45 protein-coding genes and 1 pseudogene are annotated in these 49,381 nt (G+C 72.8%); 33 read left to right on the top strand and 13 right to left on the bottom strand.

What is annotated here, in order from left to right; genetic code table 11:
* Window positions 1-383: 383 nt before the first annotated feature.
* Window positions 384-1,613 (bottom strand): DUF349 domain-containing protein, encoded by a 1,230-nt coding sequence (locus tag TR49_RS17020; RefSeq protein WP_042382568.1) that lies wholly within the window; start codon window positions 1,611-1,613, stop codon window positions 384-386.
* Window positions 1,614-1,821: 208 nt separating this feature from the next.
* Window positions 1,822-2,685: a peptidylprolyl isomerase gene (locus TR49_RS17015; protein WP_042382567.1), complete on the bottom strand. Its 864-nt coding sequence runs from the start codon at window positions 2,683-2,685 to the stop codon at window positions 1,822-1,824.
* Window positions 2,686-2,934: 249 nt separating this feature from the next.
* Here TR49_RS17015 and TR49_RS17010 point away from each other — a divergent pair, with 249 nt between their 5' ends.
* From TR49_RS17010 to aspS, 3 genes are read left to right on the top strand one after another with little or no spacing between them, the layout of a single operon-like run.
* Window positions 2,935-3,642 (top strand): MBL fold metallo-hydrolase, encoded by a 708-nt coding sequence (locus tag TR49_RS17010; protein ID WP_042382566.1) that lies wholly within the window; start codon window positions 2,935-2,937, stop codon window positions 3,640-3,642.
* A gap of 22 nt (window positions 3,643-3,664) precedes the next feature.
* Window positions 3,665-4,945, top strand: coding sequence for a histidine--tRNA ligase (gene hisS / locus TR49_RS17005; protein ID WP_042382564.1), 1,281 nt, complete (start codon window positions 3,665-3,667; stop codon window positions 4,943-4,945).
* Complete coding sequence (gene aspS / locus TR49_RS17000; RefSeq protein WP_042382563.1) at window positions 4,942-6,726, top strand: aspartate--tRNA ligase; 1,785 nt, start codon at window positions 4,942-4,944, stop codon at window positions 6,724-6,726. The genes hisS and aspS overlap by 4 nt, the downstream gene beginning before the upstream one ends.
* Window positions 6,727-6,909: 183 nt before the next feature.
* Here aspS and TR49_RS16995 read toward each other — a convergent pair whose 3' ends face one another.
* Window positions 6,910-7,557 carry a TetR/AcrR family transcriptional regulator gene (locus TR49_RS16995; RefSeq protein WP_042382562.1) on the bottom strand — a complete coding sequence of 216 codons (648 nt, stop codon included), beginning with the start codon at window positions 7,555-7,557 and terminating at the stop codon, window positions 6,910-6,912.
* Window positions 7,558-7,711: 154 nt separating this feature from the next.
* Here TR49_RS16995 and TR49_RS16990 point away from each other — a divergent pair, with 154 nt between their 5' ends.
* Window positions 7,712-9,196: an MFS transporter gene (locus TR49_RS16990; RefSeq protein ID WP_042382560.1), complete on the top strand. Its 1,485-nt coding sequence runs from the start codon at window positions 7,712-7,714 to the stop codon at window positions 9,194-9,196.
* Between the two features lie 4 nt (window positions 9,197-9,200).
* On the opposite strand, the gene TR49_RS16985 is transcribed toward TR49_RS16990, so the two are convergent.
* Entirely contained in the window at window positions 9,201-10,538 is a 1,338-nt protein-coding gene (locus TR49_RS16985; protein WP_042382558.1) for a cation:dicarboxylate symporter family transporter, read from the bottom strand.
* Window positions 10,539-10,694: 156 nt separating this feature from the next.
* Between TR49_RS16985 and TR49_RS16980 the strand changes: the two genes are divergently transcribed.
* The 3 genes from TR49_RS16980 (at window position 10,695) to TR49_RS16970 (ending at window position 14,532) form a co-directional block, all read left to right on the top strand.
* Window positions 10,695-12,359: an ATP-binding protein gene (locus TR49_RS16980; RefSeq protein ID WP_042382556.1), complete on the top strand. Its 1,665-nt coding sequence runs from the start codon at window positions 10,695-10,697 to the stop codon at window positions 12,357-12,359.
* A complete protein-coding gene (locus TR49_RS16975) occupies window positions 12,356-13,042 on the top strand; it encodes a response regulator (protein ID WP_042382555.1) in 687 nt (228 codons plus the stop codon). Before TR49_RS16980 ends, TR49_RS16975 begins: the two co-directional genes overlap by 4 nt.
* 116 nt (window positions 13,043-13,158) lie before the next feature.
* The gene (locus TR49_RS16970; RefSeq protein WP_042382553.1) at window positions 13,159-14,532 is read left to right on the top strand and encodes a replication-associated recombination protein A; all 1,374 of its coding nucleotides are present in this window, start codon (window positions 13,159-13,161) and stop codon (window positions 14,530-14,532) included.
* Here TR49_RS16970 and TR49_RS16965 read toward each other — a convergent pair.
* A complete protein-coding gene (locus tag TR49_RS16965; RefSeq protein WP_042382551.1) occupies window positions 14,509-15,951 on the bottom strand; it encodes an amidase in 1,443 nt (480 codons plus the stop codon). The two genes, TR49_RS16970 and TR49_RS16965, sit on opposite strands and share 24 nt — an antisense overlap.
* Before the next feature lie 400 nt (window positions 15,952-16,351).
* Here TR49_RS16965 and rpsD point away from each other — a divergent pair, with 400 nt between their 5' ends.
* Window positions 16,352-16,966, top strand: coding sequence for a 30S ribosomal protein S4 (rpsD, locus tag TR49_RS16960; protein WP_042382550.1), 615 nt, complete (start codon window positions 16,352-16,354; stop codon window positions 16,964-16,966).
* Here the strand turns inward: rpsD and TR49_RS42870 are convergent.
* The gene (locus TR49_RS42870) at window positions 16,954-17,925 is read right to left on the bottom strand and encodes a hypothetical protein (RefSeq protein WP_152627310.1); all 972 of its coding nucleotides are present in this window, start codon (window positions 17,923-17,925) and stop codon (window positions 16,954-16,956) included. The two genes, rpsD and TR49_RS42870, sit on opposite strands and share 13 nt — an antisense overlap.
* A gap of 259 nt (window positions 17,926-18,184) precedes the next feature.
* A pseudogene (locus tag TR49_RS47135) lies at window positions 18,185-18,298 on the bottom strand (hypothetical protein); the annotation flags it as partial.
* Between the two features lie 84 nt (window positions 18,299-18,382).
* Between TR49_RS47135 and TR49_RS42865 the strand changes: the two are divergent.
* The 22 genes from TR49_RS42865 (at window position 18,383) to TR49_RS16850 (ending at window position 39,937) form a co-directional block, all read left to right on the top strand.
* A complete protein-coding gene (locus TR49_RS42865; protein ID WP_160311612.1) occupies window positions 18,383-19,246 on the top strand; it encodes a hypothetical protein in 864 nt (287 codons plus the stop codon).
* 115 nt (window positions 19,247-19,361) lie between these two features.
* Window positions 19,362-19,847: a DUF948 domain-containing protein gene (locus TR49_RS16950; RefSeq protein WP_042382549.1), complete on the top strand. Its 486-nt coding sequence runs from the start codon at window positions 19,362-19,364 to the stop codon at window positions 19,845-19,847.
* A 4-nt stretch (window positions 19,848-19,851) separates the two neighbouring features.
* Window positions 19,852-20,262 carry a DUF6167 family protein gene (locus TR49_RS40055; protein WP_052434369.1) on the top strand — a complete coding sequence of 137 codons (411 nt, stop codon included), beginning with the start codon at window positions 19,852-19,854 and terminating at the stop codon, window positions 20,260-20,262.
* Window positions 20,262-22,934, top strand: a complete 2,673-nt coding sequence (gene alaS, locus TR49_RS16940; protein ID WP_042382545.1) for an alanine--tRNA ligase — start codon at window positions 20,262-20,264, stop codon at window positions 22,932-22,934. The genes TR49_RS40055 and alaS overlap by 1 nt, the downstream gene beginning before the upstream one ends.
* 20 nt (window positions 22,935-22,954) lie before the next feature.
* A complete protein-coding gene (gene ruvX / locus TR49_RS16935) occupies window positions 22,955-23,422 on the top strand; it encodes a Holliday junction resolvase RuvX (protein WP_042382544.1) in 468 nt (155 codons plus the stop codon).
* 211 nt (window positions 23,423-23,633) lie between these two features.
* Window positions 23,634-25,358: an endolytic transglycosylase MltG gene (gene mltG, locus TR49_RS16930; RefSeq protein ID WP_052434368.1), complete on the top strand. Its 1,725-nt coding sequence runs from the start codon at window positions 23,634-23,636 to the stop codon at window positions 25,356-25,358.
* Window positions 25,355-26,179 carry a shikimate dehydrogenase gene (locus tag TR49_RS16925; protein WP_236653404.1) on the top strand — a complete coding sequence of 275 codons (825 nt, stop codon included), beginning with the start codon at window positions 25,355-25,357 and terminating at the stop codon, window positions 26,177-26,179. Before mltG ends, TR49_RS16925 begins: the two co-directional genes overlap by 4 nt.
* Before the next feature lie 305 nt (window positions 26,180-26,484).
* The gene (gene aroC, locus TR49_RS16920; RefSeq protein WP_152627308.1) at window positions 26,485-27,669 is read left to right on the top strand and encodes a chorismate synthase; all 1,185 of its coding nucleotides are present in this window, start codon (window positions 26,485-26,487) and stop codon (window positions 27,667-27,669) included.
* Window positions 27,669-28,184: a shikimate kinase gene (locus TR49_RS16915; protein WP_042382541.1), complete on the top strand. Its 516-nt coding sequence runs from the start codon at window positions 27,669-27,671 to the stop codon at window positions 28,182-28,184. Before aroC ends, TR49_RS16915 begins: the two co-directional genes overlap by 1 nt.
* Window positions 28,181-29,272, top strand: coding sequence for a 3-dehydroquinate synthase (aroB, locus tag TR49_RS16910; protein ID WP_042382539.1), 1,092 nt, complete (start codon window positions 28,181-28,183; stop codon window positions 29,270-29,272). Before TR49_RS16915 ends, aroB begins: the two co-directional genes overlap by 4 nt.
* Window positions 29,272-29,703, top strand: coding sequence for a type II 3-dehydroquinate dehydratase (gene aroQ, locus TR49_RS16905; RefSeq protein WP_042382538.1), 432 nt, complete (start codon window positions 29,272-29,274; stop codon window positions 29,701-29,703). The genes aroB and aroQ overlap by 1 nt, the downstream gene beginning before the upstream one ends.
* Before the next feature lie 47 nt (window positions 29,704-29,750).
* Complete coding sequence (locus TR49_RS16900; protein WP_042382537.1) at window positions 29,751-30,446, top strand: AAA family ATPase; 696 nt, start codon at window positions 29,751-29,753, stop codon at window positions 30,444-30,446.
* Between the two features lie 108 nt (window positions 30,447-30,554).
* Window positions 30,555-31,640: a M24 family metallopeptidase gene (locus TR49_RS16895; RefSeq protein ID WP_042382536.1), complete on the top strand. Its 1,086-nt coding sequence runs from the start codon at window positions 30,555-30,557 to the stop codon at window positions 31,638-31,640.
* Between the two features lie 84 nt (window positions 31,641-31,724).
* Window positions 31,725-32,291 carry an elongation factor P gene (gene efp / locus TR49_RS16890; RefSeq protein WP_042364421.1) on the top strand — a complete coding sequence of 189 codons (567 nt, stop codon included), beginning with the start codon at window positions 31,725-31,727 and terminating at the stop codon, window positions 32,289-32,291.
* Between the two features lie 2 nt (window positions 32,292-32,293).
* Window positions 32,294-32,734, top strand: coding sequence for a transcription antitermination factor NusB (gene nusB, locus TR49_RS16885; protein WP_042382535.1), 441 nt, complete (start codon window positions 32,294-32,296; stop codon window positions 32,732-32,734).
* Window positions 32,735-32,950: 216 nt separating this feature from the next.
* Entirely contained in the window at window positions 32,951-33,793 is an 843-nt protein-coding gene (locus TR49_RS16880; RefSeq protein WP_042382533.1) for a DUF8829 domain-containing protein, read from the top strand.
* A gap of 121 nt (window positions 33,794-33,914) precedes the next feature.
* Window positions 33,915-34,979 carry a glutathione S-transferase family protein gene (locus TR49_RS16875; RefSeq protein WP_063770107.1) on the top strand — a complete coding sequence of 355 codons (1,065 nt, stop codon included), beginning with the start codon at window positions 33,915-33,917 and terminating at the stop codon, window positions 34,977-34,979.
* 14 nt (window positions 34,980-34,993) lie between these two features.
* Complete coding sequence (locus TR49_RS16870; RefSeq protein WP_042382532.1) at window positions 34,994-36,145, top strand: NAD(P)/FAD-dependent oxidoreductase; 1,152 nt, start codon at window positions 34,994-34,996, stop codon at window positions 36,143-36,145.
* Window positions 36,142-36,453 (top strand): (2Fe-2S)-binding protein, encoded by a 312-nt coding sequence (locus TR49_RS16865; protein ID WP_042382531.1) that lies wholly within the window; start codon window positions 36,142-36,144, stop codon window positions 36,451-36,453. The genes TR49_RS16870 and TR49_RS16865 overlap by 4 nt, the downstream gene beginning before the upstream one ends.
* Complete coding sequence (locus TR49_RS16860; protein WP_042382529.1) at window positions 36,437-37,885, top strand: FAD/NAD(P)-dependent oxidoreductase; 1,449 nt, start codon at window positions 36,437-36,439, stop codon at window positions 37,883-37,885. The genes TR49_RS16865 and TR49_RS16860 overlap by 17 nt, the downstream gene beginning before the upstream one ends.
* On the top strand, window positions 37,882-38,784 hold the full coding sequence (locus TR49_RS16855; protein WP_042382525.1) for a dihydrodipicolinate synthase family protein: 903 nt from the start codon (window positions 37,882-37,884) through the stop codon (window positions 38,782-38,784). Before TR49_RS16860 ends, TR49_RS16855 begins: the two co-directional genes overlap by 4 nt.
* A gap of 145 nt (window positions 38,785-38,929) precedes the next feature.
* Entirely contained in the window at window positions 38,930-39,937 is a 1,008-nt protein-coding gene (locus tag TR49_RS16850) for a proline racemase family protein (RefSeq protein ID WP_042382523.1), read from the top strand.
* 21 nt (window positions 39,938-39,958) lie between these two features.
* Here TR49_RS16850 and TR49_RS16845 read toward each other — a convergent pair whose 3' ends face one another.
* Both TR49_RS16845 and TR49_RS16840 read right to left on the bottom strand, forming a co-directional pair.
* Window positions 39,959-41,062, bottom strand: a complete 1,104-nt coding sequence (locus TR49_RS16845) for a sugar ABC transporter substrate-binding protein (protein WP_042382651.1) — start codon at window positions 41,060-41,062, stop codon at window positions 39,959-39,961.
* Between the two features lie 161 nt (window positions 41,063-41,223).
* Window positions 41,224-42,531, bottom strand: coding sequence for an alpha/beta fold hydrolase (locus TR49_RS16840; protein ID WP_042382521.1), 1,308 nt, complete (start codon window positions 42,529-42,531; stop codon window positions 41,224-41,226).
* 136 nt (window positions 42,532-42,667) lie between these two features.
* Here TR49_RS16840 and TR49_RS16835 point away from each other — a divergent pair, with 136 nt between their 5' ends.
* Window positions 42,668-43,315 (top strand): GntR family transcriptional regulator, encoded by a 648-nt coding sequence (locus tag TR49_RS16835; RefSeq protein WP_042382649.1) that lies wholly within the window; start codon window positions 42,668-42,670, stop codon window positions 43,313-43,315.
* A gap of 1 nt (window position 43,316) precedes the next feature.
* Here the strand turns inward: TR49_RS16835 and TR49_RS16830 are convergent, their stop codons facing one another.
* Entirely contained in the window at window positions 43,317-43,709 is a 393-nt protein-coding gene (locus TR49_RS16830) for a hypothetical protein (RefSeq protein WP_084724956.1), read from the bottom strand.
* 122 nt (window positions 43,710-43,831) lie between these two features.
* Window positions 43,832-44,443 (bottom strand): LysE/ArgO family amino acid transporter, encoded by a 612-nt coding sequence (locus tag TR49_RS16825; protein ID WP_042382513.1) that lies wholly within the window; start codon window positions 44,441-44,443, stop codon window positions 43,832-43,834.
* Window positions 44,444-44,508: 65 nt separating this feature from the next.
* On the opposite strand from TR49_RS16825, the gene TR49_RS16820 reads away from it, so the two are divergent.
* On the top strand, window positions 44,509-45,435 hold the full coding sequence (locus tag TR49_RS16820; RefSeq protein ID WP_042382511.1) for a LysR family transcriptional regulator ArgP: 927 nt from the start codon (window positions 44,509-44,511) through the stop codon (window positions 45,433-45,435).
* Window positions 45,436-45,506: 71 nt separating this feature from the next.
* On the opposite strand, the gene TR49_RS16815 is transcribed toward TR49_RS16820, so the two are convergent.
* Window positions 45,507-46,955, bottom strand: coding sequence for an MFS transporter (locus tag TR49_RS16815; RefSeq protein ID WP_042382510.1), 1,449 nt, complete (start codon window positions 46,953-46,955; stop codon window positions 45,507-45,509).
* Between the two features lie 98 nt (window positions 46,956-47,053).
* On the bottom strand, window positions 47,054-47,431 hold the full coding sequence (locus tag TR49_RS16810) for a nuclear transport factor 2 family protein (protein WP_042382509.1): 378 nt from the start codon (window positions 47,429-47,431) through the stop codon (window positions 47,054-47,056).
* Between the two features lie 187 nt (window positions 47,432-47,618).
* Between TR49_RS16810 and TR49_RS43890 the strand changes: the two genes are divergently transcribed.
* The coding region (locus TR49_RS43890; protein WP_160311611.1) for an AAA family ATPase at window positions 47,619-49,381 on the top strand (1,763 nt) is incomplete at its 3' end.

Genomic DNA, 49,381 nt, shown 5'->3' with positions numbered 1-49,381 from the left:
AACTGCGCGAGCAACCACCCTGTGCGGATGGCCCTGCTCGCTGACCGACTCACCACACCGGGTGGCTTGTCGCGCAGTTCCCCGCGCCCCTGGGTAGTGCAACGCCTGCGGGAGCGTCAGCCTCAGGCTGGTCGCGCCCGCGCGGCGGCGCCGCATGGCGGCACAGCCCCGCGTCCCTGGGTAGTGCAACGCCTGCGGGAGCGTCAGCCTCAGGCTGGTCGCGCCCACGCGGCGGTGCCGCATGTCGGCACGCCCCGCGTCCCTGGGTAGTGCAACGCCTGCGGGGGCGTCAGCCTCAGGCTGGTCGCGCCCGCGCGGCGGTGCCGCATGGCGGCACAGCCTCGCGTCCCTGGCGAAGTGCAACGCCTGCGGGGGCGAAAGGCTCAGCCGCTGAACTCCTCGAGGCCCTTTTGGGCCTGGGCCAGGAGCTCCTTGCGGCCGACGAGCTCGGACTGGAGCTTGGCGACCTGGCGGGCGTCGCCCTTCGCCTCAGCCGCGGCGATCTGCTTCTCCAGCTTGTCCACCGCCGCCTGCAGCAGGCCCGTCATGCCCGCGGCACGCGCCCGCGCCTCGGGGTTGCTGCGCTGCCACTCGGCCTCCTCCGCCTCGCGGATGGCCTGCTCGACGTGGCGCAGGCGGGACTCCAGGCGGGGGCGGGCGTCGCGTGGGACGTGGCCGATGGCCTCCCAGCGCTCCGCGATGTCGCGGTAGTGGGACTTGGCGACCTTCAGGTCGCCGATCGGGAGCAGCGCCTCCGCCTCGACCAGGAGGGCCTCCTTGGCGTGCTGGTTCTCGCGCTCGTCCGCGTCGCGCTCGTCGAAGACGGCCGAGCGGGCCTGGAAGAAGACGTCCTGCGCGCCGCGGAAGCGGGTCCACAGCTCGTCCTCGGCCTCGCGCTGCGCGCGACCCGCGGCCTTCCACTCCGCCATCAGCTCGCGGTAGCGGGCCGCCGTGGCGCCCCAGTCGGTCGAGTCGGCCAGCGACTCGGCCTCGACGACCAGCTTCTCCTTCTTGAGGCGGGCCTCCTCGCGCTGCTGGTCCAGCTGCGCGAAGTGCGCCTTGCGGCGCTTGGAGAACGCGGAGCGGGCGTGCGAGAAGCGGTGCCACAGCTCGTCGTCGGACTTGCGGTCCAGCCGCGGCAGGCCCTTCCAGGTGTCGACCAGGGCGCGCAGGCGGTCGCCCGCCTCACGCCACTGGGTGGACTCCACGAGCTGCTCGGCCTCGGCGACCAGGGCCTCCTTGGAGGCGCGGGCCTCCTCCTGGGCCTTGGCGCGCGCCGCCTTCTTCTCCTCGCGGCGCGACTCGACCTCCTCGGACAGCGTCTTCAGACGCTTGGCGAGGGCGTCCAGATCGCCGACCGCATGGCCCTCCTCCACCTGCGCCTGCAGGTGTTCGATGGCCGTCTGGGCGTCCTTCGCGGCGAGGTCCGTGGTGCGCACGCGGCGCTCCAGCAGGCCGATCTCCACGGCGATGCCCTCGTACTTGCGGGTGAAGTAGGCAAGTGCCTCCTCGGGGGAGCCCGCCTGCCACGAACCGACGACGCGTTCGCCGTCGGCCGTCCGCACGTAGACGGTCCCCTCGTCGTCGACACGGCCCCACGGGTCGCTGGTCACAGCGCCTCCTCCATATGGCGGCCGCGGGTCCTGCACCTGGCGGGGCGGCCGCCGTCCACGTTCGATTGCCCGGCCGGTTTGGTCTCCGCGCCGCCGGGAAGCGCAGAAGCGCACCCTACAAGACGCCAACATAGGCGACGGGCAGGGGCGCTGTCCGTATCCCCGCGAGGTTGATTTGGCTGCGCCGCCCGCCCGTCACCTAAAGCGTTCAGTTCTTCGTCGCGGTGACCGTGTTCATGATGACCGGAGCGACCGGCTTTCCGTCGCCCGGGCCGTTGGCGCTGTCGCTGCCCTTGGCGGCGATCGCGTTCAGCACGTCCATGCCGCCGGTGATGGTGCCGAACGGCGTGTAGTTGGCCGGCAGCGGGCTGTCCTTGTAGACGAGGAAGAACTGCGAGCCGTTGGTGTTCGCGCCCGAGTTCGCCATCGCGACGGTGCCGGCCGGGTAGGTCCCGCCCTTGATCGACGCGGAGGTCAGGTTCTCGTCCTTGAAGGAGTAGCCGGGGCCGCCGGAGCCGGTGCCGGTCGGGTCGCCGCACTGCAGCACGTAGATGCCGGAGGTGGTGATCCGGTGGCAGTAGACCCCGTCGAAGAAGTGCTGGTTCGCGAGGAACACGAAGGAGTTCACCGTGTGCGGCGCGTCCTTGGCGTCCAGCTTGAGGGTGACGGCGCCCTGACCGAGGTTGATCTTCGCCGTGTAGTTCGCCGAGGTGTCGATCGTCATCGCCGGCTCGGTCTTCCAGCTGCCCTCGTTCTTCTTGGGCGTGATGGTGTAGTTCGCCTTCGCCGCAGACGGGGAGCTCGCGGCCGACGGCGAACTGCTCGCGGTGTCCGCGGAGGCCGTCGTCTTGTGCTTGGCGGACGGCCACAGGGCGACCGTCCCGACCGCGATCGCCGCGACGGCGACGACGCACGCGCCGATGATCGCCGTCCGCTTGCGCGCCTCGGCGACCCGCTGGGCCCGCAGCTTCGCCTGGCGCTCCAGCTTCCTGCGCTGCAGTTCGCGGCGGCGCTTCTCAGGGTCCTTGGGGAGAGGCCCAGCCTTCGGCGCCTGCGTGTCGTTGGGGGCCACCGCCCACACTCCTACCGTGAAGTCGTTCGTACGTCGTCCGTACGTCGTCGTTCGATCCTGTCGCGGAGGGATCTTCCCACCCGACGGCGGCCCAGTGTAGGGAGCAATTCTGTAAACGCGCGGTGAAAGCAGCCGATGAGGCGACAGGCGGACCCCGGATACGGTTCGCGATCCGTCCCCCGCCGCCGGTACCCTGCTGACAGCATTCACCGCATTCACCGCCATTTCTCGACGCGAGTAGGGACCCACGTGTTCATCGCCGGCTTTCCCGCTGGAGCCTGGGGCACCAACTGCTACCTCGTGGCCCCGGCCGCCGGAGAGGAGTGCGTCATCGTGGACCCGGGCCACGAGGCCGCCGCCGGTGTCGAGGAGGCGGTGCGCGAGCACGGGCTGAAGCCGGTCGCTGTGGTGCTCACCCACGGGCACATCGACCACGTGGCCTCGGTCGTCCCCGTCTGCGGCGCGCGCGGCATCCCGGCGTGGATCCACCCCGAGGACCGCTACATGCTCTCCGATCCGGAGAAGGCCCTCGGCCGTTCGTTCGGGGCCCAGCTGATGGGCGAGATCACCGTCGGCGAGCCCGACGACGTGCGGGTGCTCACCGACGGCAGCGTGCTGGAGCTCGCGGGGCTGAACATCACGGTCGACCACGCGCCCGGCCATACCGGGGGGTCGGTGACTTTTCGGACGCCCGCCGCGCCGGAGCTGCCTCCGGTGCTCTTCTCGGGCGACCTGCTCTTCGCCGGCTCCGTCGGACGCACCGATCTTCCCGGAGGCGACCACGACGCCCTCCTGCAGTCGCTGGCCCGTGTGTGCCTGCCGCTGCCGGACGAGACCGTGGTCCTCTCCGGACACGGCCCCCAGACCACCATCGGTCGCGAGCGCGCCGCCAATCCGTACCTGCTCCAGGTCGCCGGCAGCGCCGCGCCGACCGCAGCCCAGCGCCGCGGACTGTAGACAGAGACGAGAAGTACGAGACGTGAGCAGTTCTTCCCAGGCCTTCCAGGCCGCCAAGGGCACCTACGACATCCTTCCCGCCACCGCCGGCACCGTGCTGGCGGTGCGCGAGGCGCTGGCCGCGCCGCTGCGCCGGGCCGGCTACGGCTACGTCGAGACGCCGGTCTTCGAGGACGTCAACCTCTTCTCGCGCGGTGTCGGTGAGTCCACCGACATCGTGACCAAGGAGATGTTCACCCTCACCTCGCGCAAGGAGGAGGGCCAGGACCTCGCGCTGCGCCCCGAGGCGACGGCCTCCGTGCTGCGCGCGACGCTCCAGGCCAACCTGCACCGGATCGGCAACCTCCCGGTCAAGCTCTGGTACAGCGGCTCTCAGTACCGCTACGAGCAGCCGCAGAAGGGCCGCTACCGCCAGTTCTGGCAGGTCGGCGCCGAGGCGATCGGCGCCGAGGACCCGGCGCTGGACGCCGAGCTGATCATCCTGGCCGACGACGCCTACCGCTCGCTGGGCCTGCGCAACTTCCGCATTCTGCTGAACAGCCTGGGCGACAAGCAGTGCCGCCCGGTCTATCGCGAGGCCCTGCAGAACTACCTGCGCGGTCTCGACCTGGACGAGGAGACGATGCGCCGCGCGGAGATCAACCCGCTGCGCGTGCTCGACGACAAGCGCCAGTCGGTCCAGGACCAGCTGGGCGGCGCGCCGATGCTCGTCGACTACCTCTGCGAGGACTGCAAGGCCTACCACGAGCAGGTCCGCGAGCTGCTGCTGGCCGCCGGCGTCACCTTCGAGGACGACCCGAAGCTGGTCCGCGGCCTCGACTACTACACCCGCACCACCTTCGAGTTCGTCCACGACGGCCTCGGTTCGCAGTCCGCGGTGGGCGGCGGCGGTCGCTACGACGGCCTGTCCGAGATGATCGGCGGCCCGGAGCTGCCGTCCGTCGGCTGGGCGCTCGGCGTCGACCGCACCGTGCTCGCGCTGGAGGCCGAGGGCGTCGTCCTCGACGTCCCGGCCGCCACCGACGTCTTCGCCGTCCCGCTCGGCGAGCAGGCCAAGCGCGTCCTGTTCGGCCTGGTCACCCAGCTGCGCCGCGACGGCGTCTCCGCCGACCTGCTCTTCGGCGGCAAGAGCGTCAAGGCCGGCTTCAAGGCCGCCGACCGCTCCGGCGCCCGCTACGCGATCGTCGCCGGCGAGCGTGATCTCGCCGACGGCGTGGTTCAGTTGAAGGACCTCGGTTCCGGTGACCAGACCCCGGTCGCCCTCGACGCTCTCGTCACCACCCTGAAGGAGAAGCTCCAGTGATCCGCACCCACGAGGCCGGCACGCTCCGCCCGGAGCACGCCGGCACCACCGTCACCCTCGCCGGCTGGGTCGCCCGCCGCCGCGACCACGGCGGCGTGGCCTTCGTCGATGTGCGGGACGCCTCCGGCACCGTCCAGGTCGTCTTCCGCGACCTGGAGGAGGTCGGCGAGCTGCGCTCCGAGTGGTGCGTCAAGATCACCGGTGACGTCCGGGTCCGCCCCGAGGGCAACGAGAACCCCGACATCCCGACCGGCCAGGTCGAGGTCGTCGTCTCCGAGCTGACGGTGCTCTCCGAGGCTGCCGCGCTGCCGTTCCAGGTCGCCGAGTACGAGCCGGGTTCGGTCAACGAGGAGGTCCGCCTCAAGTACCGCTACCTGGACCTGCGTCGTGAGGGCCCGGCCCGCGCGCTGCGCCTTCGCTCGCGCGCGACCCACATCATCCGCACGGTGATGGAGGAGAACGGTTTCCTCGACATCGAGACGCCGTACCTCACCCGCTCCACCCCCGAGGGCGCCCGCGACTTCCTCGTCCCGGTCCGCCTGCAGCCGGGCCACTGGTACGCGCTGCCGCAGTCCCCGCAGCTGTTCAAGCAGCTGCTGATGGTCGCGGGCATGGAGCGCTACTACCAGATCGCGCGCTGCTTCCGTGACGAGGACTTCCGCGCCGACCGTCAGCCGGAGTTCACCCAGCTCGACGTCGAGGCCTCCTTCGTCGACCAGGAGGACATCCTCAAGCTGGGCGAGGAGGTCGTCTCCCGCGTGTGGGGCGAGGTCCTCGGCTACGAGGTGCCGCTGCCACTGCCGCGCATGTCCTACGCGGACGCCATGTCCCGTTACGGCTCGGACAAGCCCGACGTCCGCTTCGACAACGAGCTGACCGAGCTGACCGGGTACTTCACCGGCACCTCCTTCCGCGTCTTCCAGGCCCCGTACGTCGGCGCCGTGGTGATGCCGGGTGGCGCCTCGCAGCCGCGCAAGCAGCTGGACGCCTGGCAGGACTGGGCGAAGGCGCGCGGTGCGCGCGGCCTCGCCTACGTGCTGATCGACGAGGAGACGGGCGAGCTGCGCGGCCCGGTCGCGAAGAACCTGAGCGAGGAGCACCTCGCGGGCCTGGCCGACGCGGTCGGTGCCAAGCCGGGCGACTGCATCTTCTTCGCCGCGGGCAAGAAGACCGCCTCGCAGGAGCTGCTGGGCGCGGCGCGTCTGGAGATCGGCAAGCGCTGCGAGCTGATCGACGAGTCCAAGTGGGCCTTTCTCTGGGTCGTCGACTTCCCGATGTTCGAGCCCATCGAGGACGACAAGGGCGAGTTCCAGGGCTGGCACGCGGTGCACCACCCCTTCACCGCGCCGACGGCCGAGTCCATGGCCACCTTCGACACCGACCCGGGCAACGCGCTGTCCAACGCGTACGACCTGGTGCTCAACGGTTCGGAGATCGGCGGCGGCTCGATCCGTATCCACCAGAAGGACGTCCAGAAGCGGGCCTTCGACGCGATCGGCCTGTCCCAGGAGGAGGCGCAGTCGCAGTTCGGCTTCCTGCTGAACGCCTTCGACTTCGGCCCGCCGCCGCACGGCGGCATCGCGCTGGGCCTGGACCGTCTGGTCACCCTGCTGGGCGGCTACGACACGATCCGCGACGTCATCGCCTTCCCGAAGACGTCCACCGGCGGCGACCCGCTGACCGGCGCCCCGACGCCGATCACGGCTGCGCAGCGCAAGGAGGCCGGCGTCGACGCGAAGCCGAAGTCCGAGCAGCAGGCGGAGAAGGCCGAGCAGAAGTAAGCCACAGCACGTCGCGAAGAGCGGGGCCCTGCCGACGGCAGGGCCCCGCTCTTCGCGTGAACCGATGCCCGACGCCGGACACCACGGCCATGGCCACCGGGGCCTACCGACGGAGAGCGCGAAGCGCGCGGGAGTGGAGCGCGACGCCGGCGGTTCACGCAGGCGGGAGCAGGCGCGGGCCGCTCACGCACCGGCCTGGAGCCGCAGGCCCGCGAGGGTGAGTTCCAGTGCGGAGCGGAACTGGTCGGCGTCGTCGTGGCCGTCGAACTCGTCGACGATCTCGTGGACGAAGGGGAAGTCCTGCGGGTCGAGCTCGCGCCAGGCCTGGGCGGCGCGGCCGAGGAACTGGTCGCGGTCGACGTGGCCGTCGAGGACCTCCTGGGGTGGTTCCTGGCCCAGGTCGACGGCGGAGCCGACGACGACGCCGATGACGGCGGAGACGGCGTGGAACCGCTGCCGGGGTGTGAGGTTCAGCCGTAGGGTCTCCCGGCCGAGCTTCTCGTACAGGCGCAGGGAGTTGCTCTGGGCGTCGGTGTTGCGCATGAAGTAGGCGCCCAGCCAGGGCCGGTCCACGATCGCGTCGAACAGGGCCAGGGCCATCGCGCGCAGGTCGTCGATGGGGTCGTCGCTGCCCGGCAGCCTCTCGATGTCGGCCAGGATCGAGCCGATCACGTGGTCGGTGGCGAGGTCGAGCAGTTCGTCCTTGTTGGCGACGTACCAGTAGATGCTGGCGACGCCGCCGCCGAGGCGCTGGGCCAGGGCACGGAAGGTGAGCGCGGGCGCGCCGGCCTCGTCGAGCAGGGCCACCGTTTCGGTGAGCACGGACTCCATCGAGTGTGAGGCCCTTCGGCGCCCCTGACCCGGACGGTTCTTCGGGCTTGCCATGGCTCGCTTCCCCTCGACCTTGCACCGTATCGAACGTTGTTCTATCGTAGCTCATCGTACGGCGTTCGATAACCGAACGGGATTCGATTGGAGGACTGCCATGACCACCGCCACGCTTCAGCGCCCCACGTCACGCACCTATCCGTCCCTCCGCGCGGCCTGGATACCCCTGGCCGCCCTCTGTCTCGCCTTCTTCGTCGAGATGGTCGACAACACGCTGCTGTCGATCGCGCTCCCCACCATCGGCCGCGACCTCGGCAGCGGCACGACCGCCCTGCAGTGGGTCACCGGCGCGTACTCGCTCACCTTCGGCGGGCTGCTGCTGACGGCCGGTTCGACGGCCGACCGGTTCGGCCGCCGCCGCGTGCTGCTGATCGGCCTGGCCGTGTTCGGCTCGCTCAGCCTGTGCGTCGTGTTCGTCAGCACTGCGGGCGAGCTCATCGCACTTCGGGCCGCACTGGGCGTCGCCGCCGCGGCGATGGCGCCGATCACGAACTCGCTGGTCTTCCGGCTGTTCGACGACAAGGCCCTGCAGATGCGCGCCATGACGGTGATGATCGTCGTCGGCATGTCCGGCTTCGTCCTCGGCCCGCTGCTCGGCGGCACCGCGCTGGCCCACGTGAGCTGGCAGTGGCTGCTGGTCGTCAACGCCCCGATCGCGGTGCTCGCGTGCCTCGGCGTCCGCCTGGGCGTGCCCGCAGACCGGCCGGAGGACCTGACGAACGACGCGCTCGACCTGGCGGGCGCGGCCCTGAGCATCACCGCCATCGGACTCGCCTGCTACGCGCTGACCAGCGGCGTGGAGAACGGCTGGCTCTCCGCGCCCACCCTCGCCTCGATCGCGGGCGCGGTCGTGGCCGCGACCGCGTTCGTCCGGCACGAGCGCCGCAGCGCGGCGCCCATGCTGGACCTGCGGTTGTTCTCCGACGGCACCGTCCGCGGCGCCGCCATCGCGCAGATCGGCACCTCGATCGCCATGGCCAGTGTGATGTTCGGGCTGATCCTGCACTTCCAGTACGCCTACGGCTGGAGCCCGGTCCGGGCGGGCCTGGCCAACCTGCCCATCATCGTGACGATGCTCCTCGCGACCCCGTTGTCCGAGTGGCTCGCGCGCCGCTTCGGCCACCGCGTCGCCTGCCTGATCGGCGCGGCCTGCCTGGCGGGCGCGCTGGCCGTCCTGTCCTTCGGCGTCGAGCACGGCTACGCCTTCATCGCCGTGTGCATGGTGGTCATGACGATCGGTCTCCGCACGGTGATGACGATCTGCGCGGTCGCCCTCGTCGACGCGATGCCCGGCAACCGCACCTCCGTCGGCGCCGCCCTCAACGACACCGCCCAGGAGGTCGGCTCGAGCGTCGGCACCGCCGTGGTCGGCACCATGATCGCCGCGCTGGTCACCACCCGGCTCCCGAAGGGTGTCTGGAGCAGCGGCCTCGTCGAGTCGTTCTTCCGTGGCGAGCGGATCACCTACGCCCTGCTGGCCGTCGTCGTCGGCGTGATCGCGGCGGGTGGCGCGCTGAGCCTCACGGACTCCCACAGCGTCGAGGAGGGCCACGGCGTCGAGGACGACGAGGGCGACGTATGAGGGCCTACGCTGTCGCCGGCGCCTGAACCGGGACCTCGACGGGGGAGTCGGCGGCCGCCGCGGACTCGTCGAAGGGGAGGCGTCTGGCGAGGACGAGGCGCAGGCGGTCGTGGTCGAGTTCGCCGGTCCAGTGGCCGACGAGGACGGTGGCGACGGCGTTGCCCGCGAAGTTGGTCAGGGCGCGTGCCTCGCTCATGAAGCGGTCGATGCCGACGATGAGGCCGACGCCGTCGACCAGGGCCGGCTGGTGGGACTGGAGGCCACCCGCGAGGGTGGCAAGGCCCGCGCCGGTGACGCCGGCGGCGCCCTTGCTGGCGATCACCATGAAGAGCAGCAGCGAGATCTGCTGGCCGATCGCCATGGGCCGGTCCATCGCCTGGGCGATGAACAGCGAGGCCATGGTCAGGTAGATGGCCGTGCCGTCCAGGTTGAAGCTGTAGCCCGTCGGGACGGTGACGCCCGCGACCGGACGGCTGACGCCGAGGTGCTCCATCTTGGCGATCAGGCGCGGCAGCGCGCTCTCGCTGGAGGAGGTGGACAGGATCAGCAGGAACTCGCGGCCCAGGTAGCGCAGCAGCGCGAACACGTTGACGCCTGCGAACAGACGCAGCATCAGCCCGAGCACCAGCACCACGAAGATCACGCAGCTCGCGTAGAAGCCCAGCATGATCATCGCCAGCGACTTCAGCGCCGCCCAGCCCGACGCGCCGACCACGGCGGCGATCGCGCCGAACGCCCCCACCGGGGCCGCCCACATGATCATCGAAAGCACCCGGAAGACCAGCTTCTGCAGGTGCTCGACACCTCGGAGGACCGGTGCGCCCGCCGCGCCCAGCGACTGGAGCGCGAAGCCGACCAGCAGGGCGACCAGCAGCGTCTGCAGCACCTGGCCGCCGGTGAGGGCGGAGACCAGGGTGGTCGGGATCATGCCGAGCACGAAGTCCGAGGTGCCCTCCGCGCCGCCGGTCGCGGCCTGCGCGTGGCCCGCCTTGGCCAGCTCCGCGGTGAGGTGCAGGCCGTGGCCGGGGTTGACGAGATTGCCCACCACCAGGCCGACGGCCAGCGCCACCGTCGACATCACCAGGAAGTAGCCGAGCGCGAGGCCGCCGACCTTGCCGACCTTCGCGGCCTTGGACACCGAGCCGATGCCCAGCACGATCGTGGTGAAGATGACGGGGCTGATCATCATCTTGATCAGGTTCACGAAGCCCGTGCCGACGGGCTTCAGACTCACGGCGAAGTGCGGTGCCGCCAGGCCGACGACGATGCCGAGCAGGACGGCGGCGATCACGGCCAGGTACAGATAGTGCGTGCGTTCGCGTGCGGCTCTGACGGTGCTCATGCTGCGGCTCCCTTGCCGGTCGTTCCCACGGGCCCGGGGTGGCGGGCCGGTTCCGACGAATATCCGGGCGGGCGTGGCGGCCGTCACGTTTGCGTTCATATCGTTCACGGCCCGCGGTCTACTCATCGCGTCGGGCGGCTTGGCAGACTGGCCGACATGCCCGCCCGCACCACCACCCCCCGCCCGCGCCGGCGCCACCGCGTCGCGCGGAGCCTGGCCGGGCAGCTGTTCGCGGTGCAGGTGCTGATCGTGACGCTGGTGGTGGCCGGCTGCGCGGTGCTCGCTTACGTGCTGACCAGCGACCGCGCCCAGCAGGCGGCCGAGCGGCAGGTGGTCGCCACGGCCACCACCGTCGCCGACGCGCCGACCGTCGTGCAGGCCGCCCAGCGGCCGGACCCGACCGCGGTGCTGCAGCCGTACGCGCAACAGGTCACCCGGGACGCCGACGTCGACTTCGTCACGATCATGGACACCCACGGCGTGCGCTGGACCCACCCCGACCCGGCGGAGATCGGCAAGCACTTCCTCGGGCACATCGGCCCGGCCCTGGCCGGGCGCACCTTCACCGAGACCTACACCGGCACCCTCGGCCCGTCCGTGCGCGCGGTCACGCCGGTCCGCGACGCGCACGGCAGGGTCGTCGCGCTGGTCAGTGTCGGGATCACGGTGCAACAGCTCAGCGGGCAGCTGCGCGGGGCGATCACCGCGCTCGTGGCGGTCGCCGCGGCTGCCCTGGCGCTCGGCGGCCTCGGCACCTGGCTGGCCAACCGCCGCCTGCGACGGCACACCCACGGAATGGGCGCCGCTGAGCTCAGCCACCTGTACGAGTACCACCAGGCGACGCTCCACTCCGTGCGCGAGGGCCTGGTGCTGCTGGACCGCGACGGGACCGTCGTGCTGTGCAACGACGCGGCGCGCGACCTGCTGGCCCTCGAAGACCCGGCCGAGGGACGGCCGTTCGCGGACCTGGACCTGCCCGAACCGCTGCGCGCCGCCGTCGCCGGAGCCGAGCCCGTCCGCGACCAGCTGCACCTGACGGCCGACCGGGTCGTCGTGGTCAACACCTCGCCCATCGGCGACGGCCCCGACCTCGGCACCGTGGTCACCCTCCGTGACCACACCGAACTCCAGGCTCTGAGCGGCGAGTTGGACTCGGTCCGCGGCTTCGCCGAGGCGCTGAGCGCGCAGGCGCACGAGGCCGCGAACCGGCTGCACGCCGTCGTGTCGCTCATCGAGACCGGACGGCACCGGCAGGCGGTCGACTTCGCCACCGCAGAGCTGGAGCTGGCCCAGCAGCTCACCGACCGCGTCGTCGGCGCCGTCAACGAGCCGGTCCTGGCCGCGCTGCTGCTCGGCAAGGCCGCGCAGGCCGCCGAGCGGGGCGTCGACCTGGTGCTGACCGAGGAGAGCCGGATCGACGACGCGCTGCCGGAGCAGCTGAACGCACGGGATGTGGTGACGCTGCTCGGCAACCTGATCGACAACGCCATCGACGCGGCGATCGACGGCGCGGCCGAGCACGACGGCCCGCCCACCGTCACGGTGGCCGCGCGGACCGACGCGCGCGAACTGCTGCTCCGCGTCGCCGACACCGGGCGCGGGATCGAGCCGGACGCGGTCGAGCGGATCTTCGAGCGTGGCTGGTCCACGAAGCAGCCCGGACCGGCCGGTGCGCGCGGGATCGGTCTCGCGCTCGTCGCCCAGGCCGCGCGCCGCAACGGCGGCCGTGTGGAGGTCGGCCGCGGCCGGGGCGCGGTGCTCACCGTGCACATCCCCTTCCAGCGCAGCCCGGGGGCGCGCGACGCGGTGGACGTCCGGTGATCGACGTGCTGGTGGTCGAGGACGACCCCGTCGCGGCCGAGGCCCACGGCAGCTACGTCGACCGCGCCGTGGGCTTCCGCAGCGCGGGCGTCGCCCACAGCGCGGCCGAGGCCCTGCGCTTCCTCGACCGCGCGCGCCGCGAGGGCGCGCCCGTCGCGCTGCTCCTCCTCGACCTCTACCTCCCGGACGGTCACGGCCTGGACCTGCTGCGCGCGATCCGCGCGGCCGGGCACGGAGCGGACGTCATCGCCGTCACCTCGGCCCGGGACCTGGCGACGGTGCGCCGGGCGGTCTCCATCGGCGTGGTGCAGTACCTGCTCAAGCCCTTCGCCGCAGCCACCCTCCAGGACCGCCTGGCCCGCTATGCGCGCTACCGCGCCAGCCTGGACCGCGAGGGCGAGGCCCTCGGCCAGGACGAGGTCGACCAGGCCTTCGCCGAGCTGCGCTCCCCGCGCGGGACCACACTGCCCAAGGGCCTCACCACCCCCACCCTCGACGCGGTGGCCACCGTGCTCCGCGAGGCCGAGGTGGGCCTCTCGGCCGCGGCGGTGGGCACGGCAGCAGGCGTCTCCCGCATCACCGCCCGCCGCTACCTGGAACACCTGGTCGAAACCGGCCGCGCCCGCCGCGAACCCCAGTACGGCCAGGTGGGCCGCCCCGAACTCGCCTACCGCTGGCGCTAGCACCCCTGGGGCCCCGGCCTTCGGCCGTGTGCTGGCCCCGGCCTTCGCCCGTGCGCTTGGCCCGGGCCGCGGGCGACGAAGGCGGGGGTGTCGGTGGCCGGAGGTAGGGTCTAGCCGTGGAACCAGACCTGTTCACCGCCGCCGCCGAGGAGTTCCAGGCCAAGGAGCCGGGGCGGGCGCCGCTCGCGGTGCGGATGCGGCCGCGTTCGCTGGACGAGGTCGCGGGGCAGCAGCATCTGCTGAAGCCGGGCTCGCCGTTGCGGCGGCTCGTCGCCGCGACGAACGGGCCCGCCGCCACGTCCTCGGTGATCCTCTGGGGGCCGCCGGGGACGGGGAAGACGACCCTTGCGTACGTGATCAGCCAGGCGACCGACCGGCGCTTCGTCGAGCTCTCCGCGATCACCGCCGGGGTCAAGGAGGTCCGCGCGGTCATCGACGGCGCGCGCCGGGCCGTCGGGACGAGCGGCAAGGAGACGGTCCTCTTCCTCGACGAGATCCACCGCTTCTCCAAGGCGCAGCAGGACAGCCTGTTGCCCGCCGTCGAGAACCGCTGGGTGACGCTGATCGCCGCGACCACGGAGAACCCGTACTTCTCCGTCATCTCGCCGCTGCTCTCCCGCTCGCTGCTGCTGACACTGGAGTCGCTGACCGACGACGACATCCGCGTCCTGCTGCGCCGCGCGGTCGCGGACGAGCGGGGGCTGAACGGCGCCGTCGAGCTCGCCGAGGAGGCGCAGGAGCACCTCGTGCGGATCGCGGGCGGCGACGCCCGCAAGGCGTTGACCTCGCTGGAGGCCGCCGCCGGTGCGGCGATCGAGGAGCAGCGGGAGACGGTCACGCTCGAACTGACCGAGACCGCCGTCAACCGGGCCGCCGTCCGCTACGACAAGGACGGCGACCAGCACTACGACGTGGCCAGCGCGCTGATCAAGTCCATCCGGGGCAGCGACGTCGACGCCGCCCTGCACTACCTCGCCCGGATGATCGAGGCGGGCGAGGACCCGCGCTTCATCGCCCGACGGTTGATGATCTCCGCCAGCGAGGACATCGGCGTCGCCGACCCCACCGCGTTGCCGACGGCCGTCGCCGCCGCGCAGGCCGTGGCGATGATCGGCTTCCCCGAGGCGTCGCTGACGCTGTCGCACGCGGTGATCGCGCTCGCCCTCGCGCCGAAGTCGAACTCCGCCACGACCGCCATCGGCGAGGCGCTCGCCGACGTCCGTGCCGGGCTGGCCGGTGCGGTGCCGGCGCACCTGCGGGACGGGCACTACGCGGGCGCGAAGAAGCTCGGCCACGCGCAGGGCTACGTGTACCCGCACGACCTCCCGGAGGGCATCGCCGCCCAGCAGTACGCGCCGGACACGGTGCGCGACAAGCAGTACTACCGCCCGACCCGACACGGCGCGGAGGCCCGCTACGCCGACGCGGTCACCTGGACCCGCGCCCGCCTGCGCGGCGAGAGCGGCTCAGACGAGCGGTCGACGTCCTGAGACGTAGGCCCACGGCCGCGCCTCCTCGACCGCCGCGCCGACGCGGAACACCGTCGCGTCGTCGTAGGTGCGGCCGACGATCTGCACGCCCGTCGGGACGCCGTTCGCCGCGAAGCCGGAGGGGACGGAGAGAACCGGGCAGCGCGAGCAGATGTTGAACCCGATGGTCATCGCCATCGCCATGTAGTGGTCCTGCTCGACGCCGGCGATGGACAGCCGGGTCTCGGTGTACTCCTCGTCCGCGGCCAGCGCCGGGACCGCCGTGGTGGGGCAGAGCAGTGCGTCGTAGCGCTCGAGCACCGCACCCAGCTCGGCGTAGAGACGCCCCTCCAGCTCCAGTCCCTCCAGGAATCCGGTCTCCCGCGCGCCTCGCGCCGCCCGCTCCGCGAAGGCGCGGGTGTAGCCGTTGAGCCGGTCCGGCGCCTCGGCGGCGGCCTCGCCGATGGACGGACCGAAGATCGCGCCGAAGTGCGCCCACGCGGCACGGTCGAGCAGCTCGCGGGTCCAGCCGAAGGTGACCTCCTCGACCACCGCGCCCGCGCCGCGCAGCGCGTCCGCGACGGCGCGGGTGTTCGCCTCGACATCCGGGTCGAGCACGTAGTCGCCGAGGTTGAGGCAGAGCGCGATGCGCATCCCGGCGACCCCGGCCGCGCCCTCGTACTCCCACGGCACCTCGACCTTGGGCCGCAGCGAGACGACGTCGCCCGGCCAGGGCCCGGCGATGGTGTTCTGCAGCAGCGCGGTGTCGGCGACGGTGCGGGCCATCGGGCCGTCGTGGCAGTAGGTGTCCAGGTTGAACGGCGGCATAGCCGGAACGCGGCCGTAGGGCGGCTTGAAGCCGACGACGCCGTTGAACGAGGCCGGGATCCGGATCGACCCTCCGATGTCCGAGCCGGTCGCGAGCGGCGCGTTCCCGGCCGCGAGGGCGGCGCCCGAGCCGCCGGAGGAACCTCCGCAGGAGTGGTGGCGCGACCACGGGTTGCGGGTGACGCCCCACAGCTTGGACTGGGTGAAGGCGGCGCAGCAGAACTCGGGCGTGGTGGTCCGGGCGTGGACGATCCCGCCGGCGCCCTGGACCCGCTGGATCACCGGGTGGGTCTCCGTGGCCACCTCGTCCGCGAGCAGCAGCGAGCCCTCGCTGCAGAGGCGGCCGGCGATGGGGTGCTCGTCCTTCGCCGCGACCGGAAGCCCCTCCAGCGGGCGCGGAGCGGGGCCGTGCCCGAGGTACCGCTGCTCCGCCTCCCGGGCGGCGGCCAGACCCTCCTCGAAGAGGCGCTCGCTGAGGCAGTTGACGTCGGGCTCGGTGCGCTCGGCCCGCGCGATCACGGCTTCCATGAGCTCGACGGGGGAGAGCCGCCGCGCACGGAACGCCCGCAGGGCGTCGGTTGCGGGGAGGTAGGCGAGTTCGGTTGCGTCCATGGCGGACACCTTCGCCGCGCGCCAACAGCGGTGTCAATAGCATTGACAATGACAGTGACGACGAGAGGGCGGGCCGGTGTCGGCCCGGCCTCCGCGGATCCCGTAGACTTTCCCGAGCGAGACGTCCCGTGTCCGCATCGTCAGATGCGACATCACCGGCGGGGCGTCATACAGGCCGACCTCGGGCGACCGAGGACGGCAGGAGCGTCGCGCACCCTCTGGGTGTCGCGTGCAGCCCACCACCCTCACGGGGCGGTGGGCCACTCGCGTGCAGCACGTTGTGCCCGGTCCCGGGAGCGGCTGCCGGCCCGCCTTCACGGCGGGACGGTTTCCCGGACCGCGAGAGGCGACCTCCTTCAACAGCGGTGAGCCAGTAAACAACCGAAAGAGGTAATGGTTCATGGCGAACCAGAAGCGCCCCAAGGTCAAGATTGCCCGTGCGCTGGGCATTCCGCTGACCCCGAAGTCCGTCAAGTACTTCGAGGCCCGCCCGTACCCGCCGGGGCAGCACGGCCGTGGCCGCAAGCAGAACTCGGACTACAAGGTCCGTCTGGTCGAGAAGCAGCGTCTGCGCGCCCAGTACGACCTGTCCGAGACCCAGCTCTCGCGCGCCTTCGACAAGGCCCGCAAGGTCGAGGGCAAGACCGGTGAGGCGCTCGTCGCCCTGCTGGAGACCCGTCTCGACGCCCTGGTCCTGCGTTCGGGCATCGCCCGCACCATCTACCAGGCCCGTCAGATGGTCGTCCACGGCCACATCGAGGTCAACGGCCAGAAGGTCAACCGTCCGTCGTTCCAGCTCAAGCCGGGCTTCGTGGTGACCGTTCGCGACCGTTCCAAGGAGAAGACCCCGTTCGTCGTCGCCCGTGAGGGTGGCAACGCGGGTGAGGGTCAGACCCCGAAGTACCTCGAGGTCAACCTGAAGGCCCTGGCCTTCCGCCTGGACCGCCTGCCCCAGCGGCGTGAGGTTCCGGTCATCTGCGACGAGCAGCTCGTCGTCGAGTACTACTCGCGCTGACCCGCGAGCGGTTCTCGCAGCGCCCCCACGGCCGTCCGGCCGTGGGGGCGCTGCGCTTCCCCGGCCTGCCCGCCGGACCGCCGGTCGAGGGCGCGGGCGACGAGCTCGTCCAGATCCAGCGTGGTGCCACGGCGGAACGCCTCCGCGGCCTCCGCCTTCGACAGCCCCGCGCGGACGCGCCGTGCGCACGCCTCGTGGGCGGCGTTGAAGCTGTCGGACCCGAACAGCGGCTCGCCGACCGAGCGCCACAGGGTGTGCGCGGCACCCTGCAGCGTCGCCGCCTCCCGCAGGTCGCCGGGCGTGCCGTCCTGCTCCGGCTCGGTGGCGAGCAGCGCCAGCAGCTCCACGCCCAGGACCAGACCGACCAGGTCGCGGAACGCGTGGTTGAGCCGGACGCACTCGCGGGCTCGGACGCGCGCCTGCCCGAGGTCGTTGACGGCCCAGGCCGCGTAGGCGGAGGCGAAGAGGCCGTACGCGTAGGCCCAGCGTTCGCCGAAGCGCTCGCACTCGTCGAGCACCTTGCCGATCCACGCCGCGCCCGTGGCCGCGTCACCGCGGAAGGTGTGGGCCAAGCCCAGCTCGAACATGCCCATCAGCACATTGCTGTTCAGCTCGCCGAGCTGGTCGTAGTGCCACAGGGCCTCGTCGAACAGCGCCACCGCACGGTCGAGGTCGTCCGCGATCAGCGCGGCGCAGCCCTGGCGGTGCACGGCGTAGGCGAGCGCCCGGTCGTCGCCGGTGTCGAGGGCCTGCCGTCGGCACTCCTCCAGCAGCCGGAGCGCGTGCAGCCGGTCGCCCTGGAGGATCGACAGGTAGCCGGTGACCCACAGCGCCTTGGCCCGCGCCTCCGTCGGCTCCGGGGCGAGCTCCAGCGCCCGGTCCAGCCAGACCCGGCCCTCGCCCAGATGGCCGCAGCCGACCCAGAAGTACCACAGGGTTCCGGCCAGGAAGAGCGCCAACTGCTCCTCGCCCGGGTCGGTGAGGCAGTACTCGAGCGCGGCGCGCAGGTTGCTGTGCGCGGCCTGGGTGGGCCGAGGTCTCCAGCTGGCGCGGGCTGAACCACTCGACCTCGCCCCAGGTGGCCAGGCCCAGGTACCAGTCCCGGTGGCGTCGGCGCAGCAGGCCGTCCGCGCCGGCGGCCCGCAGCCACCCGAGGCCGTACTCGCGGACCGTGTCGAGCAGGCGGTAGCGCGCCTGGCCGTCCGCGAGCCCCGGCAGGCGCAGCGCCACCGACTTGGCGACCAGCGCACCGAGCAGCTCCAGCACCTCGTCCGCGGTCACGCCCTCGCCGGCGCAGACGTACTGCGCGGCGTCCAGGTCGAAGGGGCCCACGAAGACCGAGAGCCGCGCCCACAGCAGACGCTCCTGCGGCGAGCACAGCTCGTGGCTCCAGCCGATGGCGGTGCGCAGCGTCTGATGGCGGGGGAGCGCCCCGCGGGCGCCTCCGGTGAGCAGTGCGAACCGGTCGTCGAGCCGCTCGCTGATCTGCTGGACGGACAGCACCGGCAGCCGCCCCGCCGCCAGCTCCAGCGCCAGCGGGATCCCGTCGAGACGGCGGCAGAGCGCGGCGACCTGCTCGGCGTTGCGGGGTGTGACGGCGAAGCCGGGGAGCACGGCCGCGGCCCGCTGCGCGAACAGCGTCACCGCGTCGGCGTGCGGCCCCTCGGTGGGCAGCGGCGCGAGCGGGAGCCGCTGTTCGCCCTCGACCCGCAGCGGCTCGCGGCTGCTCACCAGCACCTTCAGCCCCGGCGCCGCCGTGAGCAGGCTCGCCACCAGCGGCGCAGCCTCCTCGACGAGGTGCTCGCAGCCGTCCAGCACGAGCAACAGGCGGCGCGGCGCGAGGAAGTCCCGCAGCACCTCGGCCGCCGGGCGCGCGGTGCCGTCGGTGAGCCGCAACGCCTCCGCGACGGCGTGGCCGAGCAGCGCCGGGTCGGTGAGCTCGGCGCAGGGGATCAGCCACGCGCTGTCGGCGAAGTCCGGCGCGGCCGCCGCGGCGGCGCGCAGCGCGAGCCGGCTCTTGCCGACGCCGCCGGGGCCCGTGATCGTCACCAGCCGGTCGCGGCGCAGCATCCGCTGCGCTATGGCCAGCTCGACCCGGCGACCCACGAACCCCGTCAGTTCGGCGGGCAGATTTCCGGTGCCTGGCACGGGACCCCCTTCGGAGGTGAACGCTCCCCTGGACGGCCCAACGAGCTGACTGATCGGCAGGTTACGTCCGGCGGTCGCGGGAGCCGCGGAATCCGGCGTTGCCCGGGCGGCGCCACGGGTTCGGTGGTATAGATGCGCGAGGCGCCTCATCTGCGGCTCGGCGTGCCGGTCGTGCGGTCGGGATTAGTCCTCCTGGCGCGATAGGGTTTCGCAGATAGACCAGCTTTTGCTGCGAGGGAGCGCCAAGGTGTCGGGTGGAGAGGTTGCGGGCCTCGTCGTCGCCGTCTTCTGGGCGGTGCTGGTCACTCTCCTGGCCGTCGTGCTGGTGCGCCTCGCGCGGGCCCTGCGGGAGGCGACGGTTCTGGTCGAGGCAGTGACCGAGCGCGCCGTGCCGCTGCTCGACGAGGCGGCGGAGACGCTGCGCGCCGCGAACGACCAGCTCGTGCGCGTCGACGCGATCACCGCGGACGTGCAGGACGCCGCCGCGAACGCACAGGCGCTCTCCTCCACCATGGCCGCGACCCTCGGCGGACCGCTGGTCAAGCTCTCCGCGTTCAGCTACGGCGTGCGCAGCGCCGTGGCCAAGCAGCGCGCGGCCGGGCGTCCCGAGAAGTACGTCCCGCACCAGTCGGAGCGGGAGATCATCGAGCGGATGGTGAAGGCCGAGGTGCAGCGGGCGACCGTGCGTCGCAACGGGCTGCTGCGCCTGGTCGGCCTCGGAAGGAGGGGCTGAGCCGATGCGCAGGATCTTCTGGATGGCGGTGGGCGCCGGCGCCACCGTCTGGACCATCAACAAGGCGAACCGCGTGGCACGTTCGCTCACCCCGGGCAGCCTGGCCGAGGGCGCGGCGCTCGGATCGCTCGAAGTCGGCAAGGCCGTGCGGAACTTCAAGGACGAGGTGCGGGCCGGCATGCTCCAGCGCGAGCTCGAGCTGAACCGCCAACTCGGCCTGGACGGCAGTGTGCTGGCGACCCCCGGCTACGCCGAGGACGCCCGCGTGCTGCGCGCCGCCGCCGTCCGCTCCGCGCTGCCGCCCGGAGCGGTACGCCCCGACGCGCCCACCACCGAGCGGGCGCCCCTCGAACTTCAGCACGCTGAAACGCTCAACCACGTCATCACCAAGCTCGACCGGAATGAGGACCTGTAATGGAGTCGGCTGAGATCCGCCGCCGCTGGCTGCGCTTCTTCGAGGAGCGCGGCCACACCGTCGTCCCCTCGGCGTCGCTCATCGCCGACGACCCCACCCTGCTGCTGGTCCCGGCCGGCATGGTGCCCTTCAAGCCCTACTTCCTGGGTGAGGTCAAGCCGCCCTTCCCGCGCGCCACCAGCGTGCAGAAGTGCGTGCGCACGCCGGACATCGAGGAGGTCGGCAAGACCACCCGGCACGGCACCTTCTTCCAGATGTGCGGCAACTTCTCCTTCGGCGACTACTTCAAGGAAGGGGCCATCAAGTACGCGTGGGAGCTGCTGACCTCCTCCGTCGCCGACGGCGGCTACGGCCTGGACCCGGAGCGCCTCTGGGTCACCGTCTACCTGGACGACGACGAGGCCGAGCAGATCTGGCGTGACGTGATCGGCGTCCCGGCCGAGCGCATCCAGCGCCTGGGCAAGAAGGACAACTTCTGGTCCATGGGCGTCCCGGGCCCCTGCGGCCCGTGCTCGGAGATCAACTACGACCGCGGCCCCGAGTTCGGCGTCGAGGGCGGCCCGGCCGTCAACGACGAGCGCTACGTGGAGATCTGGAACCTGGTCTTCATGCAGTACGAGCGTGGCGCGGGCGACGGCAAGGAGGACTTCCCGATCCTGGGCGACCTCCCGGCCAAGAACATCGACACGGGCCTCGGCATGGAGCGCCTGGCGATGATCCTCCAGGACGTCCGCAACATGTACGAGACGGACACCCTGCGCGTCGTCATCGACAAGGCCACCGAGCTGACCGGCGTCCACTACGGCGCCGCCCACAACTCGGACGTCTCGCTGCGCGTGGTCGCCGACCACATGCGCACCTCCGCCATGCTCATCGGCGACGGCGTCACCCCCGGCAACGAGGGCCGCGGCTACGTGCTGCGCCGCATCATGCGCCGCGCCATCCGCAACATGCGCATCCTCGGCGCCACCGGCCCGGTCGTCGAGCAGCTGCTCGACGTCGTGATCACCACGATGGGCCAGCAGTACCCGGAGCTGATCACCGACCGCAAGCGCATCGAGACCGTCGCGCTCGCCGAGGAGGCCACCTTCCTCAAGACGCTGCGCGCGGGCACCAACATCCTCGACACCGCCATCACCGAGACCCGCTCCGGCGGCGGCACGGTGCTGTCCGGCGAGAACGCCTTCCAGCTGCACGACACCTACGGCTTCCCGATCGACCTCACCCTGGAGATCGCGGCCGAACAGGGCGTCTCCGTCGACGAGGACGGCTTCCGCCGTCTCATGAAGGAGCAGCGCGACCGCGCCAAGGCCGACGCGAGGGCCAAGAAGACCGGCCACGCCGACGTCCAGGCCTACCGCTCCATCGCCGACACCTCCGGCGAGTCCGAGTTCACCGGCTACACCCACAACGCGAACGAGGCCTCGGTCGTCGGCCTGCTCGTCGACGGCGTGCCGGCGCCCGCCGCCTCCGAGGGCGACGACGTCGAGGTCGTCCTCGACCGCACCCCCTTCTACGCCGAGGGCGGCGGCCAGCTCGCCGACCACGGCCGGATCAAGACCGACACCGGCGCGGTCATCAACATCCACGACGTGCAGAAGCCGGTTCCCGGTGTCGTCGTGCACAAGGGTGTCGTGCAGGTCGGCGAGGTCACCGTGGGCGCGAACGTCCACGCCGAGATCGACGTGCGCCGCCGCCGGGCCATCGCACGCGCCCACAGCGCCACCCACCTGACCCACCAGGCGCTGCGCGACGCGCTCGGCCCGACGGCCGCCCAGGCCGGTTCGGAGAACTCCCCGGGCCGCTTCCGCTTCGACTTCGGCTCGCCGACCGCCGTCCCCGGCACGGTGCTCACCGACGTCGAGCAGAAGATCAACGAGGTGCTGGCCCGCGAGCTGGACGTCACCGCCGAGATCATGGGCATCGACGAGGCCAGGAAGCAGGGCGCCATCGCCGAGTTCGGCGAGAAGTACGGCGAGAAGGTCCGCGTCGTCACCATCGGCGACTTCTCCAAGGAGCTCTGCGGCGGCACGCACGTCGCGAACACCGCCCAGCTGGGTCTGGTGAAGCTGCTCGGCGAGTCCTCCATCGGCTCTGGCGTGCGCCGCGTCGAGGCGCTGGTCGGTGTCGACGCCTACAGCTTCCTCGCCCGCGAGCACACGGTCGTGGCCCAGCTGACCGAGCTGGTCAAGGGCCGTCCGGAGGAGCTGCCGGAGAAGATCTCCGGCATGCTCGCCAAGCTCAAGGACGCCGAGAAGGAGATCGAGCGCTTCCGCGCCGAGAAGGTGCTGCAGGCCGCCGCCGGGCTGGCCGAGGGCGCCGAGGACGTGCGCGGCGCGGCCCTGGTCACCGGCCACGTGCCGGACGGCACCGGCGCCGACGACCTGCGCAAGCTGGTCCTGGACGTGCGCAACCGCGTCGGCCAGGGCGGCCGTGCGGCCGTCGTCGCGCTCTTCACCGTGGCGAACGGCCGTCCGCTGACCGTCATCGCCACCAACGAGGCCGCGCGCGAGCGAGGCATCAAGGCCGGCGAGCTGGTCCGCGCGGCCGCCAAGACCCTCGGTGGCGGCGGTGGCGGCAAGGACGACGTCGCCCAGGGCGGCGGCCAGGACGCGACCGCCGTGCCGCAGGCCGTCGAGGCCGTTCGCGCGCTGGTCGCCGAGAAGGCCTGAGGCGCGAGGCGTTGAGTTCCATGCGTCGAGGACGCCGGATCGCCGTGGACGTCGGCGACGCCCGGATCGGGGTCGCGAGCTGCGACCCCGACGGGCTGCTGGCCACCCCGGTGGAGACGGTCCCGGCCGGTAAGAAGTCCCTCGGACGGCTCACGGCCATCGTCGAGGAGTACGAGGCGATCGAGGTCGTCGTCGGGCTCCCGCGCTCGCTCAGCGGGCGTGAGGGCCCGGCGGCGGCCAAGGTCCGCGACTACGCGGCCCAGCTGGCCGGCCGGGTCTACCCGGTGCCGGTCCGGCTGGTCGACGAGCGGATGACGACGGTCACCGCGACGGCCGGGATGCGCGCCGCCGGGGTGAAGTCCAAGCAGGGCCGCTCCCGGATCGACCAGGCCGCAGCGGTGGTGATCCTGCAGAGCGCGCTGGAGACCGAGAAGACGAGCGGACGTCCTCCCGGCGAAACCGTCCAACCGGCGGAGGAAGGGCTGTAGGCTGACGCCGATTCAAGGGGGTCCACCATCAGGTGGGCCCCCTTCGTCACTGTGAGCGACGCGCTGTGAAGCCCGCGTGGTGCGGACGTGCCCGTAGAAGCCGGTTCGGCCTCGGTCGGGTAACGTTCCGTCCACGCGAGCCCATGGGCACGCCGGTTCGAATCGCGGCAGCGGACCCACCTGCCGATTTCCGCCGAATCCGAGGGGACGCATGACCGACCAGGGCCGGGGCTACAGCTCCGAACCGTGGGGCCAGGCCGGCTCGTACGGTGGACAGGGCGGGTACCCGCCGCAGGCTTCCTACCCCTACGGACAGCAGCCGCAGCAGCCGTACCCCTACGGCCAGCAGCCGCAGGCGCCGCAACAGCCGTACGGTCAGCCCCCGCAGGGCCAGCCTCCGCACGGCCAGCCGCAGCAGCCGCAGTACCCGGGCTATCCGCAGGACCCGTACGGCACCGGGCAGCAGCCCGTCTACCCCGGTCAGCCCTATCCGGGCCAGCATCCTCAGGCCCCCTACGGCCAGCCGCAGCAGCAGCCCTACCCCGGCCAGCAGCAGGCGCCGTACGGTCAGCCGCAGCAGCCCCGCCCGCCGCAGCCGCCGCAGCGCCCGCGTCCGCAGAACCCGCCGCCGTCCGGCCCGGGTCCGGACGGGATCGACTGGGTCGCCGAAGCCGCGAAGCTGGAGGCCGAGGCCCGCGGGGAGGCGCCCGCCGAGGACGCGCACGGTGCCGAGCGCTACTCCGACGAGGACGTCTACGTCGAGGAGCGCGAGGACGGCGAGGAGGAGTACGTCCCGTTCCTCTCCGACGAGGACGACAGCCGTACCGGCCGGCGCAAGGACGAGGCCAAGGGCCGCAAGGAGCGCAAGCGCAGCGGTGTCGCCTGCCTCGGCGTCACGGTGCTGCTGGTGGGCCTTCTCGGCGGTGCCGGGTACTTCGGCTACAACTGGTACAAGAACCGCAACGCGGCCCCGGACTACGCCGGCGCGGGCACCACGGACGTCCAGGTGCAGATCCCGGACGGTGCGGTCGGCTGGACGATGGGCAACACCCTCAAGGCCGCGGGCGTGGTCGAGTCCGCGCAGGCGTTCGTCAACGCCTTCAACGCCGACCTGACGAACGCTTCGAAGATCCAGCCGGGCTACTACGAGCTCAAGCTCCACATGTCGGCCGCCACGGCCCTCAAGGAGCTGGAGACGCAGGCGGGCGGCGACCACCTGACGATCCCCGAGGGCATGACCGCCAAGTCGATCTACGCAATGATCGACACGAAGCTGAAGCTGTCCGCGGGCACCACGGCCAAGGCGGCCAAGGACGACGTCTCCCAGCTCGGTCTGCCGTCCGAGGCGAACGGCAACCCCGAGGGCTTCCTGTGGCCGACGCGCTACTCGGTCTCCTCGGGCACGAAGCCGATCGACCTGCTCAAGCAGATGGTCGACCAGACCAAGAGTGAGATCCAGGCGCTCAACCTGGACACGGCGGGCAAGAGCGCCAACCTCAACAGCGCCTACGAGGTGCTGAAGGAGGCGAGCATCCTGCAGGCCGAGGGCAACAACGTCGCCGACTTCGGCAAGATCGCCCGCGTGCTCTACAACCGCCTCAACACCAACGTCACGTTCGGCCGGTTGGAGCTGGACACCCCGCTGCAGTACTACCTGAACAGCAAGACCTTCACCAACGCCCAGAAGGCGAGCTCCGCAGGCGGCTACAACACCTACGTGATCAAGGGCCTGCCGCCGACGCCCATCGACAACCCGGGCCAGGCCGCGATCCAGGCCGTGCTGAACCCCACGCCGGGCAACTGGGCCTACTTCGTGGCCGTCGACGCCAACGACACCCGCTTCGACGCCACCTGGGCCCAGTTCCTCAACGACGTCCAGGCCTACTGCGCCAAGCACAGCCAGAACGTCAACCGCACGTCGGGACAGTGCCAGTGAGGCGGACCGCGGTCCTCGGATCGCCGATCGCCCACTCGCTCTCGCCGGTGCTGCACAACGCCGCGTACGCGGCGCTGGGCCTGACAGGGGAGTGGCAGTACGGCCGCTTCGAGGTGGACGAGGCCGCGCTGCCCGGCTTCCTCTCCGGCCTCGACGTGGAGGGTGAGGGCTGGGCGGGCCTCTCGCTCACCATGCCGCTCAAGCGCGCGGTGATCCCGCTGCTGGACGAGGTCTCGGCGGGCGCGCTCGCCGTCGACGCGGTCAACACCGTCGTCTTCCACCCGGACGGCCGCCGCACCGGCGACAACACGGATGTGCCCGGCCTCGTCGCGGCGCTGCGCGAGCGCGGCGTGGAGAAGGTCGCCAGCGCTGCGGTCCTCGGCGCGGGGGCGACGGCGTCCTCGGCGCTGGCGGCTCTCGGGCAGGTCTGCGACGGCCCCGTGCTCGCCTTCGTGCGCGGCCCCGAGCGCGCCGCGCAGATGCGGGCGCTCGGCGAGCGGCTCGGCGTGGACGTCGTCCCCGAGGAATGGGACCGCGCGTCGATGGCCTTCGACGCGGAGCTGGTCGTCTCGACCACGCCCGTGGGCGCGACGGACCACCTCGCCGAGGCGGTGCCGGAGGAGCCTGGCGCGCTGTTCGACGTCCTCTACCACCCGTGGCCCACGCCGCTGGCGGCGGCCTGGGCCCGCCGCGACGGCGTCGTCCTGGGCGGGCTCGACCTCCTGGTGCACCAGGCGGTGCTGCAGTTCCGCGCCTTCACCGGGCTGGCCGACGCGGACGTGGTGGACGCGATGCGCGCGGCGGGCCAGGCAGCCCTGTAGCTGCACGATCCAGGGGCGCGAGGCTCTGCCGATATGCGGCTCCTCCCCCAGCCTTCGGCCGGGAGGTGCCCCCAGCGTGGGCGCGAGCAAGCACCGGCGTCCGGATGGCCCTGCGCGTTCGGTGACTCGGCTCTTGGGGTGGCTTGTCGCGCAGTCACCGCGCCCCTGGATGGCGCATGGCTCCTCGCCTGCAGAATTCCCCGCGCCCCCGAAGGGCTCACTTGCTGGACGGATTCTGTCCTTGCCCGTGCGACGTGGGAGGATCGCCGGTAAGGGATCCGCACTCTCGGGATAGGAGCACACCCTTGGGAACGCTGCGCTGGCTGACGGCCGGGGAGTCGCACGGCCCGGCACTCGTCGCGACGCTGGAGGGGCTTCCGGCCGGGGTGCCCGTGACCACCGAGATGGTGTCCGAGGCCCTGGCGCGGCGGCGGCTGGGGTATGGCCGTGGTGCGCGGATGAAGTTCGAGCAGGACGTCGTGACCTTCCTGGGCGGTGTCCGGCACGGGCTGACCCTGGGCTCGCCGGTCGCGGTCATGGTCGGCAACACCGAGTGGCCCAAGTGGGAGCAGGTCATGTCGGCCGATCCGATCGACCCTGAGATCCTCGCGGGCCTCGCCCGCAACGAGGCGCTGACGCGTCCGCGCCCGGGGCACGCCGATCTGGCCGGCATGCAGAAGTACTCGCTCGACGAGGCCCGGCCGATCCTGGAGCGCGCCTCCGCTCGGGAGACCGCCGCGCGCGTCGCGCTCGGCACGGTGGCCCGCTCGTACCTGAAGGAGACGACGGGCATCGAGATCGTCTCGCACGTCGTCGAGCTCGGCGCGGCGAAGGCCCCGGCCGGGGTGATCCCCGTGCCGGCCGACGAGGCGCGGCTGGACGAGGACCCGGTGCGCTGCCTGGACGCGGACGCGTCGAAGGCGATGGTCGCCGAGATCGACCAGGCCCACAAGGACGGCGACACGCTCGGCGGCGTCGTCGAGGTGCTGGCCTACAGCGTGCCGGTCGGCCTCGGCTCGCACGTCCACTGGGACCGACGGCTGGACGCGCGCCTCGCGGCGGCGCTGATGGGCATCCAGGCGATCAAGGGGGTCGAGGTCGGTGACGGCTTCGAGCTGGCCAGGATCCCGGGCTCGAAGGCGCACGACGAGATCGTGAACACCCCCGAGGGCGTGCGTCGCCTCTCCGGCCGCTCGGGCGGCACCGAGGGCGGTCTGTCCACCGGCGAGCTGCTGCGGGTGCGCGCCGCGATGAAGCCGATCGCGACGGTGCCGCGCGCGCTGGCGACGATCGACACCCGCACGGGCGAGGCGGCCAAGGCACACCACCAGCGCTCCGACGTCTGCGCGGTCCCGGCGGCCGGCATCGTCGCGGAGGCGATGGTCGCGCTGGTCCTCGCGGACGCGGTCGCGGAGAAGTTCGGCGGCGACAACGTGAGCGAGACCCGCCGCAACGTGCAGGGGTACCTCGAGCACCTGGTCGTGAAGTAGTGGCCCACCCCGTGGTGATCCTGGTCGGCCCGCCCGGGGCCGGCAAGAGTTCGGTCGGAGGGGTGCTCGCCGAGCGCCTCGGCGTCGCCTTCCGGGACACGGACGACGACATCGTCACAGCCGCGGGCAAGCCGATCGCGGACATCTTCGTCGACGAGGGCGAGCCGCACTTCCGTGAGCTGGAGGCGGCGGCCGTCCGCACGGCGGTCGCCGAGCACCCGGGCGTGCTGGCGCTCGGCGGCGGCGCGGTGATGCGCGCGGAGACCGAGGAGCTGCTGCACGGGCTGCCGGTGGTCTTCCTCGACGTGGCCCTGCACGACGCGGTCAAGCGCGTCGGCCTGGACGCGCCGCGCCCGCTGCTGGTGGGCAATCCGCGCGCCCGCTGGCGCGAACTGATGGAGCAGCGCCGCCCGGTGTACACGCGGGTGGCGCAGGCCGTGGTCGACACGGCAGGGTTGACGCCGGATCAGGTGGCCGACGCGGTCCTCGACGCACTGGAGCTGAACAAGTCGTGAGTGACGACATCAAGACGATCCGGGTCGGTGCGGGCGGCGGGGGCGAGCCCTACGACGTGCTGATCGGGCATCAGCTGCTGGGCGAGCTGCCCGCGTTGATCGGCACCGCCGCGCAGCGCGTCGCGGTGATCCACCCCGAGGCGCTGGCCGCGACCGGCGAGGCGATCCGCGACGACCTGGCCGCGCAGGGCTACCAGGCCATCGCGCTGCAGGTGCCGAACGCGGAGGAGGCCAAGTCGGCCGAGGTCGCCGCCTACTGCTGGTCCGTGCTGGGCCAGACGGGCTTCACCCGCACCGACGTCATCGTCGGCGTCGGCGGCGGCGCGACCACCGACCTGGCCGGCTTCGTGGCCGCGACCTGGCTGCGCGGCGTGCGCTGGATCTCGGTCCCGACGACGCTGCTGGGCATGGTCGACGCGGCCGTCGGCGGAAAGACCGGCATCAACATCGCCGAGGGCAAGAACCTCGTCGGCGCGTTCCACCCGCCGGTGGGGGTGCTTGCCGACCTGGGCACGCTGCAGACCGTGCCGCGCCACGACTACGTCAGCGGCCTGGCCGAGGTCATCAAGACCGGCTTCATCGCCGACCCGGTGATCCTCGACCTCGTCGAGGCCGACCCGGAGGGCGCCCGCACCCCCGACGGCCCGCACACCGCCGAGCTGATCGAGCGGTCCATCAAGGTCAAGGCGGAGGTCGTCTCCAACGACCTGCGCGAGTCCGGCCTGCGCGAGATCCTCAACTACGGCCACACGCTGGCGCACGCGATCGAGCGCAACGAGCGCTACAAGTGGCGCCACGGCGCGGCCGTCAGCGTCGGCATGGTGTTCGCCGCCGAACTGGGCCGCCTGGCGGGCCGGTTGGACGACGCGACCGCCGAGCGGCACAAGGCCGTGCTGGCGTCGGTGGGCCTGCCGCTCACCTACAAGGCGGACGCCTGGCCGAAGCTGCTGGAGGCGATGAAGCTGGACAAGAAGTCCCGCGCGGACCGGCTGCGCTTCATCGTGCTGGACGGCCTGGCGAAGCCCGCGATCCTGGAGGCCCCGGACCCGTCCCTGCTGGTCGCCGCGTACGCCGAGGTGGCGGGCTGATGCCGCAGAAGGTCCTGGTGCTGAACGGCCCGAACCTGGGCCGCCTGGGCTCGCGGGAGCCGGACGTCTACGGCTCGACCTCGTACGCCGGCCTGGTCGAGCGCTGCACCAAGCTCGGTGCGGAGCTGGGCTTCGAGGTCGAGGTCCGGGAGACCAACGACGAGGGCGAGATGATCCGCTGGCTGCACGAGGCGGCCGACGGCAGGCTCCCCGTCGTCATCAACCCCGGCGCGTTCACCCACTACTCCTACGGGATGCGGGACGCCGCGTCGCAGCGGACCGCGCCGCTGATCGAGGTGCACATCTCCAACCCGCACGCGCGGGAGGAGTTCCGGCACACCTCGGTGATCTCGGCGGTGGCGAGCGGCACCATCGCCGGGTTCGGCATCGGGTCGTACGAGTTGGCTCTGCGGGCGCTCGCCGAGCAGTGATCGTTCCTGCTGGGGGACGGTATCGTCGTCCTCCGGGAGGTGACCGGATGTCAGAGAGCCAGAACGGCTACTACGGGGGCAGCCTGCCGCCTCCGGCGGCGGGGCCGCCGAGGGCCACGCTGTCGCTGCGGGCCCTGCCGGAGTCGGCGGCGACGGGCCACTTCGTCCTGCCCACGCCCGCGGCGCCCCCGGGTGGTCCCGGCCCGCTGGCGGTCCTCCTGATCGGCCCGGCGGGCGCGGGCAAGACCTCCGTCGCCCGGTACTGGGCCGATCGGCGGCCCACCCCTACCGCGCACATCAGCCTCGACGACGTCCGCGAATGGGTCCGCGCGGGCTTCGCCAGCCCCCAGGCCGGCTGGAACGACCAGTCCGAGGGTCAGTACCGCCTCGCCCGCAGGACCTGCGGGTTCGCGGCGCGCAACTACCTCGTCAACGGGATCTCCTGCATCATCGACGACGCGGTCTTCCCGGACTTCCCCGCCGTGGGGCTCGGCGGCTGGAAGCGCCACGTGGGCCCGCAGTTGACCCCCGTCGTCCTCCTGCCCGGCCTCGACGTGGTCCTGGCCCGCAACGCCCAGCGCAGCGGCAACCGCAGGCTGCCGGACGAACAGGTCGCCGCGATCCACGGCCGCATGTCCGGCTGGTACGGCTCCGGCCTCCCCATCATCGACAACTCCCGCCTGGACGTCCCCTCCACAGCGGCCGCCCTGGACTCCGTCCTGGCCCAGGCGTTGCGGCGCTGAGCCTTCGCGCACACGGCCCGTTGCACGCCCCCTGGCGGAGTGCAAGCGGCCGGTGAGGTGCCTGGTGCCCGACAGGCGGTAACGGGCGGGCGAGCCTAGCCTCGGAGCATGGGCGAGGTGTTCTCCGAGCGGCGTGAGCGGCTGCGTGAGCGTTGCAGTGGGGCTGGGGTCGACGCCGCGCTGGTGAGTGCGCCCGCGAACGTGCGGTGGCTGACCGGTGTGGCCGGCGCGGAAGCGCTGCTGCTGGAGCGCGACCGCGCGCTGATCTGCGTGTCGCATGCCGCGCGGGAGCGGGAGGAGGGGCTGGAGGAGCTGGTCCTCGCCCCCGGGCAGGACCCGGCCGTCGCCGCGGCGCACGTCGCGACCGCGGAGCTGCTCGGGGTCGAGGAGCACGACCTGACCGTCGCCCGGCACCGGGCCGTCTCGGGGGCCGCGCGCTGCCGCCTGCGGGACCTGCACCATTCGGTGGAGCAGCTCAGGGTCGTCAAGGACGAGCAGGAGCTCGGCTGCCTGCGGATCGCCGCGGAGATCGCGGACCAGGCGCTGGGGGAGCTGCTGGAGTCGATCCTGGTCGGCCGCAGCGAGCGGCACCTCGCGATGGAGCTGGAGCGCCGGATGGTGGACCACGGCGCGGACGGGCCGGCTTTCCCGGTCCGGGTCGGCGCGGGGGACCACTCCGGGCGGGCCCGGCACCTGCCGGGGGACCGGCGGGTGGAGGAGGGGGACTTCCTCACCGTCTCGCTCGGCGCCTGCTACCGGGGGTACCGGTCCTGCGCGACCCGCACCTTCGTGGTCGGGCTGGCGCCGCAGGAGTGGCAGGTGGAACTGCACGGGGTCGTCTTCGCGGCCCAGCGCGCGGCGCGTGAGACGCTGGCCGTCGGAGCCTCGCTGGACGACTGCGCGCGGGCGGCCGGCCGGGTGCTGGAGGCGCGTGGGTATCCGCCCGAACTGGACGAGGGGGTCGGGCACGGCGTGGGCCTCGATGTCGACGAGGAACCGCGCCCGGGGGCCTTGGAACCGTGGCCTGGCGAATTCGGTAAGCTTGAGAACCGTGTGCCGGTCACTGTCGGGCTGGGAGTAGCGCTCCCGGGTCGCGGCGGCGTCCGGATCGAGGACACGCTCGTCGTCCGTCCTTCCGAGGACGGAGGGCCCGAGCTGCTCACCATCACGACCAAGGAGCTCCTCGCCCTGTGATTTCGGGTCCGCCCGGCGTCGCAGGACACGCGACTACTTGGTTCCTTGACAAGCTGACAAGCAAATCCAGAAGTTAGGGCGACTGTGGCTTCCACCAACGACCTCAAGAACGGCATGGTGCTCAAGCTCGACAACGACCAGCTGTGGTCCGTCGTCGAGTTCCAGCACGTGAAGCCCGGCAAAGGCCCGGCCTTCGTGCGCACCAAGCTCAAGCACGTGCTGTCCGGCAAGGTCGTCGACAAGACCTTCAACGCTGGCGTGAAGGTCGAGACGGCCAACGTCGACAAGCGCACGATGCAGTTCTCCTACAAGGACGGCGAGCAGTTCGTGTTCATGGACATGGACACCTACGAGCAGACGCACGTCGACCCCGCGGTCGTCGGCGACGCCGCCAAGTTCCTGCTCGAGGGCTTCGACGCGCTCGTGGCCGTCTACGAGGGCGCCCCGCTCTACATCGAGCTCCCGGCCGCCGTCGAGCTGGTCGTCGAGTTCACCGAGCCGGGCCTGCAGGGCGACCGTTCCACCGGCGGCACCAAGCCGGCTCGCCTGGAGACCGGCGCCGAGGTCGGCGTCCCGCTCTTCATCAACCAGGGCGAGAAGATCAAGGTCGACACCCGTACCGGTGACTACCTCGGCCGGGTGAACTCCTAACCGTGGCGACCGCGCGTAACAAGGCCAGGACCAAGGCCTTCCAGATCATCTTCGAGGCCGACCACCGGGGTGTGAAGCCCACGCTGGTCCTCGCCGAGTGGGTGGCGCGCGCCCGCAGCGGGGAGGAGGGCGTGCCGCAGGTCCCGGAGTACACCCAGGACCTGGTCGAGGGCTACGGCCGCCACGCCGCCAGGATCGACGACCTGATCTCCACCTACGCGGTGGGCTGGACGCTCGACCGGATGCCGATCGTGGACCGCAACGTGCTGCGGCTCGGCGCGTACGAGCTGATCTGGGAGGACTCCGTCCCGGACCCGGTGGTCCTGGACGAGTTCGTGGAGATGGCCAAGGACTTCTCCACCGACGAGTCGCCGTCCTTCGTCAACGGGCTGCTGGCCCGGCTGATGGAGCTCAAGCCCTCGCTGCGCGTCTCGCGCGACTGAGCGCCGCCTGTCGAACGTCGAAAGGCGCCCTGCCGCTCCCGCAAGGGAGCGCGGGGCGCCTTCGTCTGTGCGGGGCGTGGCGTTGCTCCATTCGGGGTCACCGATGGTGACGATCCTGTGACACAGGGTGCGCATGAGGCGCATATGCCGGGGGAGGACGAGGAGCGTGACGCCCCACCGGGCGCGCACCCCGACCGTCCAACCTGGGAGGCTTCCATGACCAAGCACGTTCGTCCGCGCAGCCCCCGTCCTGCCGTCTGCCACGCGGCCGCTCGCGTCATCACCCCGCGCGACCGCCGGCGCTGCACCGCGTCGTCCCCGGCGACCGGTCATCGCAAGCCCACCATGGTCGGCGTCGTGACCAACCGCGCGGACTTCGAGCGGCTGATCGCCGACGGCTGCACCACCTACACGGCCTACGCCGACTACCTGAGCGACGTCGACTCGCTGCTGACCGGCCTCGGCCAGGAGGGCGTCGAGGTCCGCGGGCGCGCCTTCTCCCCGGCGGACTTCGACGACTACTGCGTCCAGCAGGGCCTCTCCCCGAAGGACGGCGACAGCCATCTCGTCTACACCGCCGACCCGGTGGCCGAGGACGAGTGGGTCCGCTGGGAGGGTGAGCCGCTGGCGGAGTTCCTGCTGCGTCTCGACCGCGCCCACGAGCGCGGCCTGGTGCGCCGCCGTCTCGACGGCATGCTCGCCGAGACGGCCGAGGCCGCGCTCACCGGGCAGTTCCCGGAGCAGTTGCTGCGGATCGCCTACGCCCGCGGCGCCGAGGCGCTGCGGGGCTTCCTGCTCCGCGCCGGCGTCGGCGCGTACACGGCGGTGTGCAGCATCTTCGAGCCCGACATGCCCGTCTTCGCCTGGGCCGACCTGCTGCTGGAGGAGGGCGGCGTGCTGCGGATCGACGACGAGGACCTGGACCTGCTGTGCGAGGTCCTGTGCGTCGGGCACGCGCTGCAGCTGCCGGGCGTGCTGACGCTGTCCGGCACCTGCCCGGAGCGTGGCGAGGTGGGCTGGGAGTGGACCTTCGACGGCGAGTCCTTCCGCCGGGTCTGAGGCGCCGTCACCTGTTCCCGCCTCGTCCACCCGGTCTCGAGCGAGGAGCGGCACCGTGTCAGGTCCGTACTGCGCTCGCGGTGGTCGGGCGCGGCCTGCCTGGCAGAGGAGAGCGAGACGCATGAACGTCGACCGGAGCCAACCCCGCGACCTCGTCCGTGCCCCGCAGCACTTCCGAACCCGGATCACCGCCGACGGCCGTGACGGCCTGCCGGTCGAGGCGGGCCGGTACCGGCTGGTGGTCAGCCTGGCCTGTCCCTGGGCGCACCGGGTGGTCATCACCCGCCGCCTGCTGGGCCTGGAGGAGGCCATCTCGCTGGCGGTGACCGATCCGGTGCAGGAGCTGGTCGACGGGAAGTACCAGTGGGTGTTCACCGAGGAGGCCGGAGCTCCGGGCGGGCTGGACCCGGTCCTCGGCATCCACGCGCTGCGGGAGGCGTACCTGGCGGCAGAGCCGGAGTACACCGGCGGCATCAGCGTCCCGGCGCTGGTGGACACCACGACCGGCAAGGTGGTCAGCAACGACTTCGCCCACCTCACCCTCGACCTCGGCTCGCAGTGGCGGGCGCTGCACCGGCCCGGAGCGCCGGACCTCTACCCCGAGCCCCTGCGCGAGGAGATCGACGCGCTGGTGGAGGAGATCTACCGCGACGTCAACAACGCGGTGTACCGGGCGGGGTTCGCGCGGGCCCAGGAGTTCTACGACCAGGCGGTGACCTCACTGTTCGACCGGCTGGACGTGCTGGAGGAGCGGCTGAGCACGCGCCGCTACCTGGTCGGCGACCAGCTGACCGAGGCCGACGTCCGGCTCTGGCCCACGCTCGTCCGCTTCGACGCCGTGTACCACGGCCACTTCAAGTGCAACATCCGCAAGATCTCGGAGTACCCCGCGCTGTGGGGTTACACCCGCGACCTCTTCCAGACGCCCGGCTTCGGCGACACGGTCGACCTCGACCACATCCGCCGCCACTACTACTACGTCCACCACATGATCAACCCCGGCCGGATCGTGGCCCGCGGGCCGGACCCGGCGCTGCTGCTCACCCCGCACGGACGCGAGGCCCTGGGTGGCAGCCCATTCGGTCCGACCGGTACCCCACCGGCTCGGCACGCGTCGCTGCGCATGCACCCCTGCATCCCGGTGGAATGGCCGGCGCGGGGGATTGTCCGACCGAATGCTGTGTGACATATTACTGACCTGTGGCACGGGTTCCTCTCTACGACGTGGTCGTCATCGGCGCCGGGATGATCGGCGCGGCCTGCGCGGACGCGCTGGCCCTGCGCGGCTTGCAGGTCGCGGTCCTGGACCGAGGACCGGTCGCCGGAGGGACGACCGGCGCCGGTGAGGGGAACCTCCTCGTCTCCGACAAGGGCCCGGGGCCCGAGTTGGAGCTGGCGGTCGAGAGCCTGCGGCTCTGGCGCGAGCTCGCCGACGACCTCGGCGCGCACGCGCTGGAGTACGAGCCCAAGGGCGGGCTGGTGGTGGCCCGCGATCCGCGGGCCTTCGCCGAGCTCCAGGCCTCGGCCCGGCTCCAGCGCACGGCCGGGGTCACCGCCGCGGAGGTGCCCGCCGACGCACTGGGAGAGCTGGAGCCGCACCTGGCCCGCGAGCTCGCCGGGGGCGTCCACTACCCGCAGGACGCCCAGGTCCAGCCCGCCCTCGCGGTCGCGGCGCTGCTGCGCCGGGCGCGCGGCACCGGCCGGGTCCGCCTGCTGGCCGGGACGACCGTCACCGGACTGGCCGAGGGGCGCGTGGAGACAGACACGCACGGGCCGCTCCACTGCGCGGCGGTGGTCAACGCGGCCGGAACGTGGGGCGGCGAGGTCGCCGCGCTCGCCGGAGCGACCCTGCCGGTCCTGCCACGGCGCGGCTTCATCCTGGTGACCGAGCCGCTGCCGCCGCTGGTGCGGCACAAGGTCTACGCGGCCGACTACGTCGCCGACGTCGCCAGCGGCTCGGCCGACCTGCAGAGCTCGGCCGTGGTCGAGGGGACCGCCGCCGGGCCGGTGCTGATCGGGGCCAGCCGGGAACGCGTCGGCTTCGACCGCAGCCTCTCCGTGCCGGTGCTGGCCCGTCTCGCCGCGCAGGCGGCGGAGCTGTTCCCGGTCCTGAGCGACGTACGGGCGATGCGCGCCTACCGCGGGTTCCGGCCGTACCTGCCCGACCACCTGCCCGCGATCGGGCCCGATCCCGAACGGCCCTGGCTGGTCCAGGCCTGCGGCCACGAGGGCGCGGGCATCGGCCTGGCCCCGGCGACGGCCCGGCTCGTCGCCCAACTCCTCGACGGCGAGAAGCCGTTCATGGACCCGGCGCCATTCGGTCCCGGGCGCTTCGGAAAGGAGCAGTCGTGACACGCGGTCCGTTGGACCTGGTCCGGGCCAGGCCGGAGCCCCCCTTCGAGTTCAGTTTCGACGGCGAGCAGCTCACCGCGCTGCCCGGCCAGACCGTGGCCGCCGCGCTGTGGCAGTCGGGACGCCTCGCCTGGCGGCGCACCCGCGTCGGCGACCGGCCCCGCGGTGCGTTCTGCGGGATGGGCGCCTGCTACGACTGCCTGGTCGAACTCGACGGCGTCCCCAACGTCCGCGCCTGCCTGGCCCCCGTGCGGCCCGGCACGCGGGTCCGCACGCAGCGAGGGGACGGCCATGACGAACTCCGCTGACGCCGCGGGCGACCACGAGAGCTACGACCTCGCCGTGGTCGGCGCCGGGCCCGCCGGGCTCGCGGCCGCCGCGTCCGCCGCCGAGCACGGCGTCCGCGTCGCGCTGCTGGACGGCGCGCCGCAGCCCGGCGGCCAGTTCTACCGGCAGCCCGCCGCCGAACTGCGCGCCGAGCGGCCGCAGGCGCTGCACCACCACTGGTCGGCGTTCCAGCACCTGCTCGCCCGCCTCGACGCCGTGCGGGAGCGCGTCACGCTGCTGAGCGACCATCATGTCTGGTCCGTGACGGGCGGCTCCGGAGCCTTCGCGGTCCACGCGCTGACCGGGCCGGACCAGCGACAGGCCCGGTCGCTGACCGCACGTCAGGTGCTGTTCGCCACCGGCGCGCACGAACGGCAGCTGCCGTTCCCCGGATGGACCCTGCCCGGCGTCGTCGGGGCGGGCGGCGCGCAGGCGATGCTCAAGGCGGGGCTCGTGCTGCCCGGCCGGCGCGTCCTGGTCGCGGGCAGCGGACCGCTGCTGCTGGCGGTCGCGGCGTCGCTGACGGCGGCCGGGGCGACGGTCCCGCTGGTGGCGGAGGCCGCCGGCTACCTCGGCTACGCCCGCGGCGCGCGTGTCCTCGCGGCCAACGCCGGCAAGCTGGTCGAGGGCGCGCAGCACGGCGCGACCCTGCTGCGGCACGGCGTCCGCCTCCGTCCGCGCACCGCCGTCGTGGCCGCGCACGGCACGGACCGGGTCGAGGCGGTGACCCTGGCCCGGCTCGACGCCGCGTGGCGGCCCCTGTCCGGCACGCAGTGGCGCGTCCCGTGCGACGCCGTCGCCGTCGGGCACGGGCTGGTGCCGCAGCTGGAGCTGCCGCTCGAATTCGGCTGCCACACCAGGCGCCTGCCGGACGGCAGCGCCGCACTGGTGGTCGACGCCGCCCAGCGCACCACCGTGCCGGGCGTCTGGGCCGCCGGCGAGAGCACCGGCGTCGGCGGCGTCCAGCTCGCCATCACCGAAGGCGAGTTGGCGGGCCTGGCCGTCGCCGGGCAGAACACGGCGCCGCGTTCGCTGCTGCGACGACGCTCCAGGCAGCGCGCCTTCGCCGACCTGATGGCCGCGCGGCACGCGCCCGGCAGCGGCTGGACACAGTGGCTCGACGACGCCACCGAGGTCTGCCGCTGCGAGGAGGTGACGGCCCGACAGGTCCGCGACGCCGTGGCCGAGCTCGGCGCGGCCGACCAGCGGACCGTCAAACTCCTCACCCGCGCGGGCATGGGCTGGTGCCAGGCCCGCATGTGCGGCCCGGCCGTCGCCCGGCTCTGCGGCGCGCCGAACGCCGACAGGCACGACGACGGCGCGCCCACCCGACCCCTGTCCACCCCCGTGCCACTGGGCCTGCTGGCCGAGTGCGACACCAACGCACCCTCCTCCGAAGGAGCCCCCCGATGACCACCCCCGAGCGCCGTGCCCCCTGGCGCGGCATCATGGTCGCCACCGCGCTGCCGTTCCACGACGACGGCTCCGTCGACTACGACGCCTACGCCGAGCACGTCGCCTGGCTCCTCGCGAACGGCTGCGACGGCGTCGTCCCCAACGGCTCGCTCGGCGAGTACCAGACCCTGACGGACGCCGAACGCGCCGAGGTCGTGCGGGTCGCCGTCGAGGCGGCGGGCGACGGCAGCCGCGTCATGGCCGGAACGGCCGCGTACGGCTCCGCCGAGTCCCGCAGATGGGCCGAGCAGGCGGCCGAGGCCGGCTGCGGCTCCGTCCTCCAGCTTCCGCCGAACGCGTACCGCGCCGAGCGGGAGGCCGTGCTCGCGCACTACGCGGAGGTCGCGGAGGCGGGCCTGCCCGTCGTCGCCTACAACAACCCGCACGACACCCGCGTCGACCTCCTCCCGTCCCTGCTGGCCGAGCTGCACACGGCGGGACACGTCGTCGCCGTCAAGGAGTTCAGCGGCGACGTCCGCCGGGCCTACGAGATCGCCGAGCTCGCCCCCGGCCTGGACCTGCTGATCGGCGCGGACGACGTGTTGCTGGAACTCGCCCTGGCCGGCGCGGTCGGCTGGGTCGCCGGCTACCCCAACGCCCTCCCCGCCGCGTGCGCCGAGCTGTACCGCGCGGCGGTGGCCGGCGACCTGGCGGTGGCGCTGCCGCGCTACCGCCAGTTGCACCCGCTGCTGCGCTGGGACTCCCGCACGGAGTTCGTCCAGGCCATCAAGCTCTCCATGGACCTCGCCGACCGCAAGGGCGGCCCCTGCAGGGCCCCTCGCGGCCCGCTGACGGGCGAAGCCCTGAAGGCCGTGACGCTGGCCACCGAGAACGCCTTGGCCGACGGACTGCGGTGAGACCGTGAGGGGCGCGGGGAACTGCGCGACAAGCCACCCGGGGCAGTGAGATCCCGCGTGGACAGGGCCGTCCTCCTGGGGTGGATTGCTCGCGAAGTTCCTTGCGTCCCTGGGGAGTTGCAACGGACTGAAGAGGACACAGCTGATGAAAACGCGTCACATCTACCACGCCGTCGACTCCCACACCGAGGGCATGCCGACCCGAGTGATCACCGGTGGGGTCGGCGTCATCCCCGGTGCGAGCATGGCCGAACGGCGACTCCACTTCCAGGCCCACCTGGACGACCTGCGCACGTTGCTGATGTACGAACCCCGCGGCCACGCCGCGATGAGCGGGGCGATCCTGCAGCCGCCGACCAGGCCGGACGCCGACTACGGGGTGCTGTTCATCGAGGTGTCCGGGGTCCTCCCGATGTGCGGGCACGGGACGATCGGGGTGGCGACCGTGCTCGTGGAGACCGGGATGGTGCCGGTCACCGAGCCGGTCACGACCGTGCGGCTGGACACCCCGGCGGGGCTCGTCACCGTGGACGTCGCCGTCGAGGACGGCTCGGCGACGGCCGTCACACTGACCAACGTGCCCTCGTTCTGCGCGCGGCTCGACGCGAAGACCCATGTGCCGGGCTACGGGGAGATCCGGTACGACCTCGCCTTCGGCGGCAACTTCTACGCGATCGTCGAACTCGACGACTACCGGCTGCCGTTCGACCGCGAGCGGGCCACCAAGGAGCAGCTGCTGAACGCGGGGCTGGCGACCATGGCGGCCATCAACGCGGCGGACGAGCCCGTCCACCCGGAGGACCCTGGGATTCACGGCGTGCACCACGTGTACTTCGCGGCGCCCGGTTCGACCGCCGCGCATTCGCGGCACGCCATGGCGATCCACCCGGGCTGGTTCGACCGCTCGCCCTGCGGGACGGGCACCTCCGCGCGGATGGCGCAGCTCCACGCGCGCGGGGAGCTCACGCTGGGCGCGGAGTTCGTCAACGAGTCGTACATCGGCACGCGGTTCGTCGGACGGCTGGTCGAGGAGACCAGTGTCGCCGGACGCCCGGCGGTCGTGCCCACGGTCACCGGGCGGGCCTGGATCACCGGGACAGCGCAGTACTTCCTCGACCCGACCGACCCGTTCCCCAGGGGGTTCCTGCTCTGAGTCCCTACGCGGCCCGCCCCGCTACTGCAGCCCGTCGGCGCGGCACGCCGCCGCGTACGTCGGCGTGCAGATCTGGCCCACGGTGTAGAGGCCGTCGGCGACCACGGTCTGCTTGATGTTCGCCTTGGTGAGCAGCACCGGGGTGAGCAGGTCGGCGTGCACGTCGTCGCCGGAGGCGCTGATCTTCATGGCGGCGGCGAGCGCGCCGATGTCGCGGCCCTGCAGCAGGTCCACGGCGAGCGCCGCGGCGGCCTCGGCCTCCGGCCGGTACGCCTTGTAGACGGTGTAGGACTGGGTGCCGGCCACGATCCGCTGGATGGCGTCCAGTTGGGCGTCCTGGCCGCCGATCGGGACGCCGGTGAGGCCTGCGGTCTTCATCGCGCTGACGATGCCGGCGGCCATGCCGTCGTTCGCGGAGTAGAAGCCCGCGATGTTCTTCGCGCCGAGCTGGTTGATCGCGGCGGTCGCCTTCTCCGCCGCGACGTCCGGCTTCCACATGCCGGAGGCGTCGTAGGCGATGTCCACCTTGCCCTGCACGGCCGCCAGGAAGCCGCGCTCGAAGTCGATCGAGTTGGGGTCGGCGGCGTCGCCGTCGATCTCCACGACCTTGGCCGAGGGGGTGGCGGCGGATCCCATGGCGTCGAGCAGACCCTGGCCCTGGAGCTCGCCGACCTTCTCGTTGTCGAACGAGACGTAGGCGTCCACGGGCCCCTGGGCCAGGCGGTCGTAGGCGACGACCTTGATGCCCTTCGCCTTCGCCGCCTCGATGGAGGACTTGATCTGCGCGGAGTCCTGCGCGTCGACCACCAGCACGCCGACACCGGCGTCGATCATCATCCGCACCTGCTGCGCCTGGGTCTGCGCGCTGCCGCCCGCGTTGGCGTACCGCACCTGGACGTCGGGGGCCAGGGACTTGACCTTGGCCTCGAACAGCGGCTTGTCGAACTGCTCGTACCGGGTCGCGGTGTCCTCCGGCAGGAGCAGACCGATCAGCCGCGGCCCGGCGCTCGCGCTGCCGTCCGACCCGGCGGCGACGGACGCGGAGCCGCCCGCACCGGAGCCGCACGCGCCGAGCCCGAAGCCAAGGGCCACGGCCAGCGCGGTGACGGCGGGTGTGCGCTTCATGCTGCGCTTCATACGGTGCGGTGCCTCCCTGCCGAGGTCACCGGGTACGGCGACCGAAGTGGCAGGGAGTCAACCGGCGTCCGTGGGCCACGTCAAGAAGTGAACGCCCAGCCGTTACCCTACGGACATCTTCGTTCACGCTCCAAACCGGAGCCACCGCCTCACAGCTGACCGGCCACCATGTCCATCAGCCGCCCCAGCACGCGCTCGCCGTCCACGCGGACGCCGTCGTGCTCCCACTCGTTGGTCACCCAGGCGCGGACCGAGCCGACCTCGGCGGCGGTGCGCAGCGACAGCTGCGCGTCGACGTACATGTCGTCGAAGTAGACCGCCGCCGCGACCGGAACCTGGTTGGCCGCGAGGCGCGCCCGGTCGTACAGCGCGGGCCAGTCGGCGCGCTCGGCGAGGAGTTCGGCCGCGTCGGCGAACGGACGCAGCGCGGCGACGTCCTGGAACATCCAGGGGAGGATCATCTCGCCGGTCAGCAGCAGCGGGTCGGCGTCCTCGGCGAACTGCGGCAGCGAGTCCAGCACGCGCTGCGCGGCCCAGGCGGTCGGGCCGGAGCCGGGCTGGCCGTAGATGGACTCGTGCAGGACGCCGAACAGCGGGTTGGCGACCAGGCCCGTCAGCTGGGCCACCTCGTTCAGGAACACGTCCGTGGGCGCGCCGTCGGCGTCGAGCGCCTCGTCCAGCAGCCAGTGCAGCCGCTCGAAGCCCGCGCCCATGCCCAGCTCCAGCCCGAGGAAGCGCAGCCGCCGGACCGTCAGCAGGTCGCCGTCCGGTAGCCGGGCGGGCTCCTTTGCCAGCTGTCGGGCGAGACGGCGCAGGGTCTCCTGGTCGTCCGGGTAGCGGGCGGCGAAGGCCGCGTTCTTGGCCTGCACGCGCGGTGCCGTCGCGCGGTAGACCTGCTCGGCGGTGGCCTCCAGGCCGGCCAGGCCACCGGTCACGTAGCAGGCGTCGAGACCCTCGGGCGCCTGGGACAGGTACGTCAGGGTCAGGAACCCGCCGTAGCTCTGACCGAGGGTCTCCCACGGGCGGCCGCCGGTCAGCTGCTGCCGGATCAGCTCGGCGTCGGCGACGATCGAGTCCGCGCGGAAGCAGCCGAGGTGCTCGGCGAGCGCGGCGGCGGAGGGGAACCGCGCGGCGGTGCGCCCCGTGATCGGGGTGCTGCGCCCGGTGCCGCGCTGGTCCAGCAGCAGCACGCGGTGGGTGCGCAGCGCGCGGCGCAGCCAGGAGGGGTTCCCCGCGGTCGGCCGCGGCGACTTGCCGCCCGGGCCGCCCTGCAGGTAGAGCAGCCACGGCAGGTCTTGCCCGGTCTTCGCCGGATCGGCGACCTCGCGGGCGAAGACCTCGATGGTGCCGCGGGCCGGGTCGTGGTGGTCGAGCGGGACCGTGAAGGTGCGGTCGGTGACCGCGAGGCCGGGGAGCCGGAGGCTCCTGCTGCGGGGTTCGGGCAGGGGAGCGGTCATGGGTGCGGCGGGTTCCGTTCTGCGCAGGGCTTCGGCGGTACACCGTGATGGTGCAGGATGATGTTTCACATAACCATGAGCCGAGAGGTCCGAGGTGAACCCGGAGTCCATCGACAGCGACGGCGGCGGGCTCAACCTGCCCTCGGTCCAGGCCCGCCGCAGTCTTCGCGAGCAGGTCACCCACGCGCTGCGCGCCGCACTCGTCGCGGGCGAGCTGCGCCCCGGCATCGTCTACTCCGCGCCGGTCCTGGCGGGCGAGTTCGGCGTCTCGGCCACGCCTGTGCGCGAGGCGATGCTCGATCTGGCCAAGGAGGGCCTGGTCGAGGTCGTCCGCAACAAGGGCTTCCGCGTCATCGGCCTCACCGAGCAGGATCTGGACGACTTCACCGAGATCCGCGAGCTGATCGAGATCCCGGCCACCGTGCGCGTCGCGGAGACCGCCACGCCCGAGCAACTGGAGCCGCTGCGCGCCCACGCCCGCGCCATCGTCGACGCGGCACGCGCGGGCGACCTGGTCGGCTACATCGAGTCGGACCGCCTCTTCCACCTCGGCCTGCTCGCCCTGCACGGCAACCGCCACCTCGTCGACACCGTCCGCGAACTGCGCAGCCGCTCCCGCCTCTACGGCCTCCAGACCCTGGTCTCCGCGGGCCGCCTGGTCGAGTCCGCGGAGGAACACGAACGCCTCCTCGACGCCATGCTCACCCGCGACCTCGACGCCGTCGAGCACCTGATCGCCGAACACCTCGGCCACGTCCGCAGACTCTGGGCCCAGGGGGACTGAGTCAGCCCGTGCTTCGCGCACCGACGACGTCGAACAACGGCCAGCCGTCCACCTCTGCGGTGATGTCCGGCGCCCAGCCACGTGCGAGCGCCTCGTCGAGCAGCGCACGGACCGCTCCCGGCTCGTGCAGGTTCAGCCACCTTCCGGCCGCGGTGCCCACCGCGCCGGAGTGCAGGTAGCCGTCCGGCACGAGCCGCCCGGGCGCCTGGCCGAACACGAGGCTCAGCCGCCCGGCGGCGCGGAACCGCCGGAGCGTCAGGATCTCGCGGCAGTCGAGGAACCGGTGTCCGCCCGTCGCGGGGTCCTCTACGTACCGGTGGTCGTGGCCGACGGTCCACAGATAGGTGGCGTCGCCGACCAGGAGCCGACGGGCTCGGCGACTGCGTCTGGGCACAGCGCAGCGTAGCGCGGGTCCAGCCCAGGGCATCGGCTCTCGCGAGCCTGCTCGCCGCGGCCTTCGGGCGACGGGCCGTCCCTGGTGCGTGGTTGCCGGGCGTCGCGGTGTCGCCGGAGGCGTCAGGCGCCGGCGGCGAGGGTGAGGCCGGTGGCGAGCATGGTGGTGGCGACGAGGGCGTCGAGGGCGCGCCAGGAGGAGGCGCGGCGGAAGAACGGGGCGAGGAGGCGGGCGCCGAAGCCGAGTGCGGTGAACCAGCAGAGGCTGGCCGTGGCCGCGCCCAGGGCGAACTGCCAGCGGAGCGTGCCGTGGCCGGCGGCGACCGCGCCGAGCAGGAGGACGGTGTCCAGGTAGACGTGGGGGTTGAGCCACGTCATGGCGAGGCAGGTGAGGACCGCGCGGCGGCCGGAGTGGACGGCGGGGCCGCCCGCCTCCAGCGAGGAGGGGCGGAAGGCGCGGCGCGCGGCCAGCAGCGCGTAGCAGAGGAGGAACGCCGCGCCCACGGCGCGGATCGCGGTGAGTGCGGCGGGCCAGGCCGTCACCAGGACGCCGAGGCCGCCCACGCCGCAGGCGATCAGCACCGCGTCCGAGGCCGCGCAGATCGCGACCACCGGTAGCACCGCCTCGCGGCGGATCCCTTGGCGCAGCACGAAGGCGTTCTGCGCGCCGATGGCGACGATGAGCGAGAGGCCGGTTCCGAAGCCGGCCGCGGCGGCGGTGAGTGCGTTCCCCATGGCCCCACCGTAGGAAGGCACCGCTGCTAAGACCAGCTAAAGATTTTTACGTACCATTAGCGCTCATGAAGAACGAGCTGCCGCACGACCTGGTCCGGACACTCCTGGCCGTCGTCGACGAGGGCACCTTCGACGCCGCCGCGGCGGTCCTCCACGTCACGCCCTCCGCGGTCAGCCAGCGCGTCAAGGCGCTGGAGCAGCGCACCGGGCGCGTGCTGCTCACCCGGACCCGGCCGGTGCGGGCCACCGAGCCCGGGCAGGTCGTCGTCCGCTACGCGCGCCAGCTCGCGCGGCTCGAAGGGGACGCCCGGACCGCGCTCGGCATGGACGGCGAGTCGGACGCCGAAGCGGCCACGGCGCCGACCTGGCTGGCCGTCGCCGTCAACGCCGACTCGCTCGCCACCTGGTTCGTACCGGCGCTGGCCGCGCTCGCGCAGGACGCGCGGATCCACCTCGACCTGCGGCGCGAGGACGAGTCCCACACGACACAGCTGCTGCGGGAGGGCGAGGTGCTCGCGGCCGTCACCTCCTCGCCCGACCCGGTCTCCGGCTGCTCGGTCCGCCGCCTCGGCTCGATGCGCTACCTCCCGGTCGCCACACCGCGGTTCGCCACACGGTGGCTGACGGGCGAGCCCGCGCAGTGGGCCCCGCGCGCGCCCGTGGTCTGCTTCGACCGCCGCGACGACCTGCAGGACGCGTTCGCCCGCGAGCTGACCGGCGGTCGGCCAGCGGGCCGCCTGCGCCACTACGTGCCGTCGAGCGAGGGCTTCGCCCAGGCCGTCACCGCCGGTCTGGGCTGGGGGCTGGTGCCGGAGGAGGAGGCGACGGCGGGGCTGCGCTCGGGCGCGCTCGTCGAGTTCCTGCCGGGCCGGACGTTCGACGTCCCGCTCTTCTGGCAGCAGTGGCGCCTCGACTCGCCCGCCCTGGCGACCGTCGCCGAGGCTGTCGCCTCCGCCGCCGCCCGCAGCCTGCGGAACCCGCCACCTGCCTGAGAGCGCGTCGCGCGGGCACACGGAAGGGGCCTCCCACCCGTCGGCGGGAGACCCCTCGTCCGTGTGCCCTGCTACTCGCGCGGCAGCAGCTGCATCAGCCCCGCCAGCGCCAGCTCCATCACCGCCAGGACCAGCACGCCCGCCTCGAAGGCGTGGGCGTAGCCGCCGCCGAGCGAGCCGTAGAAGACCAGGCCCACCACCGCCACGCCGATCGCGCCGCCCAACTGCTGAAGGGTGGTGATGACGCCGGATGCCGCGCCGACCAGGTGGCTCGCGACCCGGCTGAGGGACGCGCCGGTCAGCGGGCCGAGGATCAGCCCCATGCCGACGCCGTCGACGACCAGGCCCGGGATCAGCCACAGCACCCGCGCCGTGCCCGGGGCGTCACCGGCGATCCGGGCGCCCTCCCAGAGCAGGCCCAGGCCGACCGCCATGCCGACCGCGCCGAGGGTGACCGCCTGGCGGCCGAGGCGGGCGGCGACCAGGTCCGAGCGCAGTGAGCTCGCGAAGTAGCCGACGGCCAGCACGGTGAAGACGATGCCCGAGGCCAGCGGGTCCAGATGGCGGCCGAGCTGCAGGTAGAGGGCGAGGATCAGGAAGAACGAGCCCTGCCCGGCGGCGAAGAGCACCTGGGTGACCGAGCCGAGGGCGAAGGCCCGGCCGCGGAAGAGCTCCGGCGGAACCAGCGGGGACCCGTCGCGCGCCGCCAGGCGGCGCTGGTGCGCGGCGAAGACGACCAGCAGGACCACCGAGGCGGCCATGGTCAGCCAGGTCCACAGCGGCCAGCCGGACTGACGGCCCTGGATCAGCGGCAGCAGCAGCGCGACCAGCGCGGTGGAGATCAGCGCCATGCCGGTGTTGTCCAGGCGCGGACGCCGGGGCGCACGCGACTCCGGCAGGCTGCGGCGCACCATCGCCAGCGCGGCCAGACCGACCGGAAGGTTGATCAGGAAGCAGGAGCGCCAGTCGCTTCCGAACAGGTTCGCCTTGATCAGCAGGCCGCCGACGAGCTGGCCGCAGACTCCGCCGAGCCCCATGGTGACGGCGTAGAGGGCGATCGCGCGGGCCTGGGCCGCGCCCTGGTACGCGGTGCGGATGATGGCGAGCACCTGAGGTGCCATCAGCGCCGCGGCCAGTCCCTGCGCGATCCGCGCGGCGACCAGCAGGTCGATGTCCGGGGCCAGCCCGCAGGCGGCGGACGCGCCGGTGAACAGGCCCAGCCCCAGTGCGAACATCCGGCGGCGACCGTGGATGTCGCCCAGCCGGCTCGCGCTGATCAGACCGGCGGCCAGGGCCAGCGAGTAGCCCACCATGATCCACTGGATCGCCCCGGACGAGGCGCCCAGCCCGCGCTGCATCGACGGGATGGCGACGTTGACGATGAAGAAGTCGAGCGCGTACATGAACGTGGCGGTCAGGACCACCGGGAGCAGCCCACGCGGGACGCCGGTCGCGCCGGCGTCGTGGGCGAGCCGCTGGTCCGGGACGGCCGGGGAGGCCGGGACACGGGTGCTGGACATGGTCTGATTCCGCTTCTCTGAGGGCTGCCGGCGTGCGGGGTGTCGGGCCGCGCGGGGCTGTGGGAGCAGCCCCGCGCGGGGCTCGGGGATCCGCGGTCTCAGACCGCGGGAACCTTGTCGAGGAAGCCGTGGACCTGAGCGATCCGGCCCTCGGCGTCGGCGACCAGGACGTCGAAGCCGACCACCAGCGCCTCGCCGCCCGCCGGGCCGAGCTCCCAGGTGAACCGGGCGATGTCGTGGTGCGCGTCGACCGGGCCGCCGAGCCGGAAGACCAGCCCGGGGAACTGCGCCTGCACCGCGCCCAGCGTGGCGTCGACGGCGTCGCGGCCCTCGGCCGCCACCAGCGGGTCGGTGTAGCGGGCGTCCTCGGCCCAGCTCGCGTCGACGAGGCGGCGCCGCGCGGCCGGGTCGGTCTCGTTCCAGGCGGCGATGTAGCGGTCGGCCAGGTCCTGCAGGGTGGTGGCGGTGGTGTCCATCCCGGGCTCCTCGTCTGTTCGTTCGTTCCGTTTCCTTGCAGGTCAAAAAGGTACGGACGGCGGTGCGGGCCCGAATCAGTCGCGCTTAGGTACTTCGCCTACGGCGACCGGCGACGGTGTCCGTCACGGGACGTGGGCCCGTGATGTCGGCCCCCGGATGTCGGGGGCGCTGGGTAGGGTGCTGGGCATGCTGTACGGACGGGGGCCCGAACAGGCCGCTATCGACGAACTGCTGCGCGCGGCCGTGTCGGAGCGGCGCAGCGGGGTGCTGGTGCTGCGCGGCGAGCCGGGAATCGGCAAGACCGCGCTGCTGGACCACGCCGACACCTGCGCGCAGGCGTCCGGCGGTTGGACGGTGCTGCGGGCGGCCGGTGTCGAGGCCGAGTCGGATCTGCCGTTCGCCGCACTGCAGTTGCTGCTCGCCCCCGCGCTGGACGGGCTGGCCGCGCTGCCGGAGCCGCAACGGCGGGCGCTGGAGCGGGCCTTCGGCCTCGCCGATCCGGATGCCGCCGCTGCCCACGGCAACCGGCTGCTGGTGGGGCTCGGGGTGCTCGGGCTGCTTGCGGAGCTGGCCGAGTCCGGGCCCGTGCTCTGCCTCGTGGACGACCTCCAGTGGTGCGACGCCGCCTCCACGGAGGCGCTGGTGCTGGCTGCGCGCAGGCTGCGCGCGGAGGGCGTCGTGGTGCTGTTCGCCGCCCGGGAGGGCGAGGGAACGGCCCCCGCCGCCGGTCTGCCCGAGCGGGGCCTGGTCGGGCTGGACGACGCGGCAGCCGCGCAGGTGCTCGCCCGGCACGTCCCCGACGCCGACGAGGTGACCAGGCGCCAACTGCTGGAACTGGCCCACGGAAACCCGCTCGCCCTGCGCGAGCTGCCGGGCGCCGAGGGCGACGCCGGCGGGCCGCTGCCGCTCGCGGGGCGGCTCCAACTCGCCTACCACGGTCAGCTCAGCCGCCTGCCGGCCGCGACGCAGACGCTGCTGCTGGTCGCCGCCGCGGAGGAGTCGGGCGAGCTCTCTGTCGTCCTCGAGGCCGCCGAACGGCTCGGCGCGTCCGCACAGGACCTGCAGCCCGCCGAGTCTGCGGCGCTGGTCGGCGTCACCGGAGCGGGCGGGCGGCTGGCCTTCCGGCATCCGCTGCTGCGCTCCGCCGTGCTCGGCCGCGCCCCGCTCGCGCAGCGGCTCGCCGCCCACGCCGCGCTGGCCGCGGTGCTGGACGGACGCGAGGTCCCCGGCGGTGACGCGGCCGTACGCCGTGCCTGGCACCTGGTGCAGGCGGCCCCCGGCCCCGACGAGTCCGTCGCCGCCACGCTGGAGGGCGTCGCCGAGACCGCGGCGGCCCGCGGCGGGCCGTCCGGTGCGGCGGCCGCGTACGAGCGCGCCGCGCTGCTGAGCCCCGCGCCGGAGGACGTGACCCGCCGTCTGGTCCTGGCCGCCGAGGCCGCGGCCGAGGCGGGCGAGGTCGTCCGCGCCGAGTCCCTGGCCGGGCGGGCCCACGCCCGCAAGCCCTCCGATCCGGTGATGCTGGCCCACGTGATGTTCATCCGCGGGGTCGCCCAGTTCTGGCGCGGCGCGCCGGACGGCGCGCACCGCCTGATGCTGGAGACCGCGGACCTGGTCGCCGGCGCGCACCCGGTCCCGACGGCCCGTGTCCTCCTCCACGCCCTCGACGTCGCCCGCACCCTCGACGAGCCCGCCGTCGCCGAAACCCTGCACCGCCTCGCCGACCTCAAGCTCCCCCCGGAGGACGGCCTGGCCCCGGTGGTCTCCTACCTGCTCGCAGCTTCGACGGGTCGGACGGGGCACGCCGCTCAGCCGGAGCTCGCGGCCCCCGACGGGCGGACCCGGCCCGCCGGGCAGACGGAGTCGTCCGCGCGTTCCGGCCGTGGGGGGCAGGCCGAGCCGGCGGAGCGGATCGGCGGGGCCGGGGCGGCCGCCCAGGCCGAGCAGGGCCT

Origin of the sequence: Streptacidiphilus melanogenes (genome assembly GCF_000787835.1) — a bacterium.
In the GTDB taxonomy this organism is placed as follows: Bacteria; Actinomycetota; Actinomycetes; order Streptomycetales; family Streptomycetaceae; genus Streptacidiphilus; species Streptacidiphilus melanogenes.
The sequence above is the reverse complement of the archived record's forward strand: the minus strand, read 5'-3'. Positions and strand labels throughout refer to the sequence as shown.

Excerpts from the sequence above, each read along its gene's own strand:
- TR49_RS16995 (WP_042382562.1), bottom strand. The coding sequence starts at position 7,557 with ATGGAGTCCGTGCTCACCGAAACGGTGGCCCTGCTCGACGAGGCCGGC.
- TR49_RS16990 (WP_042382560.1), top strand. The coding sequence starts at position 7,712 with ATGACCACCGCCACGCTTCAGCGCCCCACGTCACGCACCTATCCGTCC.
- TR49_RS16985 (WP_042382558.1), bottom strand. The coding sequence starts at position 10,538 with ATGAGCACCGTCAGAGCCGCACGCGAACGCACGCACTATCTGTACCTG.
- TR49_RS16980 (WP_042382556.1), top strand. The coding sequence starts at position 10,695 with ATGCCCGCCCGCACCACCACCCCCCGCCCGCGCCGGCGCCACCGCGTC.
- TR49_RS16965 (WP_042382551.1), bottom strand. The coding sequence starts at position 15,951 with ATGGACGCAACCGAACTCGCCTACCTCCCCGCAACCGACGCCCTGCGG.
- rpsD (WP_042382550.1), top strand. The coding sequence starts at position 16,352 with ATGGCGAACCAGAAGCGCCCCAAGGTCAAGATTGCCCGTGCGCTGGGC.
- TR49_RS42865 (WP_160311612.1), top strand. The coding sequence starts at position 18,383 with ATGGCGGGGGAGCGCCCCGCGGGCGCCTCCGGTGAGCAGTGCGAACCG.
- TR49_RS40055 (WP_052434369.1), top strand. The coding sequence starts at position 19,852 with ATGCGCAGGATCTTCTGGATGGCGGTGGGCGCCGGCGCCACCGTCTGG.
- alaS (WP_042382545.1), top strand. The coding sequence starts at position 20,262 with ATGGAGTCGGCTGAGATCCGCCGCCGCTGGCTGCGCTTCTTCGAGGAG.
- ruvX (WP_042382544.1), top strand. The coding sequence starts at position 22,955 with ATGCGTCGAGGACGCCGGATCGCCGTGGACGTCGGCGACGCCCGGATC.
- mltG (WP_052434368.1), top strand. The coding sequence starts at position 23,634 with ATGACCGACCAGGGCCGGGGCTACAGCTCCGAACCGTGGGGCCAGGCC.
- aroQ (WP_042382538.1), top strand. The coding sequence starts at position 29,272 with ATGCCGCAGAAGGTCCTGGTGCTGAACGGCCCGAACCTGGGCCGCCTG.
- TR49_RS16900 (WP_042382537.1), top strand. The coding sequence starts at position 29,751 with ATGTCAGAGAGCCAGAACGGCTACTACGGGGGCAGCCTGCCGCCTCCG.
- TR49_RS16895 (WP_042382536.1), top strand. The coding sequence starts at position 30,555 with ATGGGCGAGGTGTTCTCCGAGCGGCGTGAGCGGCTGCGTGAGCGTTGC.
- TR49_RS16880 (WP_042382533.1), top strand. The coding sequence starts at position 32,951 with ATGACCAAGCACGTTCGTCCGCGCAGCCCCCGTCCTGCCGTCTGCCAC.
- TR49_RS16875 (WP_063770107.1), top strand. The coding sequence starts at position 33,915 with ATGAACGTCGACCGGAGCCAACCCCGCGACCTCGTCCGTGCCCCGCAG.
- TR49_RS16860 (WP_042382529.1), top strand. The coding sequence starts at position 36,437 with ATGACGAACTCCGCTGACGCCGCGGGCGACCACGAGAGCTACGACCTC.
- TR49_RS16855 (WP_042382525.1), top strand. The coding sequence starts at position 37,882 with ATGACCACCCCCGAGCGCCGTGCCCCCTGGCGCGGCATCATGGTCGCC.
- TR49_RS16850 (WP_042382523.1), top strand. The coding sequence starts at position 38,930 with ATGAAAACGCGTCACATCTACCACGCCGTCGACTCCCACACCGAGGGC.
- TR49_RS16845 (WP_042382651.1), bottom strand. The coding sequence starts at position 41,062 with ATGAAGCGCACACCCGCCGTCACCGCGCTGGCCGTGGCCCTTGGCTTC.
- TR49_RS16840 (WP_042382521.1), bottom strand. The coding sequence starts at position 42,531 with ATGACCGCTCCCCTGCCCGAACCCCGCAGCAGGAGCCTCCGGCTCCCC.
- TR49_RS16825 (WP_042382513.1), bottom strand. The coding sequence starts at position 44,443 with ATGGGGAACGCACTCACCGCCGCCGCGGCCGGCTTCGGAACCGGCCTC.
- TR49_RS16820 (WP_042382511.1), top strand. The coding sequence starts at position 44,509 with ATGAAGAACGAGCTGCCGCACGACCTGGTCCGGACACTCCTGGCCGTC.
- TR49_RS16815 (WP_042382510.1), bottom strand. The coding sequence starts at position 46,955 with ATGTCCAGCACCCGTGTCCCGGCCTCCCCGGCCGTCCCGGACCAGCGG.
- TR49_RS16810 (WP_042382509.1), bottom strand. The coding sequence starts at position 47,431 with ATGGACACCACCGCCACCACCCTGCAGGACCTGGCCGACCGCTACATC.